The 57,671-nt window shown below is 60.9% G+C and carries 38 protein-coding genes (1 of these 38 running past the window's edge); 25 read left to right on the top strand and 13 right to left on the bottom strand.

The features are described from left to right. Positions 1-79: 79 nt before the first annotated feature. Together IPJ76_03240 and IPJ76_03245 are read left to right on the top strand one after the other, a co-directional pair. Positions 80-499 carry a VOC family protein gene (locus IPJ76_03240; GenBank protein QQR87252.1) on the top strand — a complete coding sequence of 140 codons (420 nt, stop codon included), beginning with the start codon at positions 80-82 and terminating at the stop codon, positions 497-499. Continuing rightward, positions 496-693 (top strand): hypothetical protein, encoded by a 198-nt coding sequence (locus IPJ76_03245; GenBank protein ID QQR87253.1) that lies wholly within the window; start codon positions 496-498, stop codon positions 691-693. Before IPJ76_03240 ends, IPJ76_03245 begins: the two co-directional genes overlap by 4 nt. Position 694: 1 nt before the next feature. Here IPJ76_03245 and IPJ76_03250 read toward each other — a convergent pair whose 3' ends face one another. The 4 genes from IPJ76_03250 to IPJ76_03265 all read right to left on the bottom strand — a co-directional run bounded on the left by IPJ76_03250 (position 695) and on the right by IPJ76_03265 (position 4,286). Continuing rightward, entirely contained in the window at positions 695-1,090 is a 396-nt protein-coding gene (locus IPJ76_03250; protein QQR87254.1) for a hypothetical protein, read from the bottom strand. Between the two features lie 118 nt (positions 1,091-1,208). After that, positions 1,209-2,027 (bottom strand): helix-turn-helix domain-containing protein, encoded by an 819-nt coding sequence (locus IPJ76_03255; protein QQR88386.1) that lies wholly within the window; start codon positions 2,025-2,027, stop codon positions 1,209-1,211. 50 nt (positions 2,028-2,077) lie between these two features. Next, positions 2,078-2,638, bottom strand: a complete 561-nt coding sequence (locus IPJ76_03260; protein QQR87255.1) for an ORF6N domain-containing protein — start codon at positions 2,636-2,638, stop codon at positions 2,078-2,080. Positions 2,639-2,729: 91 nt separating this feature from the next. Next, positions 2,730-4,286, bottom strand: a complete 1,557-nt coding sequence (locus IPJ76_03265; GenBank protein ID QQR87256.1) for a CotH kinase family protein — start codon at positions 4,284-4,286, stop codon at positions 2,730-2,732. A gap of 158 nt (positions 4,287-4,444) precedes the next feature. Here IPJ76_03265 and scpA point away from each other — a divergent pair, with 158 nt between their 5' ends. From scpA to IPJ76_03325, 12 genes are all read left to right on the top strand, one after another. Then, positions 4,445-7,648: a methylmalonyl-CoA mutase gene (scpA, locus tag IPJ76_03270; GenBank protein QQR87257.1), complete on the top strand. Its 3,204-nt coding sequence runs from the start codon at positions 4,445-4,447 to the stop codon at positions 7,646-7,648. Between the two features lie 71 nt (positions 7,649-7,719). Next, on the top strand, positions 7,720-8,322 hold the full coding sequence (locus tag IPJ76_03275) for a hypothetical protein (GenBank protein ID QQR87258.1): 603 nt from the start codon (positions 7,720-7,722) through the stop codon (positions 8,320-8,322). An 11-nt stretch (positions 8,323-8,333) separates the two neighbouring features. Continuing rightward, a complete protein-coding gene (locus IPJ76_03280) occupies positions 8,334-8,765 on the top strand; it encodes a hypothetical protein (GenBank protein QQR87259.1) in 432 nt (143 codons plus the stop codon). A gap of 94 nt (positions 8,766-8,859) precedes the next feature. Further along, entirely contained in the window at positions 8,860-9,300 is a 441-nt protein-coding gene (locus IPJ76_03285) for a hypothetical protein (GenBank protein ID QQR87260.1), read from the top strand. 100 nt (positions 9,301-9,400) lie between these two features. Next, positions 9,401-9,655, top strand: a complete 255-nt coding sequence (locus IPJ76_03290) for a Smr/MutS family protein (GenBank protein QQR87261.1) — start codon at positions 9,401-9,403, stop codon at positions 9,653-9,655. Positions 9,656-9,820: 165 nt separating this feature from the next. Then, positions 9,821-11,584 carry an ABC transporter ATP-binding protein gene (locus IPJ76_03295; GenBank protein QQR88387.1) on the top strand — a complete coding sequence of 588 codons (1,764 nt, stop codon included), beginning with the start codon at positions 9,821-9,823 and terminating at the stop codon, positions 11,582-11,584. A 92-nt stretch (positions 11,585-11,676) separates the two neighbouring features. Next, positions 11,677-12,204: a peptide-methionine (R)-S-oxide reductase MsrB gene (gene msrB / locus IPJ76_03300; GenBank protein ID QQR87262.1), complete on the top strand. Its 528-nt coding sequence runs from the start codon at positions 11,677-11,679 to the stop codon at positions 12,202-12,204. A 147-nt stretch (positions 12,205-12,351) separates the two neighbouring features. After that, positions 12,352-13,668, top strand: a complete 1,317-nt coding sequence (locus IPJ76_03305; protein QQR87263.1) for a hypothetical protein — start codon at positions 12,352-12,354, stop codon at positions 13,666-13,668. Beyond that, positions 13,665-15,317 carry an amidohydrolase gene (locus tag IPJ76_03310; protein QQR87264.1) on the top strand — a complete coding sequence of 551 codons (1,653 nt, stop codon included), beginning with the start codon at positions 13,665-13,667 and terminating at the stop codon, positions 15,315-15,317. Before IPJ76_03305 ends, IPJ76_03310 begins: the two co-directional genes overlap by 4 nt. 102 nt (positions 15,318-15,419) lie before the next feature. Further along, positions 15,420-17,741, top strand: a complete 2,322-nt coding sequence (locus tag IPJ76_03315) for a CotH kinase family protein (GenBank protein QQR87265.1) — start codon at positions 15,420-15,422, stop codon at positions 17,739-17,741. A gap of 17 nt (positions 17,742-17,758) precedes the next feature. Continuing rightward, positions 17,759-20,086, top strand: coding sequence for a CotH kinase family protein (locus tag IPJ76_03320; GenBank protein ID QQR87266.1), 2,328 nt, complete (start codon positions 17,759-17,761; stop codon positions 20,084-20,086). Between the two features lie 108 nt (positions 20,087-20,194). After that, positions 20,195-21,988 carry a SulP family inorganic anion transporter gene (locus IPJ76_03325; GenBank protein ID QQR87267.1) on the top strand — a complete coding sequence of 598 codons (1,794 nt, stop codon included), beginning with the start codon at positions 20,195-20,197 and terminating at the stop codon, positions 21,986-21,988. A 5-nt stretch (positions 21,989-21,993) separates the two neighbouring features. Here IPJ76_03325 and IPJ76_03330 read toward each other — a convergent pair whose 3' ends face one another. The 4 genes from IPJ76_03330 to IPJ76_03345 all read right to left on the bottom strand — a co-directional run bounded on the left by IPJ76_03330 (position 21,994) and on the right by IPJ76_03345 (position 28,351). Next, the gene (locus IPJ76_03330; protein QQR87268.1) at positions 21,994-23,220 is read right to left on the bottom strand and encodes an HD domain-containing protein; all 1,227 of its coding nucleotides are present in this window, start codon (positions 23,218-23,220) and stop codon (positions 21,994-21,996) included. A 57-nt stretch (positions 23,221-23,277) separates the two neighbouring features. Beyond that, on the bottom strand, positions 23,278-25,599 hold the full coding sequence (locus tag IPJ76_03335) for a TonB-dependent receptor (protein ID QQR87269.1): 2,322 nt from the start codon (positions 25,597-25,599) through the stop codon (positions 23,278-23,280). A gap of 172 nt (positions 25,600-25,771) precedes the next feature. After that, complete coding sequence (locus IPJ76_03340; protein ID QQR87270.1) at positions 25,772-27,019, bottom strand: tetratricopeptide repeat protein; 1,248 nt, start codon at positions 27,017-27,019, stop codon at positions 25,772-25,774. Then, entirely contained in the window at positions 27,020-28,351 is a 1,332-nt protein-coding gene (locus IPJ76_03345; GenBank protein QQR87271.1) for an AAA family ATPase, read from the bottom strand. It lies immediately after the preceding gene. Between the two features lie 648 nt (positions 28,352-28,999). Here IPJ76_03345 and IPJ76_03350 point away from each other — a divergent pair. Together IPJ76_03350 and IPJ76_03355 are read left to right on the top strand one after the other, a co-directional pair. Then, on the top strand, positions 29,000-33,142 hold the full coding sequence (locus tag IPJ76_03350) for a T9SS type A sorting domain-containing protein (protein ID QQR87272.1): 4,143 nt from the start codon (positions 29,000-29,002) through the stop codon (positions 33,140-33,142). Between the two features lie 199 nt (positions 33,143-33,341). Continuing rightward, a complete protein-coding gene (locus IPJ76_03355) occupies positions 33,342-39,701 on the top strand; it encodes a proprotein convertase P-domain-containing protein (protein QQR87273.1) in 6,360 nt (2,119 codons plus the stop codon). Positions 39,702-39,796: 95 nt separating this feature from the next. Here IPJ76_03355 and IPJ76_03360 read toward each other — a convergent pair whose 3' ends face one another. Beyond that, positions 39,797-41,065: a DUF1343 domain-containing protein gene (locus IPJ76_03360; GenBank protein QQR88388.1), complete on the bottom strand. Its 1,269-nt coding sequence runs from the start codon at positions 41,063-41,065 to the stop codon at positions 39,797-39,799. An 88-nt stretch (positions 41,066-41,153) separates the two neighbouring features. Here IPJ76_03360 and IPJ76_03365 point away from each other — a divergent pair, with 88 nt between their 5' ends. The 7 genes from IPJ76_03365 to IPJ76_03395 all read left to right on the top strand — a co-directional run bounded on the left by IPJ76_03365 (position 41,154) and on the right by IPJ76_03395 (position 49,780). Beyond that, positions 41,154-42,647, top strand: a complete 1,494-nt coding sequence (locus IPJ76_03365; GenBank protein QQR87274.1) for an ABC transporter permease — start codon at positions 41,154-41,156, stop codon at positions 42,645-42,647. A 121-nt stretch (positions 42,648-42,768) separates the two neighbouring features. After that, positions 42,769-44,148 carry a pyridoxal-phosphate dependent enzyme gene (locus tag IPJ76_03370; GenBank protein ID QQR87275.1) on the top strand — a complete coding sequence of 460 codons (1,380 nt, stop codon included), beginning with the start codon at positions 42,769-42,771 and terminating at the stop codon, positions 44,146-44,148. Next, positions 44,145-44,750 (top strand): hypothetical protein, encoded by a 606-nt coding sequence (locus tag IPJ76_03375; GenBank protein ID QQR87276.1) that lies wholly within the window; start codon positions 44,145-44,147, stop codon positions 44,748-44,750. The genes IPJ76_03370 and IPJ76_03375 overlap by 4 nt, the downstream gene beginning before the upstream one ends. A gap of 5 nt (positions 44,751-44,755) precedes the next feature. After that, positions 44,756-45,547, top strand: a complete 792-nt coding sequence (locus IPJ76_03380; protein QQR87277.1) for a cobalamin-binding protein — start codon at positions 44,756-44,758, stop codon at positions 45,545-45,547. Positions 45,548-45,583: 36 nt separating this feature from the next. Next, positions 45,584-47,869: a patatin-like phospholipase family protein gene (locus tag IPJ76_03385; protein QQR87278.1), complete on the top strand. Its 2,286-nt coding sequence runs from the start codon at positions 45,584-45,586 to the stop codon at positions 47,867-47,869. Between the two features lie 112 nt (positions 47,870-47,981). Beyond that, positions 47,982-49,394, top strand: coding sequence for a VWA domain-containing protein (locus IPJ76_03390; GenBank protein QQR87279.1), 1,413 nt, complete (start codon positions 47,982-47,984; stop codon positions 49,392-49,394). Positions 49,395-49,474: 80 nt separating this feature from the next. Beyond that, positions 49,475-49,780 (top strand): septum formation initiator family protein, encoded by a 306-nt coding sequence (locus IPJ76_03395; protein QQR87280.1) that lies wholly within the window; start codon positions 49,475-49,477, stop codon positions 49,778-49,780. Here the strand turns inward: IPJ76_03395 and IPJ76_03400 are convergent, their stop codons facing one another. Next, the gene (locus IPJ76_03400) at positions 49,781-50,251 is read right to left on the bottom strand and encodes a peptidylprolyl isomerase (GenBank protein ID QQR87281.1); all 471 of its coding nucleotides are present in this window, start codon (positions 50,249-50,251) and stop codon (positions 49,781-49,783) included. A 94-nt stretch (positions 50,252-50,345) separates the two neighbouring features. Between IPJ76_03400 and IPJ76_03405 the strand changes: the two genes are divergently transcribed. After that, the gene (locus IPJ76_03405) at positions 50,346-52,469 is read left to right on the top strand and encodes a hypothetical protein (GenBank protein ID QQR87282.1); all 2,124 of its coding nucleotides are present in this window, start codon (positions 50,346-50,348) and stop codon (positions 52,467-52,469) included. Positions 52,470-52,475: 6 nt separating this feature from the next. Here IPJ76_03405 and IPJ76_03410 read toward each other — a convergent pair whose 3' ends face one another. Further along, positions 52,476-53,594, bottom strand: a complete 1,119-nt coding sequence (locus IPJ76_03410; protein QQR87283.1) for an MBL fold metallo-hydrolase — start codon at positions 53,592-53,594, stop codon at positions 52,476-52,478. A 51-nt stretch (positions 53,595-53,645) separates the two neighbouring features. On the opposite strand from IPJ76_03410, the gene IPJ76_03415 reads away from it, so the two are divergent. Then, entirely contained in the window at positions 53,646-54,629 is a 984-nt protein-coding gene (locus tag IPJ76_03415; protein QQR87284.1) for a hypothetical protein, read from the top strand. A gap of 86 nt (positions 54,630-54,715) precedes the next feature. Here IPJ76_03415 and IPJ76_03420 read toward each other — a convergent pair whose 3' ends face one another. Next, positions 54,716-56,050 (bottom strand): terpene cyclase/mutase family protein, encoded by a 1,335-nt coding sequence (locus IPJ76_03420; protein ID QQR87285.1) that lies wholly within the window; start codon positions 56,048-56,050, stop codon positions 54,716-54,718. A gap of 113 nt (positions 56,051-56,163) precedes the next feature. Continuing rightward, positions 56,164-57,671 carry the 3' portion of a translational GTPase TypA gene (typA, locus tag IPJ76_03425; protein QQR87286.1) on the bottom strand. Its footprint extends 310 nt past the window's final position, so 1,508 of the gene's 1,818 nt are visible here — the last part of the coding sequence; its start codon lies beyond the right edge, outside the window — the gene reads right to left on this strand; it ends in the stop codon at positions 56,164-56,166.

The following is a 57,671-nucleotide window of genomic DNA, read 5'->3' on the forward strand; positions in this document are numbered from 1 at the left end:
CGGCCATTGACCGTGATCCAGCGACCTGACCCGCTTACCTTACCGCCATCGCCAGCGATCAAGTTCCGGCGAGCACCGCATGCTCCAGGGGAAGTTCCACATCGCCTTCGCCACCACCGACCTCAAACGCATCAAAGCATTCTACGGCGGCTTGCTCGGCTGCCCCGAAGGCCGCAGCGCCAAGAACTGGGTGGACTACAACTTTTTCGGCCACCAGCTCACCATCCAGGAAGTGCCGCGCATGGAGCGTGTGTCGCGCGTGTACAACCCCAAAAGCAATGTACCCAGTGATCACTGGGGTATCGTTCTCGATCCGGAAGATTGGAAGAAGCTCCGCGACAAGTGCGAGAAGATCGGCGTCACCTTCTTCATCGACCCCAACATGGTCATGAAAGGTGAAGTGGGTGAGCAGATGAGCTTCTTCATCGAGGATCCCGATGGGCACGCCATCGAGTTCAAGGCGATGACGGAGAAGAACGCCCTCTTCAAAAAGGGATGAAGGCCTGGCATGCGGCCGTATTGCTGGGCATTGGCATCCCCTTTCTCCTTCTCGGCTTCCTGTTCAAGATCCAGCATTGGCCGGGGGCCCTTTTGCTTATGCTCATCGGCGGCAATGTGTCCGTGATCGGTCTGGCCTTGATCGTCCACAAGGCCTTGCGGCACGGCGGGCGTTCCGACTTCTGGAACAGCTAGATCAGTAGGTGCGGGCCGCGATCAGGTCGCCAGCGGCACTCCGCTGTTCCGCCCGCGACAAGTCGCCGTCGGCATAGCTGAGCAGGCCTACCGTTTGGTCCTCCACGTTGCGGATGGTCCAATGGCCATTGCGAAGGCCGGATATGAAGAGGGCTTCGCAAAGCACTACACCGTTCTCGGCGAACTGCTTCCACACGCCATCGCGCAAGCCATCACGGAAACCGCCCAATTCCTTCACCCTTCCGCTTTCGTAGTAGGTGATGAAGCGGACCTGATCACCATCGATGTACTGGGTACTGGCCAGCTTGCCGTTCGGGTAGCGCTCCTGTATGAATTGCTCCTGGGCTTGGGCCCCGGCGAGCAGAAGGAACAAAAGAGCGGTGGCAAGCGTTTTCATGGCGTCGTTGTACCTCCCTTCAACGATGCCAAGATAACGTTAGTTGCGCATGGATCTTACATTGCCTTAACATAGGTCATGAGCATGCGCCTGTTCACCGCCGGGGCACAGGCGCGCATCACAACGGCAGCCGCCCCTGCCCCTCCAGCGAGGTCCGCAGGCGGATCACCTCGGCGCGCAGGTCCATGACGTTGCGGGCCAGATCATCACGGGTAAGGTTGGGCTCGGGCAGGTCGTGGCTGATGAAGTGCACGAACTTCCAGATCTCCAGGATCTCGCCCACAGGCACCTCATAGGGCTCGTAAAGAGGGTTGGTGCTGCACAGCAGGAAGGCGCCTTTCTCCTTGATCTGGTTGTAGAGCACCTTGAAGACGATGCCCTCGGCGCGGGTGACCACGATGTAGGGCTGCCCGTCGCGGATGAGCTCCCAGTTCTGCACGTATTCGCCGGTTACCCAGCTACCGTGCGCCACGGGCGGCATACTGTCGCCGTTGATGGGGAAGGTGCGGTACTTCTTCTGCTTGCTGAGGAAGGGCATGCGGAAAGTGGGCAGTACGCTGATGAAATCGGGATCGGCGTAGCCGGTGGCATAACCTGCCCGGGCCTGCTCGTGCACCAGTTCGATGTTCTCGTCGTTGTCGCCGCCCACGGTGGTGGCCAGCACGCGCAGGCGCATACCGTTCACGTCCACATCGCCGCCGCGCTCCAGGATGCTCAGCTGCTGTTCGCCGTAGAGGGACAGGTCCTCGCGCAGGAGCCGGTCGATGCTCACCTTGAAATAGCCACTGATGCGCATGAGCAGGTCGAAGGGCGGTTCGGCTGAGCCGTTCTCGTAACCGCTCCAACTGGACCGCTTCACGTCGAGGGCCACGGCCACCTCCTCTTGGCTGCGGCCGCGGCGCTTGCGCAGGAGTTTCAGGTTGTTGCCGAAGGGCAGCACGGGGGGCGGGGCCGGTGCCGCTGTTGTGTTGAGGGTGCGTGCGTTGTTCATGGTTGTTGACGCTTGTACCCGATAGCCGGACGCGGCGCAACGGGCGGGTTCAGCAGTTCTTTCAAGTATTGGAACAGGGTGCCGATGCTGTCATCATGCTCCTCCACCCTTCGTTCCATCTGTTCCAGTTTCAGCAGGATATCCTTGTGGGCCATGATCATCCCGCGCATATGCACGAACACTTCGATGATGCGGATGCTCATGGCCACGGCCCGCTCGCTTTTCAGCACGTTGGCCAGCATCAGCACGCCATGCTCCGTGAAGGCATAAGGCAAAGCACCACCAGTATGACTGAAAGACGGTATCGCATTTTGCGATACCATATCCCGTAACTCCTTATCCGTCAGTTGGAACATGAAGGTGCCAGGGAACCTTGACTTGTTCCGTTTCACCTGCTCCCGAAGCCTGATCGACCGCACACCGTACAGCTCGGCCAGGTCCCGGTCCAGCATCACCCGTTGGCCGCGCAGCAGCAGGATCTTCTCCATGATGATCCCATCATGTAGAACGGTTCCGCCATAAGCGGGCTTGGGCTCCAGTGCCACGGAAGCTGTCATCACGCCGACTGATTATCCGGCATGCAAACATAGTGACGGATTTCACATCTTCAACAAGACGCATAATCCGTCATTATCGCAGAGCTGTCGTTCACTCCTTCACCACCAAGACCCGCACCTGCTCCTCTCCTTCCATGGCGGTGAGCACATAGCTGCCCGGGGCCAGCGCCGACAGGTCCAAGCCGTTACCGGTCATGGGCACTTCCCAGCGGCGGCCAAGCGCGTCGGTCACCAGCACATCGCGCAATCGCACCCCCATCGGCAGGGTGAGGTTCACCGGGCCGGTGGTCGGGTTGGGGTATGCGGCGAAGGCCTCCGCGAACACCTCGGGCATGCCCACTGAACTGCAATCGAGGGTGGAGTTCAGGAGGTTGGTGCGCCGCTCGGCAATGAACGACTTCAGTCCGGGCATGGTCCACCAGAACCCGCCGCTGAACGCCGTGGTGGTCTGTTCGATGTTGTTCTCGAAGTCGGCGTTCTGGAATTCCTTGTTGTTGTCGGCATATACATGCGGCTGTATGAGGTCGTGCAACTGATCGATGTACGGGTCCAGTTCGGCATTGGTGAACCGCTCGAAGAGATCGCAGTATTCCACCAAATAGGCCTGGCGCAACGTGGCGTTGCCCATGACACGCTGCAGCAACCGGCGGCCCGGGCTGGTGTACGTGGCGGGCAGCGCAGCCACATCGTTCACCCATTGCGGCACGTAGCGTCCAAAGGCCATGTTCGCGTCCCAATGCACCCAGTTCCACTTGAAGGTGGTGCTGTCGTGGTAGAGGTAGTAGTTGCGTGCGGTGCCGTAGTACGCGTCCATGTTGCCGAAGAGATTGTCGAGCGCCAATGAGCGCAGCACGCCGGTCCATTCAAAGCGATCGGGCAGCCCGGCCACCAGATCGGTGCTGTTGGTGTTGTCGATGAAGTCGAGCAACTCGATCAGGTCCGTCCAATCGTTCAGCACCTCGTTCGTCTTCAGCTCGTAGCGGCCGGTGTAGTTGGTGGCCACATTGCCGTAGTGGTTCAGGTCGGCTTCCAGACCCAGTCCGCCGCCATCGGGGGTGTAGTTGTCGCCGGCCTTGAAGAGGTTGCCATCGTTGGCACCCAGCCACCGGTCCAGGAAGGTCTTGTCCACCTGTTCGATGACGCTGTAGAAGCCCCACGCCTGGCCGTTGAGCGACACATTGGCGAAACCCACGCGCGGGGCCAGTACGCCTTCGCGGCGGCATACGTCCATGAACACCTTCTCGCGCAGCAGGCTGGCGTCGCTCCAGTTGTTGCTCAGGTTGAGCTTCTTCAGGCCATGGTACTTCTGCCCATCGATGTAGGCGTCGAAGTCGATCTTGATGGGTTTCTTCTGCGTGGGGTAGAAATCGAACGAACTGTTCCCCTTCAGGCGCACGCCCACGCTATCGAAGGAGTAGGTGCCGGACAGGTCGGTGATGACCACATCAGCAGGGATCAGCGCCTCCGTGCCCGATTGGTGGTTCATCAGCAAGGTGATCCAGAAGTCGGGGTCATCGAAGGAGAGCTGGATGTTGATGACCTGGTCGGTATCGAACAGCGTGTCGCCCGCCAGTTGCGCGGTAGCGTGCTGGGCGGAAAGCAACGATAGGGCAACAACAAAAGCCGTGGAGCGGAGCCGTAGTGGCATCGGATGGTTTTCACCCTTGACGCCAAGGCCGGTGTGGTCGTCTGCCCAAGGATGCTCAGGATCGGGCAACGGGGCACCCTGCCGGGGGAACGGGAGCCCGGACGGAACGACCGGTCAGGGAACAGCCACCGATCGGTGGGCGGCCGATCTTCGCCACGATGGCAACCACGAAGCTGTTCGACGCCTTCCCGCCCGCCACGCGCGAGCAGTGGGAGGCCGTGATCAAGAAGGAACTGAAGGACAAGGACCTGTCCACATTGAACGTGAACGTGGACGGCAAGGAACTGCCGCCGTTCCATGTGGCCACTGATGGCGGTCCGCAGGGCGTTCGCCGCAGGGGTGTGAAGAGAGATGGCAATGCGTGGCGCGCAACGGTAGGCATCGATGCAAACGGTGCGGATGCGAACAAGCTGGCGCTGGAAGCTCTTACGGGCGGTGCCGATGCGCTGGAGTTCTACGGCAAACCGAACGACCTCCATGCCCTGCTGAAGGATGTGTGGATCGGTGCCATCGACCTATCAGTGGACGGCGATGCGGCGATGCTCGATGCATTGCTCGCTTCGCACGCCCAACAGAACACGCCTGCTGCGGAAGTCAGCCTGTGCCTTGGTCTTCCGCACGATGCCGATGTGCGCGCGTTGAAGGACAAGCTCGCGAAGCATCCGCGTGTGCGCCTCTTCAGCGTGAGCGATGGCGGAGCGCGCAGTACCGCCGATGCGCTTCAACAAGGCCGCGCGCTCCTCTCCCACTTGATCGCCCAAGGCTTCACCATCGATGATGCCTGCGCACGCCTTCAGTTCCGCCTTCACCTCGGCGATGATCTCTTCGTGGAAGCTGCGCGTCTGCGTGCGTTCCGCGAAGCATGGGCCGCTGTCGTTGATGAGTTCAAGCCGCAACACGACTGCTCGCACACCACATGGATCCAAGCGGTGGTCTCATACCCTGCCGAGACCAAATCCGCCCACGAGAACCTGATCCGCGCCACACTGCAAGCGATGAGCGCGATCACCGGTGGATGCGATGGTCTGACCATCCCCACCCCTACCCTGCCCGAAGGCGATGCCCTCGCGCGCCGCGCCGTGCGCAACATCCACAACCTGTTGCGCGATGAGAGTTTTCTCGCTCGCGTGGCGGACCCACTGGGCGGCTCATTCACCACGGAGCAGCTCACCACAACTCTGGCCACAGCGCTGACCGACCAGGGAAGCGCTGCCCAGCCCGAGGCCCGTGGCATGAAGCCTGAGGCCAGCATTCCGACGAGAGAGGAGATCCTCCTCAAGCCCCGCTACACCGCCGCAGACCTCGAAGGACTGGAGCACCTGCACTTCGCCGCCGGCATCCCGCCCTATTTGCGCGGACCCTACGGCAGCATGTACGCCATCCGTCCGTGGACGATCCGGCAGTACGCGGGCTTCAGTACGGCCGAGGCGAGCAACGCCTTCTATCGCCGCAACCTCGCAGCAGGGCAAATGGGATTGAGCGTCGCCTTCGACCTCGCCACGCACCGCGGCTACGACAGCGACCATCCTCGCGTGAAAGGCGACGTGGGCAAGGCCGGGGTGGCCATCAGCAGCGTGGAGGACATGAAGATCCTCTTCGACAGCATACCGCTGGACAAGATGAGCGTGAGCATGACGATGAACGGCGCCGTGCTGCCCATCATGGCCTTCTTCATCGTGGCGGCGGAAGAACAAGGCGTGGCACCGGAGCAATTGCAAGGCACCATCCAGAACGACATCCTGAAAGAGTTCATGGTGCGTAACACCTACATCTATCCGCCGGGGCCGAGCATGCGCATCGTGGGCGACATCTTCTCGTATTGCGCGAAGAAGATGCCCAAGTTCAATTGCATCAGCATCAGCGGCTACCATATGCACGAGGCCGGTGCGCCAGCGGACCTGGAGCTCGCCTACACGCTGGCCGATGGCATCGAGTACGTCCGCACGGGCATCGCGGCCGGCATGAAGGTCGATGAGTTCGCCAACCGCCTCAGCTTCTTCTGGGGCATCGGCATGGACCTCTTCATGGAAGTCGCCAAGATGCGCGCCGGCCGTTTGCTCTGGGCGAAGATGCTGCATGAGATCGGCGCGACGGACAAGAAGAGTCTCGCACTGCGCACGCACTGTCAGACCAGCGGCTGGAGCCTCACCGCGCAGGATCCATTCAACAACGTGGCGCGCACCACGGTGGAAGCGCTGGCCGCTGTGCTGGGTGGAACACAATCGCTGCACACCAATTCGCTCGACGAGGCCATCGCGCTGCCCACGGACTTCAGCGCCAAGATCGCGCGCGACACGCAGCTCTATCTGCAGAAGAACAGCGGCATCACCAAGTTCATCGATCCGCTCGGCGGCAGCTATTACGTGGAAAGCCTCACGCACGAGTTGGTCCACAAGGCGTGGGCGCGCATCACTGAAGTGGAAGAGCTGGGCGGCATGAGCAAGGCCATCGAGACCGGACTGCCGAAGATGCGCATAGAGGAAGCCGCCGCGAAACGACAAGCGCGCATCGACACAGGCAAGGACAAGATCATCGGCGTGAACGCCTTTGTGACGGAGGATGAGACGAAGATGGAATTGCTGGAGGTGGACAACACTTCAGTACGCGAATCCCAAGTCGCCAGGCTGAAACAGATCCGCGCGAGCCGGGATGAAGGTGCGGTTCAAGAAGCTCTGCAAGCGCTGACGAAAGCGGCCACAGGCCACAGGCCACAGGCCTCGGGCTCAGGCGCCGACGAGCCTGAAGCCCGAGGCCTGCAGCCTGAGGCCAACTTGCTGGAGCTAGCAGTTAGATCTGCCCGTGCCCGAGCCACATTGGGCGAGATCAGCGACGCACTGGAGAAAGCCTTCGGTCGTTACAGCGCCACCATCCGCAGCATCAGTGGTGTTTACTCAGCAGAGAGCATGCAGGATCCCGAGATGAAGGAGGCCATGCGCCTCGCCGATGAATTCGCGAAGGTGGAGGGCCGTCGTCCGCGCATCCTTGTGGCTAAAATGGGCCAGGACGGTCACGACCGCGGCGCCAAGGTGATCGCCACAAGCTTCGCCGACATCGGCTTCGACGTTGACATCGGTCCGCTGTTCCAAACGCCGCAGGAAGTAGCCAAACAAGCCATCGAGAACGATGTGCATGTGCTGGGCATCAGCAGCCTCGCCGGTGGTCACAAGACCCTGGTGCCCGAGGTGATCAAGGAGTTGCGCGAGACCTACAAACGCGGCGACATCCTCGTGGTGGCCGGAGGGGTGATACCGCCCGATCATTTCCAATTCCTGAAGGATGCGGGTTGCTTTGATGTGTACGGGCCGGGGACGAAGATCCCGAAGGCGGCGATGGGGATCATCAAACGATTGATGGAACACTGAACGGCAATCCACAGATTTCCCCTAGGCGTACCTGTACCGTCGACCTACTGGGTCGACCCTCGCGACCTTCCATGCCCCCACATTTCCACAAACACATCCGCCTCCGCGATCGCGACTACACACAGGGCGCCTACTTCGTGACTTTGTGTGTGTGGCACCGCGCGAACATCTTCGGGAACATTGTGCGTGGCCCGGCACTATGCACGTCGACCCAGTGGGTCGACGCTACGGGTGGACCGGCCAATGATGCGTTCATGGAATTGAACGACGCGGGCCGCATCGTCGATGAATGCTGGCGGTCCATCCCGCACCATTTCCCGCACGCACGGCTGGATCAACTACAGATCATGCCGGACCATCTGCATGCGATCATTGCGTTGGTACCACCGGTGGGCACCGGGTCGACCCGGTGGGTCGACGCTACGGGGGCATTGAACGATGGTCCTGTGATCGACAATGTTCCGGCCAAACCGCGTGGACCTGTCGCCGGTTCGTTGGGGGCCATCATCGCGGCGTTCAAATCGGAAACGACCAAACGCATCAACCGCCTGAACGGCGTCACTGCGCAACGCATTTGGCAACCGGGCTACTACGAACGCGCCATCCGCCGCGACGTAGGCGAATACGGGCGCATCGCGCAGTACATAGCGGAGAACCCGGTGAATTGGCGATGACGAAACGTCGCATGGCCTATGTGCTGCTCGTCCTTTCCATTGGTACGGGCGCATCTCTTCTGTGGAGCATTGGCTTCTTCGATCCTCACAAGGTTCTGCTGGAGGTCATTGCCACCACGGGCGGGGATTACGGTGTCGTGGTGGGGAACTGGAAACTCAGCACCCCGGCTATTGATGCCGTTCCTGGCTTGTCGTTGTCGCGGCATGATGTGTACGTGACCGGCGAGCCGATTCCATCGGATGCGTATGACCTGAGGAACGACTACATCTTGGCGGAAGGCGAAGTGATCGGATACGACGGTCATGCGTCAGAGCGGTATCCCCTGATGAACGTCACGCACTGGGCTCGCATCAATGGGCTTGATTTCTTCCTGCGCAAATGGCTTGCAATTCTTGGTCTTGTCGTGGCGATCCTCCTTCTTTGGAGAAGAAAAGAACCATGAACTCCCATAGGCAAGCAGGCTGCTTCGATGTGTACGGGCCGGGGACGCGGATACCGGTGGCGGCGATGGGGATTGTCCAAGCACTGTCTCGGCGATGACCCTCACCAACTTTGAGATCGGCGGCGATATGATCAGCTTCCTGGTCGATGGCTATGAATTGGACATGCACAACTGCTATCAACTAGAACGCTTCGACCAGAACTCACGATCCGGTACGGCTACGTTGGTCTTTGTAAGAGGAGTCGGGAATTGGATCAAGCACACTGACCCGCTAAGACTCACGCTTGATTTTGTGAACGTGGAGCACGTGCTTCAATGTGAGCCTGATGCTGACTATCCATCTGAGTATGTGAATGCAGACAAGAACACTTCGGACATCATGGGATTCACATCGGACGACACTGATGAAGACTGGGGTGTCCAGACGACAGAGTCTGACACGAACCGAAACGACCTGATGATCATCACCTTCGTTACTGGACGTGCAATCAAGATCAAGGCCTCAAGTGTCAGTTTACATGTGGAACGCGAATAGCGAAGTGTCTAGGTTCGGGTACTTCGATGTGTACGGTCCGGGCACGAAGATCCCGCTGGCAGCGAAGGGGATCATTGCGCGATTGATGGAACGGTGAACGATGAGCAAGCACAAGATCGACCTCCACGACATCTTCAACAAAGGCGACCAGATCGACCGCGCGCTGCATGAAGCCATGGACTTCTGCATCGACCGCCGCATCGACATGCTGGAGATCATCCCCGGCAAGGGCAGCGGGCAGTTGAAGAAGAAGGTGCTGCGCTTCCTGCAGCTACCCGATGTGAAGAAGACCTACCACCGGATTGATAAGGACCGCGACAACTTCGGACGGTTATTCGTGCGCTTCAAGCATTGAAAATCGCGGTTGCCGATGGGTCCGCACCTGCCGATCCGTCCATATGCCAACGCATGGCCCAACCCTTGACCTTCGCGCGGCCCTATCCGAACCACCCTGCACTTGGATCCACGCAAACTCGCTACTTCCCGCGCTGAGCGCACACCGAACGGCCAACGCGCCAAAATGAGAGCGGCCGGTGGCTCACTGCCAAAAGCCAAACCGAGTGTCACCTGGCGCACGGCATTCCGTCAGTTCATCTGGCCGCGCAGGAAGAACGTGTTCATCGGGTTGGTGCTCATCGTCATCAGTCGTGTGGCGGGCATGGTATTGCCGGGCAGCACCAAGTACCTGTTGGACGATGTGGTGGGCAAGAACGACCTGGACATGCTGTGGATCCTGCTCGCCGCCGTGGTGGGCGCGCTCATCATCCAGAGCGTAACCAGCTACATCCTCACGCAGTTGCTGAGCGTGGAAGCGCAATTGCTCATCAGTCAGCTGCGCACGCAGGTGCAGCGCAAGATCCTATCGCTGCCCATCAGCTTCTTCGACAACACGAAGAGCGGCGCGCTGGTGAGCCGTATCATGAGCGACGTGGAAGGCGTACGCAACTTGGTGGGCACTGGGCTGGTGCAGCTCATCGGCGGAACGCTCACGGCGCTGATCTCGCTCATGTGGCTCATCTATATCAGCCCGTGGATGACGCTCTTCGTACTGGTGCCGGTGGCCTTCTTCGCCTTCGTGGCCATGAAGGCTTTTGGCAAGATCCGGCCCATCTTCCGCACACGCGGCGTGATCAATGCCGAGGTGACGGGCCGCCTCACCGAAACGCTGAACGGTGTGCGCGTGATCAAGGGCTTCGGTGCGGAAGAGCAGGAGAACAAGACCTTCGAGAAAGGGGTGCAGCGTTTGTTCGACAACGTAAAGACCAGCCTCACGGCCACTTCGTTCATCAGCAGCATGAGCACACTCTTGCTCGGTTTGGCCAGCGCAGGCATCATGGGCATCGGTGCGTACCAGATGGTTGGCGGCGACCTCACCAGCGGCGAGTTCGTGCAGTTCACTGTGCTGCTGGGCTTCATGATCGCGCCCATCGTGCAGATGAGCAACATAGGCAGCCAGCTCACTGAAGCTTTCGCCGGCTTGGACCGCACCGAGGAGATCATGAAGATGCAGCCTGAGGATGTGGTGGACGATCGCCCGATCCAGATCACTGACGTGAAGGGCGACATCGCTTTTCACGATGTGCGTTTTGCCTACGAGGAGGACAAGGATGTCCTGCACGGCATCAGCTTCGAAGCTTCAAAAGGTTCGGTGATCGCTTTGGTGGGGACCAGCGGCAGTGGCAAGAGCACCATAGCGGGATTGGTCGCCACCTTCCTCACGCCCACTTCAGGGAAAGTCACGGTGGATGGTAACGACCTGAGCCGGGTGAACCTCGCCAGCTACCGCCGTCACCTGGGCGTGGTGCTCCAGGACGACTTCCTCTTCGAAGGCACGATCCGCGAGAACATCCTTTTCCCGCGACCGGACGCCACTGAAGAACAATTGTTGAAGGCGGTGAAAGGCGCCTACGTGAACGAGTTTACCGACCGCATGGAACTGGGGCTCAATACCGTGATCGGCGAGCGCGGCGTGAAGCTGAGCGGCGGTCAACGCCAGCGTGTGGCCATTGCGCGCGCCATGCTGGCCGACCCGAAGATCCTGATCCTGGACGAGGCCACCAGCAACCTGGACACCGAGAGCGAGGCGCTGATCCAGAAGAGCTTGAACGAGCTCGTGAAGGACCGTACCACATTCGTCATCGCCCACCGATTGAGCACCATCCGCCAGGCCACCGAGATCCTGGTGATCGAACATGGACGCATCGCCGAGCGCGGCACGCACGCCGAACTCATTGCCAAGGAGGGTCGCTATTTCGAGCTCTACACCTACCAAGCAAGGATCTGACGACCACACCGGTCGGCCATCCCATCCGATCCACCCGGACATTGGCACCGTATGTGGAGGCGGAACGACCAAAACCATCAACAACTTTGCACATGCGTCAATCCCTCTTGGTCTGCTTCGCCGCCCTGGCCACCACCTTGGGTTGCGCCCAAGCCGACACCCCGAACGCACCACCTTCCACGGCACAACCGAACATGAACCCGCACTACAGCCGCACCGACACCACCAAGCTGACCGTGAGCGACGCCGAGTGGAAACGCATCCTGCCCGAAGAGCTCTACTACATCGCCCGGGAAGCCGGCACCGAACGGGCCTTCACCGGCAAGTACTGGGACTTTGAAGGCACTGGCACATACTACTGCGCAGTGTGCGGCAATCCGCTCTTCAAAAGCGACAGCAAGTTCGGGAGCGGCTGCGGCTGGCCGAGCTTCTACGAGACCATACGACCGAACAGCGTCGCTTACATCGTGGACCGCAGCCATGGCATGGTGCGCGAGGAAGTGCGTTGCGGCCGTTGCAACAGCCACCTGGGCCACGTGTTCGACGACGGCCCGCCACCGACCGGCAAGCGCTTCTGCATGAATTCGCCGGTGCTCGACTTCGAGCCTGGGACGAAATGAGGATGAGCTCCTAGCCTATTCGTCGGAGGGTCGGGGGCACTATCCGTTCATCCCGTCGCGCTGCACACTCCCGACCGAGGTTGCCGCCAACAACCGAACGGTCTCCTATAAGCGACTTCCTTAGCGGCCACCTCCGTCAGGCCCCACATGCTCGGTTTCCTGCTCGCCACCGCCTACCTCGCCCTCTTCCTGCTGGCGGTCCACAAGCTGCGCTTCTTCGGTGGGCCCGCACTTGGCAAGCGGTTCCTGATGGTCGTGCTGGTGCTGAAGGTGCTGGCAGGCACGGGCGTGTGGTGGCTCTACACCTACCACTACACCAACCGCAGCGATGCCGACATCTACAAGTTCTTCGACAGCAGCGCGGTGATGTACGATGCCCTGTGGACGAACCCCGGCGACTTCTTCCGCATGCTGCTGGGCATCGCCAACGACAACGGCTACTTCGACATCACCTACTACAAGCGCATCGACCATTGGTACCGCGAGTACGAGAGCAACCTGTACAACGACGCCCACACAATGATCCGCTTCAATGCCTTCGTGCGGATCTTTTCGTTCGGGCACTATCACGTGCACACGGTGTTCATGTGTTTCCTCTCACTGGTCGGATCCGTGTGCCTGCACCGCGCTTTCCTGCCGTGGATGCAAGGCAAGGAACGGGCGCTGGCCGTGGCCGTCTTCCTGCTGCCCGGTGTGCTGTTCTGGGGCAGCGCGGTCATCAAGGAGTCGTTGCTGATGTTCGGCCTGGGCGTGTTCCTGCTGCATGTGTTCCGGTCAGTGAGCGGGCAGGGACATTGGTCATCGCTCTTCGCGATCGCGTTCAGCACGGCGCTGCTTTTCGTCCTGAAATTCTACGTGCTTGCATGCCTGCTGCCGGGCCTGCTGGCATGGGCGATTTGCGCACGGTGGAAGAAGGCGCCCGCGCTCGTCGTCTTCACCAGTGTGATGCTGGTATGCGTGCTCTTGGCCTTGAACATGCAACGCATCCTGCCGGGCTACGACCTGCTCCATCTCTTCAGCGTGAAGCAGAAGGACATGTACGGACTTGCGGCCGCCACCAACGCCGGCAGCGTGGTGTACGTACCGAAGCTCACCACGGAATGGCGGAGCTTCCTCGCGGCGGCCCCCATCGCGTTCTTCAACGCGTTCCTGGGCCCGAGCGTTTTGCTCAAAGGCGGAGCGCTTTCGTTGCCGCCCGCCGTGGAGAACCTGGTTCTCTTGGCCGCACTGGTACTTGCGATCGCGTTCCGGCAACGCACCGGCATGGACCGCGCCATGCTGCTCCTGCTCATCAGTTACTGCGCACTGCTGATGCTCGTCATTGGCTGGACCACACCAGTAATGGGCGCGCTGGTGCGCTATCGTGTGCCGCTCCTGCCGTTCATGGCCATCATCGCCCTGCTTGTTGTTGACCATCGTAGGCTTGTGGCCCGCTGGCCGAAACTGAACCTGCTCTTCCCATGACATCCCGCGCCCTCTTCGCACTGCTTGCACTGACCTTGCTCCCAGCTTGCAAGTACAACCACATCGACGGCGATCTCGTGGTGCACAACGCCCACATCGTGTCCCTCGATGCGGAAGAGAAAGTGTACCAAGCAATGGCCATCAAGGACGGGCGCATCCTGGAGTTGGGTGCCGAGCAGCAGATCCGCAACAAGTACAACGCCACGGAGACGTACAACGCTGCTGGGCAATGGATCTACCCCGGCTTCATCGACGGCCATTGCCACTTCCTGGGCTATGGCCTCAACAAGCAGAAGGTGGACTTGCTGGGCTGCACCAGCGCCGATGACCTGCTGGCCCGGGTGGAAACCTTTGCCAAAGCACACCCGGACAAGGAGTGGATCATTGGCCGCGGCTGGGACCAGAATGATTGGGCCGTGAAGCTGTATCCCGACAATGCACGTCTGAACGAGTTGTTCCCGGATCGGCCAGTGCTCCTGCAACGCATCGATGGGCACGCGGCACTGGTGAACGACGCTGCCTTGCTGAAGACCGGTCTCGATTTGAACAAACAGATCGACGGCGGCCAGATGCTTATGCGCGATGGCCGCTTCACCGGCATCCTGGTGGACAATGCTGTGGAGGTCTTCCAAAAGATCTTCGATGATGCACCTGAACCGGAGAAGCGCAAGGCCTTGCTCGAAGCCCAGCGCGATTGTTTCGCTGCAGGCCTTACCGGTGTGCATGATGCCGGGCTCGACATCGGCACCATCGAACTCATCGAGAAAATGCAGGCCGAGGGCGTGCTGAAGATGCGCATCAACGCCATGGTGGCCGACCAACCGGGCAACCTGGAGCACTTCGCCAAGCGCGGCGTCATAAAGACCGACCGCCTGCGCGTGGGCACCGTGAAGGTTTACGGCGATGGTGCGCTCGGCTCACGAGGTGCTTTGTTGTTGGAGCCGTATGCGGACGACAGCACGCATCACGGCCTCATGCTGCACCCACGCGAGCACTTCGCGGAAGTGGCGCAATGGTGCATGGCGAACAACTACCAGATGGCCACGCATTGCATCGGTGACAGCGCCAACCGCTTGGTGCTGGACGTGTACGGCGAAGTGCTGAAGCAACAGAACGACAAGCGCTGGCGCATCGAGCATGCTCAGGTGGTGGACCCGGCCGATCAGCAACTCTTCACCAAGTACAATGTGATCCCCAGCGTGCAGCCCACGCACGCCACCAGCGATGCACCTTGGGCGGGTGTACGACTGGGCGATGCGCGCCTGCCGAACGCATACGCCTGCAAGCAGCTGCAAGGTGCCATCGGCATGCTCGCGCTCGGCACCGATTTCCCGGTGGAAGCCATCGATCCGTTGGCCACCTACTTCGCTGCGGTTGAACGCACGCCGAAACTGCTGCCTTCGGACGCTCCGGGCATCTATCCCTACATGCCCGACCAAGCCCTCTCCCGTATCGATGCGCTGCGCGGCATGACCATCTGGAACGCCATCGCCGCCTTCGAAGAAGCGGAGAAGGGGACCTTGGAAGTTGGCAAGTTGGCCGACTTCGTGGTGGTTGACAGGGACCTGCTGAAAGTGAGCGCCGAGCAGCTGCGTAAGGCGCGCGTCCTTGCGACCTACGTCGGTGGTGAAGCCGTCTCCGAACGGTAGAAACCACCGGACGTCGGACAAGTCGCAGCCTTCATCGAACCCGTTTGATGCGCACTAAACCGCTCCGTTAACTCGCGGTCAATCCGCTGTTAACGGAACCTTATGCGCATCCTCTTCTCCCTTTTCCTCGCGGGCTGGGCCGCGGGCCAATTGTGCCATGCCCAGAACCTGCCCCAGATGATCAACATCAGCGACGATGGCCGCATGCTCACCACGGGCGACCAGAACAGCAAGGGCTTCTACGACGAGGACACGGTTAAGGCCATCTACCTCAGCTTCCAACAGCCCAACCACTGGACGCTCTTACAGAACAACTACAGCAGTCAGACGCCCATACCGGCCCTGCTGTCTTACGATGGCACCACCTACAGCGATGTGGGCGTGCGCTTCAAGGGCGAGACGAGCTACTTCATGCTGCCGCCCGGTTCGGAGAAGATGAGCTTCGACATCGACATGAACACCTACAGCGCGCAGGACATCGACGGCTACGAGTCGTTGAACCTGAACAACGGTTTCCAGGACAACAGCATGATGCGCGAGGTGATGTTCAGCCACCTCATCCGCCGCCATGTGCCCGCCGCGAAGGCCAACTACGTGAAGCTGTACATCAACGGCGAGAACTGGGGACTCTACGCGAACGTCCAAGGCCTCAGTGGCGAGTTCCTCGACGAATGGTATTACAGCAACAACGGCGACCGCTGGCGCGCCGCACGGCCCGACGGCCAGAACATGGGCGGCTGGGGCGACGGCACCGGCGGCCTCAACTTCCTCGGCAATGACAGCACCGACTACCAGGACTACTACACGCTGCAGAACGGCAAGACGGAATTCCCATGGGACAATCTGGTGAAGGTCTGCGATGAGCTGAACAACACGCCGCTCGCCCAATTGGAGGACTCGCTGGGCAAGTACATGAACATCGACCGTGTGCTGTGGAACCTGGCCGTGGAGAACGCCTTCGCCGATGACGACAGTTACATCCACAAGGGCAAGAACGACTACAGCATCTACTTCGAACCGGAGAGCGGCTGGATCACCACGCATGAGATCGACGGCAACAGCGTGCTTAGCGGCATGAACCTCAGCTGGAGCCCGTTCTACAACGAGAACGACGTGAACTACCCGCTGATGAACCGGTTGTTCGCCGTGCCCGCTTTGCGCCAGCGCTACCTCGCGCACTTGCGCACCGTCATCGCCGATTGCATGGACGCTACCGCCGTGGGCGCGCTGATCGATGACTACCAGGCCATGGTGGACACCATCGTGCAGAACGACCCGAAAAAGCTCATGACCTACACGCAGTTCAACAGCGGAGTGACGCAATTGGAGAACAACCTGAACACACGCCGCAATAACCTGCTCAACAACACGGAAGTTGCGCAGGTCGGGCCCTCCATAACGAGCGTGGACCACGATGTGGATGATGGACTGAACGCCTCACCGGCCGAAGGTGAAGCCGTGGACGTGCGGACCGCCGTGTCGAGCACCAGCGGCATCAGCAGCGTGACGCTCTATTGGAGCAACCGTCAGACGGGGATCTTCACGAAGACAACCATGTTCGATGATGGCGCGCACAACGACGGCGCCAGCGCAGACGGGGTTTACGGCGCGCAGATCCCCGCACAGAACGGTGGCACGTTGGTGCGTTACTACATCGAGGCCAAAGCGAACAACACTGCGTTGAGCTCGAGCTATGCACCACCGGGCGCAGAGCACGATGTGTACTTCTACCAGCACAAGTTCGCAGCCGCTCCGGCCACCGGCATCGTCATCAACGAAGTGATGGCCGACAATGTGAGCACCGCGCAGGACGAGAACAGCCAGTATGAGGACTGGATCGAACTGCACAACACCAACAACTTCACCGCGCAGGTAGGCCTGTGGTTCCTGAGCGATTCGCCGTTCGAGCCGTTCAAGTGGCGCCTGCCGGTGGGCACCGTCATACCCGCCAACGGCTACCTGATCGTGTGGTGCGATGAGGATGAGAACCAAGGGAACCTGCACACCAACTACAAGTTGAGCAACGGCGGGGAACAAGTCCTGCTCTTCAACCCCGATAGCCTGCTGGTGGACCAGACAACGTTCGGCGACATGTACCCCGATGTGTCTTGGGAACGGTTGCCCAACGGCACTGGCCCCTTCGTTTACCTGTGGCCCACGTTCGCAGCGTACAACGGGCAAGTGAGCGTGGACGAGAACGCAACGTCCAACGGACCGGTGCTCTACCCGAACCCCGCCACTGATGCGGTGACCCTCGCCAACGCGCCGACGGGCTCGGTTGTCGATGTCCTGGATGTCCTTGGCCGCACGGTGTTCACCACCACGGCCAACGGTCCGGTCCGGTTCGATGCGTCCACTTGGAGCGCAGGCACCTACACTGTGCGCTGCGAAGGCCTGGCCCTTCCCCTTTCCATTAGCCACTGATTCCTTACCCCTTCCCGATGAACTTGCGACTTGTCCCGGCGGCCTTGTGCCTTGCGCTGGGGGCCACCGCCCAGAACCTGCCCGACCACTGGTATACCAGCACCGACGGCCGCATCCTCTACACCAACGGCCGCGACAACCCCACTGGTTTCTACCGGCCGGACAGCGTGCGGGCCCTCTACCTCACGTTCCCCCAAACGAACTACTGGACGCTGCTCACCAACAACTACAACAGCCAGACACCCATTCCGGCCACCATGGTGTTCGATGGCGTCACCTACGATAGCGTGGGCGTGCGCTTCAAGGGGCAGACGAGCTACAGCCAATTGCCGCCGGGCAGCCAGAAGAAGTCGTTCGACATCAAGATGGACCAGTGGGTCGATGGCCAGGATGTAAAGGGCTACGAATCGTTGAACCTGAACAACAGTTTCCAGGACAACAGCTTCATGCGCGAAGTGCTGTACGAACGGATGATCCGTCGGCACATCCCGTCGGCCAAGGCCAACTATGTGAAGCTCTACATCAACGGCGCCAACTGGGGCCTGTACCCCAACATCCAAGGACTGGACGGCACGTACATCAAGGAGTGGTACTTCAACAACGATGGCATCCGCTGGCGCGCCGACCGACCGCCCGGAAGCAGCGGCGGCGGGCCCGGCTGGGGCGATGGCACGGCCGCACTGAACTGGCACGGTACTGACACCGCCGATTACCAGGCATACTACACCCTCCAGAACAGCGAGATCGCCAACCCTTGGGACAAGTTGGTGCGCACCTGCGATGAACTCAACAACACCCCTCTGGCCAACCTCGAAGACTCGCTCAACAAGGTCTTCAATGTGGACCGCGCACTGTGGTTCCTGGCTTGTGAGATCGCTTTCGGCGACGACGACAGCTACATCTACAAAGGCAAGATGGACTACAGCCTCTACTGGGATGCCGTGGAAGGCCGCATGAACATGCAGGAGTACGACGGCAACAGCGTGCTGGAGAACATGTCGCTCACGTGGTCGGCGTTCCACAACCAGACCAACGCCAACTACCCGTTGATGAACCGCCTCTTCGCCGTGCCAGCCCTGCGCCAACGCTACCTGGCTCATCTACGCACCGTGATCGGCGACGGTTTGGACGCCGTGCAGGTGAACCAAATGGTGAACGACTACGAAGCAATGATCGATACCATCGTGATGAACGACCCGAAGAAGCTGATGACCTATGCACAGTGGACCAGTGGCGTCACTTCATTGTTGAACAGTATCACCACACGCCGGAACAGTTTGAACGCGAACACCGAAGTGGCGCAGATCGCGCCAACCATCGGCGTGGTGGACCACATTGCGGACGGCGTGCTGAACGGCTCGCCGCAAGCAGGCAGCGTCGTTGACGTGACCGCGCTGATCACAAGCACCAATGGCATCTTCGGCGCAACGCTCTACTGGAGCCCCGGCCTTACCGGCCTGTTCAGCAAGGTGCCCATGCTCGATGACGGTGCGCACAACGATGGAGCAGCCGGTGATGGTGTATTCGGCGCGCAGGTTCCCGGGAACAACGCGGGCACGTGGGTGCGCTACTACATTGAAGCTGCCGCCAACAACGCGGCGCGCAGCGTGAAGTACAGCCCGGTGGGTGCGGAGCACGACGTGTACGTATACCAAGTGCAGGTGGCTCCAGCACCGGCCAGCGGCATCGTGATCAATGAAGTGATGGCGAGCAACGCAACGACCGCCACGGACTTCCTTGGCGAGTATGACGATTGGATCGAACTGTACAACAACGACGTGAACGCTGTGGACCTGAGCGGCTGGTTCCTGAGCGACACGCCCTTCGACCTTACGAAATGGGAAGTGCCGACCGGCACTACGATCGGCGGCAATGACTACCTCATCATCTGGGCTGATGAAGACGGCGTTCAAGGGAACGCGCACGCCAACTTCAAGCTCAGCGCGAGCGGTGAAAGCGTGGTGCTGACCAACGCCGATACGTTGTTGGTGGACCAGACCGACTTCGGTGGGCAAACCACGGACATGGGCTGGGCCCGCGTGCCCAACGGGACCGGACCCTTCACCATCCAAGGCCCCACCTTCAACGCGAACAACAACACGGTGGGCATTGCTGGGCCGGAAGTCGTGAGCCTGTCCGTATACCCGAACCCGACGACCGACCTCGTGAACTTGGTGGTCCGCAGTGGTGCGAACGAAGTGCTGGAAGTACTGGACGCCGTGGGCCGCAGCGTGTGGCGCGGTCGGGTGAACGGCGGTGTACGGATCGCCACCGCGCAGTGGAGCAACGGCACCTACCACGTGTGCATCGGCGAGAGCCGCACCAAGCTGGTGGTGATGCACTGAGCACTCCGTCTTCAACGGAAGCCCCGGCATCCATCCGTTGCGATGGAGCCGGGGTTTCTGCTTTGGTGGGAAATCGGCAAGGCCGGGGCTCTTCGTTATCCTTGCCCCATGTCCAGAAGCGCCCGGCCAACGCTCGCCAACCTGCCCACGGGTTGGTGGCGGTTCGTTCCTGCGCTGGACAGCTTGCGGAAGTACACCGCCCGTGCCCTTCGCGGCGATCTGGTTGCCGGGTTGTCCGTGGCCACCATGGCCGTGCCGCAAGCCATGGCCTATGCGCTGGCCGCTGGTGTGCCGCCGGAGTATGGTCTCTACACGGCCATCGTGATGACAGCCGTGGGGGCCTTCTTCGACAGCAGCCGGCAGTTGATCAACGGGCCCACGAACGTGATCAGCATCGCCGTGCTTTCAGCATTGGCGCCCATTGCGCTGATCGACGACAAGATCCAAGCGGTGATCCTGTTGGCGCTCATGATCGGATGCATCCAACTGTGCATTGCCTTGCTCCGCTTGGGCGACCTGTCGCGCTACATCTCGCATTCGGTGATCGTCGGATTCACCGCGGGTGCATCACTCTTGCTGGTCATGGACCAGATGAAGAACCTGCTGGGCAAAAGCCCCGTGGGCGTTGTGCACGACCATTTCCTGCAACGGTTCTGGCGAACAATGACCGATGGGGGCCCGGTGGACGTGCCTACGCTGTGGGTAGGACTGGTCTCCATAGGCCTCGTGGTCCTGCTGCGTTGGGCCAAAAAGAGCATCGGCTGGCAGCTCTTCCCCGACCTGCTGTTCACCGTGGTGATCGTTTCGGTCGGCACGCTCTTCCTGGACGTTGAAGGCATTGCCGTCGTGGGCGACATCCCGGCCAAGCTACCGTCATTCCAAGTGCCGGGCATCGACATGGTGCAGGTGCGCGAGCTCGCCCCGTCTGCATTGGCCATCGCCACACTGGGCCTGTTGGAAGCGATCGCAATGGCGAAGAACATCGCCGCGCAGAAGAAACAACGCCTCGATGAGAACCAACAATGCCTGAGCGAGGGACTGGCCAACATCGGCGGCGGTTTTTTCCAGTGCATTCCAGGCTCAGGCTCGCTCACGCGCAGTGCCATCAATGTTCAAGCAGGTGCTGTCACGCAATGGAGCGGCATGATCAGCGCTGCGGCGGTGGCGGTCATCGTGCTGCTCTTCGCCCCCTACGCACAGTACATCCCGAAAGCGTGCCTGGCCGGCATCCTCATCGTCACGGCAGTGCGCATGATCGACCTCAAGTCAGTGCGCTACCACATGAAGGCGAGCCGCTTTGATGCGGGCATCGTGGTGGCCACTGCGGTGGCGGCGCTGGCGATCAGCGTGGAGTTCTGCGTGCTCATCGGCGTGTTCATGTCGTTCATGTTGGCAGTGCCGCGCGCGGGGCGCATGCTGCTCACGGAGTTCACTGTGCGCGACCGCGTCATCGCCGAGCGCATGCCCGACGAGCACCGCTGCCCGCGCCTGCTGATGTTCGGGCTCGAAGGGGAGTTCTTCTTCGGAAGCCTGCCAAAACTGGAGCACCACCTGGCCACCATCGAGGGCCGCATGTTCGGTCGCACGCGCGTGCTGGTGATCCGCATGAAGCGCGTGCGCAACCCCGATGCGGTGTGCATGCACGCCTTCAACGAATGGGTGGAGCGCATGGAGGGCGGCGGCGTCCACGTCATAGTGTGCGGCGTGCGCGACGACCTTTACAACGCCATGCTACGCACAGGCTTCAACATGCAGCAGAGCGAAGTTTACCGGGAGCAGAAGGTGAAGTTCACCAGCACGCAGATGGCCGTGCAACGTGCCTACGAACTCCTCGGCGAGGACCTCTGCGAGACCTGTCCACGCCGTGATGCTGGACAGACCGAGCTGTATTTCCAGGTGTGATCAGCTCAGGACGCTGTAGCCCATCGCGGCCAGGCCATGTACCACTTTTCCACCGGCTTGCTGAGCGCGGCGATGCCCAGGTTGTCGCTCGCCTCGGCGATATCACGCACCCGGCCGTCTTTGTACACGAGTTCAATGCGGTCTGTCGTGGTGTCGTAAGCATTGTTCACGACACGACCGGTCAGGACGAAATGCGCAGCTTGTTCCTCTGGTATGCCGAGCGTTCGGGCTACTGCCGAACGTTTCTCCGCCACCACTTGCGGGTCGGCGGGGGCGGCTTGCAGCACGATCTTGAAGGTACGGCGCTCAACGATGTCGCTGCACAACCTGCCGAGCGCTTTGTCCGGATGGCCCGCCCAGACTTTCACCGCACCCATGATGTCGTGATCGTCCAACCGCAGGAAGTCACGGAGAACAGCCATGTCGCGGAAATCGGCCCCGGTGTGGGCTTTTAGCAGGAAGCGCTGCAAAGCCGGTGAACCGAACAGCGCCTCACCACCGGCGACAAGGGTCTTGGCACGCTTCAGTGCTTCCACCAGCATCACTTCCGCGCTCACCACGGTCTTGTGCAGGTACACCTGCCAGTACATGAGCCGCCGCGCGACGATGAACTTCTCGATGCTGTAGATGGCCTTCTCCTCCACCACCAATTTGTCATCCACTACCTCCAGCATCTTGATGATGCGGTCGCCGCCGATGACGCCCTCGCTTACCCCGGTGTAGAAGCTGTCGCGGTTCAGGTAGTCCATCCGATCCACGTCCAGCTGGCTGCTGACCAACTGGTGCAGGAAACGCTTCGGGTGCTTGTCGCGGAAAATGGCCAGACCGGTATCCAGCGCCCCGTCAAGTTCTTGGTCCAGAGCGTCCATCACCACGGCGCTCACTTCCTCGTGCCCTATGCCATCCACCAAGCTGCTCTCCAAGGCGTGGCTGAACGGGCCGTGTCCGACATCGTGCAGCAGGATCGCGATGGCCGCTCCTTGTGCTTCATCATCACTGATCGCATGGCCCTTGCTCCGCAGCGTTTCGATGGCCTGGCCCATGAGGTGCATGGCGCCAAGGGCATGGTGGAAGCGCGTGTGCAACGCCCCGGGGTACACCAGATGCGACAAACCCAACTGCTTGATGTACCGCAGCCGCTGGAACCATGGATGATCGATCAACCGCAGCACCGTGGCATCGGGCACGGCGATGAAGCCGTAAATGGGGTCGTTGAGGATCTTACGGCGCATGGTGCGGCGAAGATGCGGCCTTCAACCCAAGGCCCGGGCGGCCATCGGCCCGCGAGCTCAGAACGTGTAGCTGATCCCCGCGCTGGGCAGCAGCGGCAACTGGTCTTTGCGTTCGTTGCGCGTGCGATCGTAGTAAAAGATGTTCTGCCGGTCGTAAGCGTTGGTGACGCTGATGTCCAGCTCAACTTTCTGGTGCTCGTCGATGCGCCACGTCTTGGTGAGGCCGATGTCCAAGCGGTGGTAGTCGGGCAGGCGACGGCTGTTCAGGTCGCCCAGGAACGTGTGCAGGTCGCCGTTGGCCGTGGTGATGTCCGTGCCGATGCCACCGTTGAAGGTGAGCTCTTCGCCATAGCCCTGCGTGGGCGTGAAGGGGAAGCCACTGCCGTAGTTCCAGCGGATGTTGATCTTCCACGCATCGAACTTGCCGAAGGCCTGGCTGAGCACCAGGTTCACGTTGTGGCGGCGGTCCCAGATGGGGTTGTAGGCACGCATACCATCGAAACGATCCACGAACGTGAGCGAGTACACGGCCCACACGAAGGTGTTCTTCTTCTCATACTTCAGGAGCATGTCACCACCGTACGCCTTTCCGGTCTCCACGATGAAGTCCTTCTTCAGCTCATCGGGCTTGTCGGCGAACTGATCGTTGTCGTTGTATAGCTTGTTGCGGTTGATGTTGGTCACCTGCTTGAAGTCCTTCAGGTAGCCCTCGATGTTCAGCTCGAGCTCCGGCGTGAGGTCCACCTCGAACCCGGCGACGTAGTGGTTGGCGCGCTGCAGCGGGTCCTTCACGTCGCGTACGGTGCCGTCTTCGAGGGTCACGGTCTCAGGCAGGTTGTCGGGGCTGCTGAGGAAGCCGTAGAAGAGGTTCACCACGTCACGGTCGCTGTTGGCGGCCACCAAGTTCTGGCTGTACATGCCGGCGGCGCCTTTCAAACGGAAATCGTCGGTGACGTTCCACTTGGCAGCCAAGCGCGGCTCGGGGCTGAACACGCTGAGGCTGGCGTAGTAGTGCAGGTGCACACCGGGGTCGATGACGAGCGCGCCCTTCTTGATCTTGTAGTTGACGAAGGCGGCCAGCTCACTCGTGCTTTCCTGCTGCTGGAACTCGTTGCCAACGCTGTTGAAGAAGCTGTAGTCCGTCCTGAAGCCGAGCACCTCGATCCCGTATTTGATCTCGTTCTCGCCGCTGAAGTACTTGAAGGTGAGACCGCCGTTGAAGTTGCTGATGGAACTTGAGCGCGGGTCCAGGTCGGCTTCATCGAGCTGGATCTTGTAGTTGCTATAGGCGAACACACCATCTATGAGCACCGCGCTGCCACTGGGCACCAGCACGAAGTTGAAGCCCGCACCGTAGTTGTTCCACTTCAGGTCGCTCACCTGGCGGTACTCTACACCATCGCTGAAGTTGAAGCCGAAGAGGTTGAACTTGCTGCCGTTGCCCCCATTGAAGCTGAGCTTCCCGTAGATGTCGGTGAACTTGAAGGGCAGGCCCGCCGTGTCAACATAGCTGTAAAGGCTCTTGCTCGTCTGGTCCAGGTAGCTGTGGCGGAAGTTGAGCAGGTAACTGCTGCTGCCGCCCTTGCCATCGGTCTGCCGCTTCATTGGACCTTCCACCATGGCTTTGGCGGCGAAGGTTCCCGCGCTCACGCGGCCGCCGAAGCGGGTCTTGTTGCCGTCGCGGGTGGTGATGTCCATAACGCTGCTGACGCGGCCACCGTGCTCGGCACCGAAACCGGCCGTCATGATATCGGCATTGCGGATGATGTCGTTGTCGAACACGCTGAAGAGGCCGATGCTGTGGAACGGGTTGTACAGCACCATGCCGTCCATGAGCACCTTGTTCTGGATGGGACTTCCACCGCGCACGTAGAGCTGGCCGCCTTGGTCACCCGTGAAAATGACACCGGGTACCACTTGGATGTACTGGGCCAGGTCCGCCTCGCCACCGATGGCAGGCAGCCGTTCGATCTGCTTGGGGGTAAGCTGCGTGAGGCCCATGCGCACGTTGTTCTGCACCTCGGTCTTGCGCCCCTTCACCGTGGCTCCCTTCAACTCCTTGGCCACCTTGCTCAGGTAGAGCTTCTCGGTGAGGATCTGTCCCGCCTTCACGGTGATGCTCTTCTCCAAGCTGTCGTACCCCACCACACGCACACTGATGGTGTAGCTGCCCGGCTCCACCTTGTTCATGGAGAAGTAGCCGTTCTCGTCGGTGCTGGCGAAGTGCTTTTCACCCTTCAGGAGCACATTGGTGAACAGGAGCGGTTCGCCATTGGACTTGTCGTACACGAAGCCGCGCACCGTGGCGTACTGGGCTGGAACGGCCGTGCTGAGCAACACGAGGAACACGGGCAGGGCTCGGAGGAAGGCTCTCAACATCACAGGTTTCCTTGAAGGTCGCCAAATGTAGCCGGGCACCCCGGCCAGCAATGGGCGCCGCGTGACCGAATGAGGAGCGGTGGGATGGAAAGGGGGAGCGGCAAGAGCCATTGGCCAACAGCCAAGGGCCATTGGCTCTTTACCGCGACCAGCCAAGGTTGGAAGTGCACGCTCAATCCCTGCTCCGCAGGAAGTTGCTGCCGAACTGGTAGATCAGTAGGCCGACAAGGAAGACGGTGCTTGCCGGGCTGATCACCATATCTGTGCGGAACGCCAGCGCCACGGCCATTGCCCCGAGCACCCCCAAGAACACGGCGGCCACTTTCAGGATGCCGCGCTTTCGTTTGTGCGCGTTCAGCATGCTGCCCAGCGGGATCATCATCAGGAAGCCGAAGCCTGCGAGCGCCAGGAAGCCGGACATGCCCGTGACCAGCCAGGCGATAAGGCCCAACACGCTGGTAAGCAACGCAACGCCCGTCCATGTGCTGCTGATCGTTTCGTCGCGGTCCAAGGCATAACGACCGTACTTGTTCAGCCGCAGGAAGAGGTTACTGATGGGCACCAGCACCCATGTGCTGATGGCGAAAACCGCATAGGCAATAAGCAGCGGGTAGATGAGCGGGGCCAATGCCGGGAACCGGTCGGACAGGCCGCGCAACAATTGGTTGGCGACATAGAGCCCGATGATCAGGAACATCTGCACGTTGCCCTTCAGGTTGCTCACCCAGAACACGTAGCGCAACCACATGCGGTAGATCCAGTAGCGCGCCTTCAACGCTTCCACCATGCCCGCCTTGGCGTGATCGTTCATGGGATCGCGGCGCAGTGCCTCGCGGAAGTGCTCCATCGCCTTGCGGTGATCGCCACGGCGCAGAACGGCCCACCCGGTGTTGCTGTGCGTGTAGGGGTTCTCCGGGTCGAGCTCAAGCGTCTTGCCGATGGTGTGGTCGGCTTCTTCTTTCCGCCCGAGGCGTGCGAGGGCCTCGGTGCGCATGTTGAGGCAGCGAAGGTCCTCCGGGTCGATGGCCAGCCCGCGGTCGGCGGCTTCCAACGCACGCTGGTGTTCATTGCGGCGGAGTAGGATGAACGCGAGCGTGCCGTGGTTGCCACTGTCGCCGGGGTCCAACTGCACGGCTTCCATCGCGTGCTGCTCCGCCTTCGCGGGGTTGTCGTCCACGATCTCGATGCGGGCCAGCAGGCCGTGCGCATCGGCGCTGTGCGGGTACATGCCCAGCACCTGTTGTGCGGCGCTGCGCGCGTCGCTTACGCGGTCCTGCTGCAGGAAGACCTCACCAAGCAGTTGCAACGCCGCGGATTGCTGTGGATCACTGGCCAGCAGGTCGCGCAGCTCGCGCTCGGCATCGGCGTAGCGGTGCTGGTTGTAGAGCAGGACCGCGCGCATCAGTCGGTTGTCCTCCATCTACTTCGTGTACTTCAGGATCTCGTCGTAGAGCCCGCTTTCGTTGGCGTAGAGCGCGTAGTTCTTCGCCGTGGTGAACCACTCGCGCGTGGTGGCCTTGTGCGATCCAGCGGCCTTCAGCAGATCCTTCGTGGTGAGCGGCTCGGGCACGCCGGTCTTCATGGCGCTCTTCAACTTCTCTTCAATGGCCAGATCGATGACGGCTTTCAGATCGGCACCGCTGAAGTGCTCGGTCTTCTTGGCGATATCACGCACGGCCACATCCTTCACAGGTTTGCCCTTCAACAGGATCTCCAGGATGCTGGCGCGGCCTTCGGTATCGGGCGGTGGAACGAAGATGGTGCGGTCGAAACGGCCCGGGCGGCGGAAGGCCGGGTCGATGTGCCACGGCATGTTGGTGGCGCCGATGATGAGCAGGCCCTCGTTGTCAGCATCAATGCCGTCCATTTCGGTGAGGAACTGGTTGATGACATGGCTGCCACCGCTGTGCTTCATGTGGCCGCGGTTGGCGCCCAGCGCATCGATCTCGTCGATGAAGAGTACGCATGGCCGGTTCTTGCGGGCCACATCGAAGATGCGCTTCATGTTGCGCTCGCTCTTGCCCAGCCACATGTCCAGCACATCGCTGATGCCCATGCTGATGAACGTGGCTTTGATCTCGCCGGCCGTGGCACGTGCCATGTGCGTTTTGCCGCAGCCCGGCGGGCCGTAGAGCAGTATGCCACCACCGATCTTCTTGCCGTAGGCCTTGTACAGATCGGGGTGCAGCAGCGGTTGGATGATCTTCAGTCCGATCTCGTCCTTCACCGCTTGCATGCCGCCCACATCGGCGAACGTGACGTTGCTCTTCACGATGAGGTCACGGGCGTTGAGTTCGCCGGGAGGTCCGTCGTCGTCTCCTTCTTCTTCCGTCGCATCGCCCTGGTTTCCCGTCACCCGGAACTCTTCGTCGAGGTCGGCATCGGGGCGGTCGGGCCAACGACGGAGCAGCTGTTCATAGATGTCCATGGCCTTGTCGAAACTGCCTTCCTGCAACAGCACGCGGCTGTACAGCAGGTGCACCTCATGCTCCGGCGGACCTTGGTTATGGAGGTCTTCGAGGATCACAATGGCGGCGCTCCATTGCTGCAACGCCGCGAAGGCCTTCGCCAACCCAAGCTTGCTCTTGTTGTCCCGTGGTGAAGTCTGCAGCACGCGCTTGTATTCCATGGCGGCCTCGTCGGCTTTACCTGCCGTGAGGAGCGTCTGTGCCAGGTGCGCGCGCAGCTTGTCGTTGTCGGGGGTGATCTCCAGCGCCTCGCGCAGGTTCTGGAGCAGGTCGTTGATGTCCATGTCGGGCACGAAGGTCGGGGTTGAACCGACGGAGGATCCCGACCCTGCAGCACAAGAATGTTGAAAGAGTCCGGCTTGCCGGTCAAACCGACGACCGGGCATCAAGTCAGCCGCATGGTGATCGGGAGTTCTGGTCAGAGCTGTACACCGTCATACTGGAAGCACGAAGGGAATTTTGACCGTGATGGACCCTGACCTGCATAGCACGGCGAGAGGACAGGCCGTCGTTCGTGAGCAAAGGCCGGTCTCTTTCAGATAGGAGCCATTGACCATTGCATCACCGGCCGACAACACCACTGCATCTGAACATGTGGTCCGCGATGGCCGGTCCGAGGCCTGGATCCAGCAACCAGCGCCTCGTTGGGCATCGATAGGCATTCGTCGTCCGATAGTCAATTTGGTCGATGATATCCAAGCACTCGTCGATGAACCACTATTGACAGCCGGATGGCCATTGTTCGAGTTTCGGGGCCCTCAAGCGGAAATCCCATGAAGAACACTACTCAGCGCACAAAGCTATTCTGGAGGAATTTGGAGAAGATCGGCCGACTGGTTCCATTCATGTTGCTCTTACTGTTTTGGTCGAGCACATATGGTCAGATCGCAGTACCGTACACCGCTTCAGGCACTTTCGTCGTACCAACCGGAGTGACGCAGGTTACACTGGAATGCTGGGGCGGCGGTGGCCGCGGTGGCACCCGGAGCTCCAATGGAAGGGGCGGTGGCGGCGGCGGTGGCGCTTATGCGCGGAGCGTGCTTTCGGTGACCCCTGGCAATTCGTATACAGTTACGGTTGGCGCCGGAAGCACTTCCGCTTCACCGGGCGGTGATTCCTGGTTCGGTAGCACGACCACCGTTATGGCAAAAGGTGGGAACAGCGTTGCGAACAACTCTTCCACGGGTGCAACAGGCGGGTCCGCGGCAGCATCGTTCGGTGATGTGGTTTTCGATGGAGGAGACGGTGCCAACGCACCCGGCGGCACTGGCGGAGGTGGTGGTTCATCCGCTGGTACGGCGGCCAATGGAAACAATGCATCAGGAGGAACAGGTGCAAGCGCGCCTTCCGGTGGTGGCGATGGCGGTAACGGGGGTAATGGCACCTTCGGCACCGGTGCAAACGGTTCCGCTCCTGGGGGTGGCGGAGGAGGGGCTGAACGCGGCTGCTGCATCACTGTGAACGCGGGCAACGGAGGCGCAGGTCGCGTGGTGGTCACGTACACCTACAATCCGGGTTCATGCATGTCCGCCACCGGTGCCAATGCCATTGCCGACAACGGTTGTGCGTCGGGCAATTCCCTGAATGTCGGGTTCCCGATCAGTGGCCTGCCAACCGTACTGGGTGCGGCACCTGGCCAGGCAAGGCTGATCAGTGTGGAACTCATCGTTTCGCACACGTGGAACAACGACCTCGACATTACCCTCACCTCTCCGACAGGTCAGACCCGGAACCTCCTGCTTGACCGCTTCAGCAGCGGTGACAACCTCGGGGACCCGTCCAATTGCCCCGATGCCACGCTGGTTTTGATGGACGGCGCCACTGCACTCCCAGCGGCCGCTACGATCGTGAACAACGCAACCGGTCCTTATGCTCCCGAGCAAACCCTCGCTGGCTTCGCAGGCGACCCGAATGGAACTTGGACATTGACCATATGCGATGACGCTGCCGACGACCTCGGGAACTTCCTGCTCGGCAAACTGAACTTCTGCTCGGTACCGCAGATCACCGGAACCACCAGCAACAGTCCCGTGTGCTCCACGGACGACCTGGTACTGAGCGTTACCGCAACAGGCAACCCAGCGGTCGCATACAGCTGGAGCGGCACCGGCACCTTCAGCCCGAACAACACCAGCGCGAACGTCACTGTGGATGGACCCGCCACGGGCAACTACACCATTACCGTGAGCAACACGTGCGGTTCTGACAACGCAACGGTTCCCGTGACGGTGACCAGCGCAACGACGTGGTACGCCGATGCCGATTCGGACGGTTCAGGTGACCCCGGTGTCACGCAACAAGCATGCAGCGCGCCACCGGGCTATGTATCGAACAATAACGATGGTTGTCCTTCCGATCCCAACAAGATCGCACCAGGCATCTGTGGCTGTGGTACGGCCGACGTGGACAGTGATGGCGACTCGGTGTTCGATTGCTTTGACGGATGCCCGAGCGATCCGAACAAATTCGCGCCAGGTATCTGTGGCTGCGGCGTTGCGGACACGGACACGGATTCTGACGGGACGGCCGATTGCAATGACGGCTGCCCGAACGACCCTCTGAAGACCGCTCCTGGTCAATGCGGATGCGGGAACCCGGAAACCGGCGACACGGACGGTGATGGCACCGCAGACTGCGTGGACGGCTGCCCGACCGACCCGAACAAGATCGCACCGGGCCAATGCGGTTGCGGCGTTTCCGATGCCGACCTGGACAATGACGGCACACCGGACTGCAACGATGGATGCCCCAACGATGCCAACAAAACAGCCCCCGGTCAGTGCGGTTGCGGGGTACCTGAATCGGCCGACACGGACGGTGACGGGACTTTGGATTGCGTTGATGCATGCCCCACGGACCCGAACAAGATCGCACCGGGCCAATGCGGCTGCGGGGCACCTGACACGGATACGGACAGTGATGGCACCGCCGATTGCAATGACAACTGCCCCAACGACCCGAACAAGATCAACCCAGGGATCTGTGGTTGCGGTTCACCGGATGTTGATACGGATGGCGATACCGTCTTCGATTGCTTCGACGGTTGCCCGAACGACCCCGACAAATTCGCTCCGGGCCAGTGCGGCTGTGGAACGCCTGACACCGACACTGATAGTGACGGCACCGCGAACTGCAACGACGGTTGCCCCAACGACCCCAATAAGATCGCTCCTGGCGACTGTGGCTGCGGCAACGTGGAAACCGGCGATACCGATGAAGACGGCGTAGCAGACTGCTTGGACGGTTGCCCCTTCGACGACACGAAGACCGCCCCTGGCAACTGCGGCTGCGGTAACCCCGAGCCCGGTGCAGCATGCGACGACGGCGACAACACCACAGGTGAGGACACCGTGCAGCCCGACTGCTCGTGCGCTGGTGTGCCCGTGGACTGCAACTACGTGCCCAGCGGCCCCGATATGCCCGGCACAGCATGCGATGACGGCAATGCAGCCACCGGCAACGACACTTGGGGTGCGGACTGCCTGTGCGTTGGGGAACTGCTCGACTGCGAAGGCACACCCGGTGGCACAGCACTTCCGGGCAGCGTGTGCGACGATGGTCTGGCCACCACCGGCAACGACATGTACGGCGCCGATTGCGTGTGCGCCGGTGAACCCATCGACTGTGAAGGCACACCGAACGGCACGGCTCTCCCCGGCACGCCTTGCGACGACGGCGACCCGAACACCATCAACGACCTGTGGGACGGCTCCTGCGCTTGCGTGGGCACGCCCAGTTGCATAGGCAACATGGTGACGCTGACGCTGAACACCGATGCCAACGGCAACCAGACCAGTTGGGAGATCGTGCCCGTCGGCGGAGGCGCGGCCCTCTGCCAGGGCAGTGGTTTCGCCAGCAACAGCAGCATCGATTCGGATTGCTGCCTGGCCGATGGCTGCTATCGCCTGCTGGTGTACGACAGCTTCGGCGACGGCATGACCACCGGCGGCTACGTGCTGCGCGATGCGAACGGCGAGATGATCATCGACAATGCGGGCAACGGCGGTTTCACCAGCATGAGCGCCATTGCGAACAACGGTGGCTTCTGCCTGCCGATGGGCGTGGACCACCTGATCGCCGCCGACTGCGGTCGCATGGACCTGCTGCCCAGCAGCACGATCAAATCGACCGTGAGCGGTGCAGTGAGCGCGCAGTACGGCGTGGGCGACCAGACCGACGACGGCTACCAGTTCTGGCTCTTCGATCCGAACGGCTCATATAGCCGCGTCATCTTCAAGAGCCACGCGAACCACACCCCCGGCACGCCACAGGGTCCCGGTGCGTGCAGCAACCTGGTGCTGAGCAGCCTGCAGACCATGCCGCCCCCGGCCAACAAAATGCTGAACGTGCGTGTGCGCACCCGTGTGAACGGCGTGAACAGCGAGTACGGTCCTGCCTGCCGCATCATGATCGACCTGGTGGGTACCTGCCCCACCACCACGCTGGTGAACGCACCGAACGACCCCAAGCACAGCTGCGGCGCCAGCAAGACGGTGAGTGCATCCTCCAAGCTATACGCCAATGCAGTGGCCGGCGCCAACAAGTTCCAGTGGCGTTTCGAGAACACGGCGAACAGCTACGTGCGCACCATTGCCACCACCGGCGAGGTCGTCACCATCGGCAACTGGGCCACCAACCCGCTGCTCTGCGGCACGCACGTGTACCAAGTGAGCCTGCGCGCCAGCTTCGATGGAGGCGCCACCTACTGCCCGTACGGTGCAGTGTGCAACGTCACCATCACCAACAACAACAGCAACTGCACGCAGAACTTCCAGGGCGGCGGTGCCAACCTGCACGTGGTGCAACAGGAAGAAAGCGGTATGGCCGTGTGGCCCAACCCGATGCGCGATGGTCGCCTGACGGTGAAGCTGCACGGGTTGAACGAAGCCGAAGCGGTGACCACCATCGAGCTGTACGACATGTTCGGCAAGCGCGTGCACGCCCAGAGCTTGGCCACCGACGGTGCCACCGAACTGACCACCGTGCTGGAGCTGCCCCAACTGGCCACCGGCCTCTACATCCTGAACGCGACCAGCGGCGAGCGCCTGTTCACTTCCCGTGTGGCGGTGCAGTAAGGCTGGCCTGACTTTCCGGAAGCCCTCGCCTTGCGGCGGGGGCTTCTTTTTTAGCCTTGGTCGAAAAGCCCCCAAGGCTTCCCAGAGCACTTTTCAACAACCCATTGTGGGCTGAACGGGTCCGATACATTGGCGGCCCCCTGACCACCTCTGCCCCGAGGTCTTCGGCTTTCCTGACCCTGAACCGAAATCAATTCCAATGAGAAGGACTTTACTCCAGTTGTCCAAAGCGATCGTTGCGGTCGCGTGTTTCATGAGTTGTGCGCACAGCACCGATGCGCAAGTAACCGTAACCGCGACCGGTGTTGGACCGGGACCCACTGCGTACACCACGTTGAACGCCGCCTTTGCCGCGATCAATGCAGGAACGCACCAAGGGGCGATTACCTGTGCGATAACGGGGAACACAACCGAACCAGCCCCTCCAACGCCGCTCCTGTCAAGCGGAACCGGAAGTTCGAACTATATAAGCATCCTCATCGCTCCGACGGGCGGCAATTGGACGATCAACTCTGCCGTTGCACCAACAGCCTCGCGGGGTGTCATCGAGATACAGGGAGCCGACAACGTCACGATCGATGGTGATGACCCCGGCACAAGCGGCACTCGCAATCTCACATTCCAGGCAGCGGCTGTCACCACTACAGGTGTCGCTGTGGTCCGTTTCGCTTCCACAAGCACCACGAACGGCGCTACGTTCTGTACCATCAAGAACTGCGTTGTGATCGGTTCAAGAGCGTCGGCCACTTCCACTGTTACGAACTACGGGATCTATTCGGGTACTGCTGTTGCCGGCAACACGTCCACCTCTGGCCAGAGCGACAACAATGACAACCTGACGATCGAGAACAACGAAGTGCGCCGTTGCTACTGGGGCGTCTATGTGGCCGGAACCTCGGCCAACAAGTGCGACAATGCCATAATCCGCAACAACGTGATCGGCAACGCCACAGCTGCTGATGCCGTGGCAAACCGGGGCATTTACGTTCAGAACACGCAAACAACAGCTGGTGCCGGTTCAGCCATTATCGAGCTGAATGACGTCCGGCTGACCAGCGCACCAGGCACGACCGATATTGCAGCGATCGAGGTTGCCAACGGCAACGCAGGTGCGTTAGTGCGTCGAAACAGATTGCATGACGTCCAGAATCTGAACACTGGCGGCCAGGGCTCTTACGGCCTATGGATTTCCGGGTCCACGGAGAATGCGGGCATCGAAGTCTCCAACAACTTCATATGGGATTGCTACAACGACAACTGGACAACCACGTACTCGGCTACATCCCCAGACCTTCCGGTGGGCATCCGTGTGAGCGCCGGTGCTACTGGCCTCAAAGTCTACCACAACTCCATAAGCCTCAACCAACCGAACACCGATCCCACGGTGATCAATTTTTCCGTGTGCCTTCAGTTCACTGTGAACACGATCACCGGAAGCGACGTGCGTAACAACATCTTCTCGAACACCCAGACCGGGATATCCACCAGCGGCAATTATTGCATGACCGTACCCAGTGGATTCACCTTCGGGACCATCAATGGCAACAATTATTACGAGAACCAGGCTTACAGCTATGTCGGATGGAACGGGACGAACAGGGCCACACTGACGGAATGGCAAGGCCAAACGCTCCAGGACGCTGGGTCCAAAGCCGTGAACCCGGCGTTCACGAGCACTACGGATCTGCACATCCCGACAGCCACCCCCTCCGAACTTGAATCGGCTGGTGCCGCAGGCACTGGGATCACGGTCGATGTCGACAATGACGCCCGGCCAGGACCCACAGGCTCTGTGAACGGAGGAGCCACTGCCAACGACATCGGTGCGGACGAGTTCGATGGCGCACCCGTGGACCTTACGGCACCGACCATCACCTATCCCGCTCTGGGCAACACGTGCACGTTTGGTGCGCGCACGCTCACGGCTTCGATAACGGACGCTTCCGGCGTTCCCACTACGGGCGCCGGTCTACCGGTGCTGTACTGGCGCATCAACGCGGGTGCGTATACCGCAGCGACCGCAACACATGCCGGGGCCAACAACTACGACTTCAGTTTCGGTGCTGGCGTGGTGGCCGGTGATGTGGTGAGCTACTACATCGTTGCGCAGGACAATGCGAGCACGCCGAACGTGAGCGTTTCGCCCAGCAGTGGTTCCAGCGGCTACAGCGCCAACCCACCAGCAGCGAGCACACCACCCACCGCGCCCAACAGCTACCTTATCGGGGTAACGCTCAGTGGCACTTACACGGTCGGCGTCGGGGGCAACTACACCACGCTTACCGCTGCTGTGGCCGCGTACAATGCGAACTGCCTTGGCGGCCCGGTGGTGTTCGAGCTCACCGATGCCACCTACAACTCGGAAACGCACCCGATCAACATCAATGCGAACCCCGATGCCAGTTCGACCAACACCCTGACCATTCGCCCTGCTTCGGGCGCCAGCCCCTCGTTCAGCAATGGGGTCGCTGGCGCGCTGATCGTCCTGAACGGAGCCGATCACGTGACCATCGACGGCAGCAACAACCCGCAAACGAACAGCTGTTGCCCCTTGGTGCAGAGCAGCCGGAACTTGTTCTTTGGCAACACCAGCACGGCTACCACCTCGGCGGTGATCTGGCTCTCCTCCGGCGCCACCAATAACACGATCCGCAACTGCACCATCCGCGGCGGCGGCACGGGCATGTTCTGCGGCGTTGGCAGTGGCGGTGCGTCCATCAGCACCACCTCGCTGGGCCTGGACAACGACAACAACACGATCGAGAACAACGACATCGGCCAGTGCAGCGTGGGCATCTACAGCCAGGGAGCGAGCTCGGCGAACAAGAACTCCGGAACGGTGATCCGCCTGAACAAGATGGACAATGTTGCCCCGAGCAACCTGGGCACCATCGGCATCCTCACCGGTTTCGAGGACAACATCATGATCAGCTGCAACAGCATCAGCGAGGTGAACGGCAGCAGTGACCGCGCCGCCATCAGCGCTGGGTTCGGCACGAGTTATAGCACAAGCACCACCGTTGGCAACGAGGTGACGAACGCGACGATCAGCAACAACAAGGTCGGGAACGTGATCGGCTCGAATTTCAACACATATCTGGGCATCGCATTGGGATCGGCCACGAGCGGCACCTCCACCATCAGCAACAACATGGTCGTCGGCGTGGTAGGCCCTGCCACTTCACCGGATTATTGTGCCGGTATCGTTGCGGGTTGCGGAACGGGAAGCACGACCAACATCCTGCACAATACCGTGCACATGCAAGGGACCATGAGCACCGGTGGCGGCGCCTTCAGCATGGTTTCGGCGGGCCTGGCCCTGCCGAACACCAGCCTGGGTACGCTGACGGTCCGGAATAATATATTCAGCAATACCCAGCTGGGCAATGCGGGCGCCACCGGACGCTTCGTGGCTGTGACCATGGCGGCCAGCTCGTTCACCGGTTTCACCAGCAGCAACAATGACCTGTACGCCGTCAACACCCCGGTGGGCACTTCCAGTTATCATGTGGGCATCACCGGCGGTATGACCGGAACCTCGCGCACCACCCTGCTCGACTGGCAAACGGCAACCGGCCAGGACGCTGGCAGCGTGAACGTGGCGCCGGTGTTCACCAGCAGCACCGACCTGCACTTGGTCACCACCGACGCCAGCAACATCAGCAACCTGATGAGCGGCGGCACCACGACGAGCGTGACCACGGATATCGACTGCGCCACGCGCAATACCCTCACGCCCACCATCGGAGCCGATGAATTCAGCGTAGCGGCATGCACAGGCCTGCCGAATGCAGGAACGAGCAGTCCTGCCAACACCAGCGTTTGCAGCGGAGCCACTGTGAACATGACCAACAATGCCATCAACCTTACCACCGGCATCAGCTACCAATGGCAGGTGGCTTCCGTGAGCGGCGGACCGTACGCCGATGTGAGCGGGGGGACCGGGGCCACCACGCAGAGCTACACCACGGGTGCCCTGGCGCAGGGCTCTTACTTCTACGTGTTGCGCGTGCGCTGTGCGAACGAGACCGTTCCAAACGGGGACAGTTACAGCAACGAAGTCGCCGTGACGGTTGGCGCAGCGGCCCCCACCGCCACAGCCAGCGCGGTTCTCGATTGCTCGGTGGGTGGTTTCTACATCAGGGTGGACCTGACCAGCCTTGGCGGTGCCACCGATGTGGACCTTGTGCCTAGCATGGGCCCTGGTCTGCAGTTCATCGATGCCCCCGGCGTTTACGACCTCGGTCCGTTCACCAGTGGCAGCAACGTGAACGTTGACGTGGTGAACAACACGGATCCGTTCTGCAGCCTGAACCTCGGCAGCTTCACGGCAACCACCAATTGCATCAATAATGGGGATTGCCTCGCCAGTGGTACGCAGAACATTCCCGACAATGGATGCGGAACCAATACAAGCTTGGATGTGCACCTGCCCATCAGTGGCTTGAATGACGACCTGGGATCCAACGTGGTCCTGGGCAGCGTTGCCTTGGAGGTGGAACACACTTGGCGCGGCGACCTTCGGATCGTGCTGGTATCGCCCACAGGCCAAGCCCGCAACCTTTTCCTGCAAAAGCCGACCACCTCTGCCGGAGGCAACAACCTTGGCGACCTTAGCCTGCCCTGCCCTTCGGCGCCGTTGGTGCTGCAGGACGGTGGAGCTGCGTTGGCCACTCTCAACTCCGGTACTGACAACGCTGCCTTCGGCACGTTCGCGCCGGAAGAAACACTTGCCGGCTACACCGGAAACCCGAACGGCACATGGACTCTTCGCGTTTGCGACGCCGCCAATCTCGACAATGGCAGCCTACGACATGTCCAACTGAACTTCCTGAACATGGACTGCCTGGGCGTTTTCGGCGGGACCACGTTGCCGGGCTCGCCCTGCGATGACGGCAACATCGAGACCCAGAACGATGCATATGACACTGGCTGCCTGTGCGTGGGCGATTACGAGGATTGCTTGGGCAACCCGGGCGGACCGGCCCTGCCCGGCACAACGTGCGATGATGGACTTGTCACCACGGGCAACGACCTCTACGATGCCAGCTGCAATTGCACCGGACAATTGATCGACTGCGAGGGCACGCCCGGTGGAACGGCATTGCCCGGCAGCCCTTGCGATGACGGAAGCGCCGGCACCATCAACGATCTCTGGGACGGCTCGTGCAACTGCGTGGGCATTCCGTTCGGCTGCCAGGACAATGAGGTGAACCTCGAGCTGGGTACTGATGCGAACGGCGCACAGACCAGCTGGGAGATCGTGCCCTCGGGCGGTGGAGCCGCCGTTTGCAGTGGAGGTGGATATGCCGACAACAGTACCATCACCGAGACCTGTTGCCTGCCTACAGGCTGCTACCGCTTGATCGTGTACGACAGCTTCGGCGATGGCATGACCACGGGCGGTTATCGATTGACGGATGAGAACGGCAGCCGCATCATCGACAACTGGGGAGACGGCATGTTCGCCAGCACGAGCACCATTGCCAACAACGGTTCGTTCTGCGTGCCCATCGGCACCGATGCCATGCAAGCCAGCAGCTGCGACCGTTTGGACCTGCTGCCGAGCAGCGTGGTGGCGGCAGTACCCAATCCGGCGGTGAGCAGCCAATACGGAATAGGCAGCAACACCGACGATGGTTACCAGTTCTGGATCTACAACCCGGACGGTGGATATAGCCGATTGATCTACAAGAGCCTTGCGAACCCCGGCCAACCGGGTGCTCCATTCGGTCCCACTGCCCCAGCATACTTGCAGCTTAGCAGCATCGTTACCAGTCCGGTACCGACGAACGTGAAACTGAACATCAGGGTCCGGAGCCGTGTGAACGGTGTGAACACCGAGTTCGGGCCGGCGTGCGTGATGATGATCGATGTGCTGACCCAATGCCCCACGACCCAATTGGTGGACAATGTGAACAGCACGCAGCACAGTTGCGGTGTCACGGGTAAAACGGTCGGTGCCAGCGGCAATGCGGGCAAGATCTACTGCAACGTGGTCAGCGGCGCGAACAAGTACCAATGGCGCTTCGAGAACGCGGCGAACGGCTATGTGCGGCAGATCGCGACGACCACCAGCGTACTGCCGTTGAACAAATGGAGCACCTCGCCCCTGCTCTGCGGCACCCATACATACGACGTGACAGTGAGGGCAAGCTTCGACAACGGCACCAGCTATTGCCCGGTCGGCACGATGTGCACGGTTGGTATTACCAACAACAACACAACACCATTCTGCACTACTCCGAGCGGTCCGTTCGCCGGGGGCGGCCTTCATGCCATGGAGGAAACCACCAATGGCATGCAGCTCTGGCCGAACCCCGTACTGGATGGTAGCGTGGACATTGAACTGGACGGTATCGCCAGCGAGGTGCACGACGTGCGCATCGTGGTTTTGGACCTCTACGGCAAGGTGGTGCTTGACCGAGTGGTGCTCACAGAAGGCGCCAATGAGCTGCGCACCTCGCTCCAGCTCGGCAGCGACGTGGCCAGCGGCGTTTACGTGGTGAACGTGACGGCGGGCGAACAGACCTTCAACCAGCGGTTGGTGGTGGAGTAAGGGAGAGACAAGTCAAGGGAAGGGCGCTCAGCAATGGGCGCCCTTCTCCGTTGATGGCCCAGTAATCCGTGCTTGGTACGATGTGGGCGCGCTCGCTACTTGAAGTCCGGATAGAGCAGGTACTTCCCGCGCAGCACCATATAGGCATCGAGCTCGGGCTTCCATGCAGCGCGGATGCGTGCTTCATCGGCGCCGTTCATCAGCAGGCCGCGGAGGTCGTGTGAACCCACCAGCGTATCGAAGAAGTTGTTGAAGAACTTCTTCTTGTCCGGCGCCTGCTGGTGGAAGCCCATAAGCCACTGGATGTTCATCTGCTTGTTCATGCGCGAGTAGAAGGTTCCGTATTCGCTCAGGTCCATCCCGCGGCACTCCACCGCCCTGTGCGGGGGTTCCATTGCGCCGGGCATCGGTACCGGTGTGAAGCGGTGGTTGCCCAGTTTTCCGCCTGGCACACCGATGCATTGGAACGGCTTGTTGGTGCCGCGGCCCACGCTCACCTCGGTACCCTCGAAGAGCACCAACGAGGGGTACAGGTACACGGCGGCCATGTTCGGGAGGTTGGGCGATGGCTTCACCGGCAACGCGTAGTAGAGCCCATGGTCATATCCAGCGCACTTCACAACGGTGAGGTCGCACTTCGCCGCGTTCTTCAACCAGCCCTCTCCGTTGATCATGCCGGCCAATTCGCCCAGGGTCAAACCGTGCACCAACGGAACCGGATGCAGCCCAACGAACGATGCATGCTCCTTCTTCAGCACCGGGCCATCGATGTAGAAACCGTTGGGGTTCGGGCGGTCGAGCACGATCAACGGCTTGCCCTGCTCGGCGCAGGCCTCCATCACATAGTGCAAGGTGCTCACGTACGTGAAGCAACGCACGCCCACGTCCTGCAGATCGAAGAGCACCACGTCCACATCGGCAAGGGCAGCAGCTTCGGGTTTTTTCTTGTCCCCGTACAGCGAAACGATCGGCAGGCCGGTGCGCGCATCCTTGGTGTCTCCAACGTGCGCACCCGCATCGGCATCGCCGCGGAAACCATGCTCAGGGCTGAACACGCGCACCACGTTCACCTTCAGGGCCAACAGCGTGTCCACCAACAGCGTGTTGCCGATACGCCCGGTGTGGTTGGTGGCCAAGGCCACCCGCTTGCCCAGGAGCCTGGGTACGTATTCCTCCGTGCGCTGGGCACCGGTCCGTAGACTGTCCAAGGCCGGTTGAGCAAGCGCTTGTGGCGCAGCCGGTGCAAGCACAGGAGCCGTGGGTTGCTGAGCACAGGCAGGAAGCACAAGAAGTGCCGCACATGCGGCGGCTATCTTCGACGGCCTCAGGGAACGCAGGGTAAACGTGGGGTTCGCACACTTCATCGCAAGGCGCATCGTTGCGGCCAAAGATCGGCACGACCGGTTGTCGCGGCCCATTGTGTGGATAGCGGTATCAGGCATCGTCATCGGTATGGCGGTCATGATCATCACGGTGGCCATCAGCACGGGTTTCCAGCAGGAGGTGCGCAACAAGCTCATTGGCGCTGGCGGGCACCTGCAGATCGCCAGCATGGAACAGACCGACGCCAAGGAAACGCCGCGCCTGAGCATCCGGCAGCCCTTCTACCCGCACTTGGACACGGTTACTGGCGTGAGGCACATCAGTGTGTTCGCCACCAAACCGGGCATCATTGAGACGAGCGGGGAGATACAAGGCGTGGTAGTGAAGGGCGTGGGCGCCGACCACGACTGGACGTTCCTGCGCCATCAATTGGTGTCCGGCCATATACCCACCGTCGGCAACGACAGTGCCGGGCCACGCAACGAAGTGCTGCTGAGCCAGTGGATGGCCGAACGTTTGTCCATCGCAAACGAAGACACCATAACGATCTACTTGGTGAAGGACCGGGATGACATCCGGCCACGGAAGTTCAGGGTGTGCGGTATCTATCGCACCGGCTTGGAGCAATTGGACCAACAAGTGGTCTTCATCGACATCGGGCATCTACAGCGCTTCAGCAACTGGGGGCTCCAGGCGGAGATACTGGTGGGCGATGTGGAGGAAGGCCGCTATGTCACACTGGAAGCATCGGCCTTCGGCGGCGACCGCAACTACACCTTTGAATGGCCGGGTACCGATCTGAAAGGTCCGGGCCCCCACCGGGTTCAGCTATGGGACTGGCACAACGCCAGCTGGCGCCCTGAGCAATTCCCGACCCGTCCCAAGGACACCACCTTCACATTGGTGGTGCATGACAACAGTGGCACCGTTCCGGACACCTCCACAGTGCGCATCATACCGGATGTCGTTATCCCGATCACGCACAGTTTGGGCACCGACCTGGTCGTGCAGCAAGCGCGGGTCGAACGATCGCACGAGGGCAGCACGCACAACCAGTACGTCGGCGGTTTTGAAGTAGCGCTGGACAGCTACGATGACCTGCTGGCGCTGGACGATGCCATCTACCGCGACCACTTGGGCTATGGCCTGCGGACCATCACCGTGCGGCAGCAGTTCCCTGAAATGTTCGCGTGGCTGGAACTACTGGACACCAACGTGTGGGTAGTGATCGTGCTCATGACGATCGTGGCCATCATCAACATGACCAGCGCGCTCATCATCATCATCCTGGAGCGCACCACGATGATCGGTGTCCTGAAATCGTTAGGTACCACCAGCGGCACCATACGGCGCATCTTCCTCATCGACGCCGCCTATATCCTCGGCATAGGCATCGTGCTCGGCGACCTCTTGGGCATCGGCCTGTGCCTGCTCCAACATGCGACAGGTCAGGTATCCCTGGACATGGACGTGTATTACGTGAACGCGGTGCCCGTGCTGCTGGAATGGTGGCCCATCCTTCTTCTGAACGTGGGTGTGCTGCTGGTGTGCATGGCCGCGTTGGTGCTCCCGAGCATGCTGGTAACCCGGATACCTCCGGTGCGGGCCATCCGGTTTTCCTAACGGTTGCCGCTTCTCGGCTCCTCGGTCGCTACGCGGCCTGCGGCCCACGCTTGCGGCGTTGCTCGATGTGACAACCTCTGACCGCAACGAAGCCGGTACATTCGCCCGCGACCGCACGTCCATGTCCATCAAGATCCACGAAAACATCCTCAGCACCATCGGCAACACGCCCATGGTGCGCCTCAACCGCATCACCAAAGACGTGGCCGCCACTGTGCTCGCAAAGGTGGAGACCTTCAATCCCGGCAACTCCATCAAGGACCGCATGGCCATCAAGATGATCGAGGATGCCGAGCGCGATGGCCGCTTGAAGCCCGGTGGCACCATCATCGAAGGCACCAGCGGCAACACGGGCACGGGCCTGGCCATCGGCGCCATCATCAAAGGCTACAAGTGCATCTTCACCACCACCGACAAGCAGAGCCGTGAGAAGGTGGACATTCTGCGGGCCTTCGGCGCCGAGGTGATCGTGTGCCCCACCAATGTGGACCCTGAAGACCCTCGCTCGTACTACTCCGTGAGCAGCCGCCTGGTGAACGAAACGCCCAACAGCTGGAAAGCGAACCAGTACGACAACCCCAGCAACGCGAAAGCACACTACGAGACCACCGGCCCCGAGATCTGGGAACAGACCGGCGGCAAGGTGGACCACTTGGTGGTAGGCGTCGGCACCGGCGGCACCATCTGCGGCACGGCGCGTTTCCTGAAGGAGAAGAACCCCAAGCTGAAGGTGTGGGGCATCGATACGTACGGCTCGGTGTTCAAGAAGCTCAAGGAGACGGGCATCTTCGACAAGAACGAGATCTATCCGTACATCACTGAAGGCATCGGCGAGGACTTCGTGCCCGAGAACGTGGACCTCAACATCATTGATCACTTCGAGAAGGTGACCGACCGCGATGCGGCGATCTTCACGCGCCGCATCGTGAAAGAGGAGGCCATCTTCGTGGGCAACAGCGCGGGCGCCGCAATGGCCGGTCTGCTGCAATTGAAGGACAACTTCAAGAAGGGCGAGACGGTGGTGGTGATCTTCCACGACCACGGCACACGCTACGTGGGCAAGATGTTCAACGACGACTGGATGCGCGAGCGCGGCTTCCTCGTCGAGGAAAAACCCACGGCCGGCGATCTGCTGAAGGGCAAAGAGCTGGGACTGGTCTCGGTGGAAGCCGAAGAACCCGTGCTGCTGGCCATCGACCGCATGCGCAAGCACAACATCGACCAATTGCCTGTCATGGAGAACGGCAAGCCCGTGGGCACCATCACCGACGCGCGGCTCTTCGACGCCATCCTCGAAGACGCCGACGTGCGCACGCAGAAGGTGCGCGTGGTCATGGGCCCTGCGTTGCCCTTGATCAGCCCTGAAGCGCATCTGGAGGATATTGCCAAGAGCTTGGGCAACGGAACACCGGCCGTGCTGGTGCAAATGCCCACCGCACCGAACGGCACGAACGCGTTCGGGATCATCACCAAACAAGACATCATCGGAAAACTCAAATGAACGTGCAACGCTTATCCATCATCGCCATGGCCTGCCTGCTGGGCGCTTGCTCCGGCAACGGCCAAGTGGACGGCTCCACCGCCAAGACCGACTCCCTGACCGTGCAGGCCACGGGCTCCAAACGCTGGGTGGACGAGAACACCTTGAACGCACTTCCGGAGGATGCGCGCAAGAACATCTTGAGCGGCAACCCTGAACCGATCCCCGCTGCCGGCCCGGAATTCGTGGCGTTGGTCGGCAACCTGAACTCCGATGATGCACGAACGCGCACCGATGCTGCACGTGCGATTTCGCTCACGATGACAGGCGCCAAAGGTGATTACTACAACGCCATCCAGAGCAACGTGCCGCGTTACCTCAACGAACACCCGTTGGAGTTCCTTGATCTGTTCAACGGCACGCGGAACATGGGCAAGACCGAGTTGATGGCGTGGGCCCAAGTACTGAAGGGCGAGGGCAAGGAGCTGTCACCAGCTTCAAGCGAGCTGATCCGCAACATGAAGGCCGCATGCAGCAATGGTGACGCCGGCCAGGTCGAAGTGCTCAACCTGTTCGTGAGCTATGTGACAGGCGAGGGCGGGAAGAAGGGAGGGCTGAAGTAGCCAACGTGGAGGCGGTCATCGACCAAATTGGCCGCACGGTTTCCCATGGGGCACCACCGTACCGCATCATTTCCATTGTTCCCTCGCAAACGGAACTTCTCTACGATCTCGGCTTGGGCGAACGCGTCGTGGGCATCACCAAGTTCTGCGTGCACCCCGATGAGTGGTTCAGGAACAAGACCCGTGTTGGAGGCACCAAGAAGGTGGACTTCGCCAAGGTGCGTGCCCTGAAGCCGGACCTGATCATCGGCAACAAGGAAGAGAACGAACGACTGGACGTTCTGCAACTGGAGAAGGAATTCCCCGTGTGGATGAGCGACGTGCGCGACCTGGCCGGGGCGCTGGACATGGTGGAGCGTCTTGGGGCACTCGTTGGCGAGCCCAAGCGCGCAGTGGACATGTCGCGGCGCATTGCAGAGGCCTTCAACAACGTCCGCCCTTTGCAGGAGCCGCTGACCGTTGCCTATCTGATCTGGCGCGAACCGTTCATGGCGGCCGGTCATGGCACCTTCATCAATGACATGTTACGGCGCTGCGGACTGGTGAATGTGTTCGACGAGGACGATGCGCGCTACCCGGAGATCACCCCGCGCGACCTGGCCGTAGCCGACCCGGACATCATCCTGCTCTCCAGCGAACCCTACCCCTTCAACGAGCAGCACATGGACGAATTGAACTTCATATGCCCTGGAACCCCTGTGCGGATGGTCGATGGCGAGATGTTCAGTTGGTACGGTAGCCGCCTGCTCCGTTCACCCGGCTATTTCAACGGTCTTATCGGCACACTGTCGGCCTGAGACCGCCATTTGGTGGCGTGTACTTTCGTGCGCCCCATGTGCCGCGCTTCTTCGCTCCTGTTCGCACTCCTGATCGCGGCCAGCCTGTGGGCCCAGCGCGTTGGCATCGTGCTCAGCGGTGGTGGTGCCACGGGCATGGCGCACATCGGTGTCCTGAAGGCACTGGAAGAGAACGGCATACCTGTGGACTGTATCGCGGGAAGCAGCATGGGAGCGCTCATCGGCGGCATGTACGCGGCGGGATGGTCGCCTGCGGAGATCGACAGCATCTTCAACACCGAGCTCAACAAATTGATGGCGGCCGGCGGCATCGAAGACCGCTACATGCACTACTTCAAACAGGATGCACCGGACGCCTCCTTGGTGAACGTGAAGCTGGACCTTGACACTACCCTGCAACTCAGCCTGCCCACCAACCTGCGAAGCCCTGTGCTCATCGACTTCGAGCAGATGCGCGCGTTCGCTCCGGCGAGCAAGGCGGCGGGGTACAACATGGACAGCCTCTTCGTACCGTTCCGCTGCGTGGCCAGCGATATCACCGCCAACCGGCCTGTAACGTTCAGCAGAGGCGATCTGGCGCAAGCCGTGCGCGCCAGCATGAGCTATCCGTTCTACTTCAAGCCGATCCGTGTGGACGGCCACCTGATGATGGACGGCGGACTGTTCAACAACTTTCCCAGTGATGTGCTCTACGACGCGTTCCTGCCGGATGTGATCATCGGCAGCAATGTGGGATACAACGGTGGGCCGCCCAACGAGGACGACCTGATGAGCCAGTTGCGCGCCATGATGCAACAGCAGACGGACTATAGCATCCCCTGCGAGCACAGCGTGATCGTGGCGCCCAGGTCGAACACGGGCCTCTTCGACTTCAACGACCCGGAGAGCACTATCCAGGACGGATACAATGCTGCCATGGAGCGCATGCCCGAGATCAAGGCCATCATCGATCAGTACCGCACCGCTGCCGAAACCACTGCCCGCCGAGCACAGTGGAAGTCGCGCCTGACCGAACCGGTCTTCGGCGATGTGCACATCAACGGCCTAACGAAACAGCAGACCAAGTACGCCGAGCGCACCCTCATCGGCCGCCGCCCTGCGCCTATGACCACTGCCGAACTGAAGCCGCGCTACTTCCGCCTCTTCGCCGACTACAACGTGGGCGGCCTGCACCCCAAGGCCACGTGGAACAAACAGAACGGCAACTACGACCTGGATGTGCTGGTGAAGCGCGAAAAGGACCTCGACGTGCGCTTCGGTGGGATCTTCAGCAGCCGACCCGTGAACACTGGCATGGTCGGTCTGCGTTACCACATCTTCGGGCGCAGCAGCGCGCGGCTGGAAGCCCTCTCCTACTTCGGCAAGTTCTACTCGGCGGGCCAAGCCAAGCTGCGTGTCGACCTGAGCACGCAAGCCCCGCTCTACATCGAACCCGTCTTCACCCTGCACCGGTGGGACCACTTCACCAGCTTCACCACCTTCTTCGACGAAGTGCGGCCCAGCTACATCGTGCTGCGCGAAGGCTGGGGCGGCCTCAACGTGGGCCTGAGCGCTGGGAACAAGGGCCTGCTGCGCTACGATTTCAAATACGTGCAAACACAGGACAGCTACTATCAACAACTGGAGTGGAACGCCACGGACACCGCTGACGTGACGGAGTTCTATCACGTGACCACCGGCCTGCTCATCGAACGCAACAGCCTCAACCGCAAGCAGCACCCCAATGCTGGCGAATGCTTGAAGGCCGAGCTGCGCTACTTCGGCGGCGATGAGGTGACCACACCAGGCACCTTGGGCGGTGGCAGCCGCCAGCCGGAGAACCACCACCACGAATGGCTCACCGCCAAAGTGACCTTCGACAAGTACTTCGTGCTCACGCGCAATTTCCGCTTGGGGGTGCTTGCGGAAGGTCTGTACAGTTCCTATCCCGCGTTCAGCAACTACACCGCCACCATCGCGCGTGCTCCCGTTTTCCAGCCCACCCCGGAGAGCCGCACCTACTTCCTCGAAGACTTCCGTGCCAGCCAATACGTGGCCGTCGGCGCACGTGCCATCATCGCCGTCGCGAAGAACAAGTTCGACCTGCGCTTGGAGGGATACGCGTTCCAACCCTACAAGAAGATCGAGCGCGAGGCGATCGATCAACCCGCCGAAGGCACCCCGATCAGTGATCGCTATTTCCTGGCCAGCGGCTCGCTCATTTACCAAAGCCCCATCGGGCCGGTGTGGTTCAACACCAGCTATATCGATGGGCTGGAGAACCCCTGGGCCGTGAGCCTGAACTTCGGGTACGTGATCTTCGCACAGCGTTCATCTGAGTAGCGTACGACCGGTTTCTTTACCACGGGATCGAACCTGCCTCCTGAGGAGGTGTACGGCCACCCGCCGCGTTACCCGTACGCGTGGCTTGCATTCACGCCTAACACCACCTCACATGAAGACCCCGCTCCTTCTGCTGGCCACGTTGGCCGTATGGTGCGTTGCATGCGCACCGCCCGCTGCGCGCATGGCCGACGCTGACCCCATGAACGCCGCCCCTGCTGTGGCGGTGCCCAACACACCCGCACAGTCCACCACCTTGGTGCTGCACGCCATGGCCGAGCATCCGCTCGTGAAGACCGGCAGCGGCGACGACCTGCACGTGCTGCTGAAAACGACTGCCATCCGCGACACGTCGCACACCGACCGGCTGCCGTTGAACCTGGCGGTGGTCATTGACAAGAGCGGCAGCATGGAGGCCGCTGGCAAGCTGGAGTACGTGAAGGATGCCTTCGACAAACTGGTGGACAACCTCGACGCTGAAGACCGCCTGACCATCGTGGCTTACGACAGCGATGTGCGCGTGCTCCGCGGCGCGGATGCCGCCGTGCTGGACAAAGCCGAAGCGAAGAAGCTCGTCCGCCAGTTGCACCCGGGCAGCGGCACCAACCTCAGCGGCGGCATGCTGCAGGGATATGCCGAAGCCTTGAAGATGAAACGCGATGGCTACGTGAACCGCGTGCTGCTCCTGAGCGACGGGTTGGCCAACGAAGGCATCACCTCACCCGTGGAGCTGAAGCGCATCATCAGCAACAAGTTCGAGAAGGACGGCATCGCGCTGAGCACGTTCGGCGTGGGGGCCGAGTTCAACGAAGACCTGATGACCGCGCTGGCAGAGATCGGGCAAGGCAACTATTGGTACATCGGCTCGCCGGACCGCACGGCCGCCATCTTCCAGGAAGAGATGAACGGGTTGCTGGCCGTGGTGGCCCAGAACGTGTTGCTCACCCTCGACTATCCACGCGAACTCGTGGAGGTGAAAAAGGTGTGGGGCGCTGAACCCACGATCCAGGAGGGTCGCATCACCCTGCGCCTGAACGATGCGTACAGCGGCGAGGAGCGCAACGTGGTGGTGACCTTTGCCCCGCGCGAAGGCGTGCACGGCCCAGTGAAGCTGGCCGCCCGCGTTGAGTACGATGATGTGCTGAACACCAGCACCCGTGCCGCGCAGGATGCGTTCGTGGCCATTGAAGCAAGCGGCGATGAGCAGGCCATTGCCGACGCCATGAACGCGGAAGTAACGCGCCGCCAAGTACAATACCAGGCCAACTGGAACCTGGAGCAGGCCATGATGGAGGCCGACAAAGGGAACTACAGCGCGGCGGAGGAGATGGTCAGCGCCAACGCTACCTTCCTTCAAGGGAGCTTCGACCGGGTGCAAGCGAACACACTGCAAACGATGCTTTGGTCCATCAACAACAGCTACGCCGGTGAATTGAAGGACATGGAGGCCAAGCCGGAGGCCGAGAAAAAGCTCATCCAAAAGGACAGCAAGAACAAGGCTTACCGGAACAAGAAAGGCAAGTGACCCGGCGTTGAACGATCGATCGTTGATCTCCCAAGGCGCGGGGCTTCGGACGGGTGCCGGGGCCCAGCGACCTTCACCGCATGAAAGGCAAGCTCGTGAAGCTGATCCCGCGCTGGCTGCGGAACCGATACGGGGCTACCGCGCTGTTCCTGCTGGTGTGGATCGCCTTCCTGGACAAGAGCGACGCGCTCACGACGTTCAAGAACCGCCGGGCCCTTCACCGCTTGGAGCAGCAGCACGAGCACTACACGGACCAGATCGCCCTAACGCGCCAACGCATCGCTGAACTGAACGGCGACCCGGCCCTGAAGGAGAAGTTCGCCCGTGAGCGCTACTACATGAAGCGCAAGAACGAGGACGTGTTCGTGCTGGTGGCGAAGAAGTGATCAGTGATGGTGCCCGCCCGGTCCATGCACATGGCCGTGGCTCAGTTCATCGGCCGTGGCCTGGCGCACTTCGGTGATCTCCACGTCGAAGTGCAGCGTTACACCGGCCAGTGCGTGATTGCCATCGAGCAGCACTTTGCCGTCGGCCACTTCCTTCACCGTGAACACCGCTTGGCCTCCCGCGCTGAACTGCATGCCCTCCTCCACCGTCTGCCCGCCGAACTTGTCCAAAGGCACGCTCTGCAACAGCTCCTTGTTGAACTCACCGTAACCCAGGCCGGGCGGCACCACGGCCTTGAACTTGTCGCCCACCTTCTTCCCTTCCATTTGCTGTTCCAGGCCGGGCACGATCATGCCCATGCCCTGTATGTAGGCGAAGGCATCGTGGCCATCGGATGTGTCGAGGGTGGTGCCTTGATCGTCGCGCAGGGTGTAATGGAAGGAGACGACCGAGTTGGTGCTAATGGACATGTCGAGGTTGGTTGGGCGGTCAAAATAGAAGGCCCGTGCTTCCGGGCATCCTCCTTGCCGCCGCCCGCGTCCAAAGCACGCCTACCTTTTCAGCATGAAGCCGCACCTTGCCCTGCTCTTGATCTGCGCCAACGAGGCGACTGCACAAGTGCCCATCCTTGATTGGGGACACGCGTTCACCGGCCCGGGCAACGCATCCAACTACATCAACACGCTGCGCGGGGTCACGACAGGTCCCGATGGTGCGGTGTACGCGGTGGGGCACTTCGCGAACAACTTGGACATGGATCCCGGGCCGGGCACCACCATGCTCACCACGGCTGCCCAAACGGACTTCGACATGCTACTGGCCAAATACGATAGTTCGGGCGCGCTCGTTTGGGCCAAACAGCTCATCACAGCATCGAACGCCTTTCCTGATTTCATCGAGCGGCAGCCCGGCGGTGATCTGATCATTGGTGGCTACATGATCGACTCGGTGGATTTCGATCCGGGCCCCGGGCAACTGAACGTGGGTGGCGTTAGCGACTTCTTCTTCGCCCGCTATGACCCGGACGGCAACGTGGTATGGGCGAAGACCTTCGGCTCGTTCAGCGGCATTGATGAGATGCACGCGCTGGAAGTGGATGCGGCCGGTAACATCTGGATCGCGGGTGCCATAAACGACAGCATCGACATGGACCCCGGACCAGGTGTCGCCATGTTCCACCCGACCCCGGCGAGCCGCGATGGCCTGATAGCGAAGTTCGACCCGGACGGCAACTATCAATGGGGGCACGTGTTCGGCAACACGTGGAACGATGAGGCCAAGGCCATTGCCTTCGACGCTTCGGGCAATGCCGTAGTGACGGGCCTCTTCCGAACGAGCGTCGACATGGACCCTTCTGCGGGCGTTTACACATTGGACCAGCTCGGCACCGGTGATGACGTGGTCGTGGCGCGCTTCACCACCAACGGCACGCTCATCGATGCGTTCGCCTTCGGCGCCAGCGCCAACACCGTGGAGCCTAGCGCCATTGCAGTGGACGCCAACGGCGATCTCGTGCTGTGCGGCGAATTCTACGGTGGTATGGCCAGCTTGGAACCCGGCCAGACCAACGGCACCATCAACATCGGCGGTTACATGTGGGGATGGATCGCGAAGTACTCCACTGCGCCCGCACTTCTCTGGAGCAATGTGTTCAGTACAGGCCAGAGCGGCGGACCTAACTTCCAGAACCTTGTTCTCGATGCCGATGGCGACGTGGTGGTCGGCGGTTCGCACCTCGACAACTTCGATGCCGACCCTGGCCCGGGAACCGTTTACATGTGGACCAACGGCGCCTACCTCTTGCAGTACAACGGTGCCGACGGCGCCTTCGAGTGGGAATCGCAGTTGGGCAGTTCGGTGAGCAACTACTTCGAAGGTCTGCACATCGACCCCGATGACACCAAATACGTGGCCGGTGGCAACGGCAACTGGAGCATGAACGGCACCAGTATTGGCCAGGGCAATGCAGCCATCCTGTTGAAGACGGGAGCATGCGATCCTCCGCAGATCATCAGCGAACCTGGCGCACCATCAGACTTCTGTGAGCAGAGCACCATGACCCTTGATGTTGGTGCCATCGGTAGCGGTCTCACCTACCAGTGGTTCATTGATTCACTTCCATCGGGAACGAACGCCGATACCCTTACGTTCGGACCCATCGCTCCAGGCACTTATTCCATACACTGTGTGGTCAACGGTTTGTGTGGAACGGATACCACTGGTCAGATCGTGATCGGTGTCGGCGACTCCCCGGAACCCACCATTGTTGAGAGCGCTGGGCTCTTGTTTGCGACCGGGGTGGGAATGATCTATCACTGGTACCTCGACGGAAACCTTGTTTGGATAGGCAGCACACCCGATTTTTCTCCAACGTCGAATGGAACTTACACGGTTTACGTGCTCGGCTTTGAAGGCTGTTTCGGAATGTCCCCACCGTTCTACTACGGCGGCATCGGCATCAACGAACATGGAAAGCACAACTTGCGGATCATCCACACCCCAGGCGCCGAGACCTTCGTCGTTCAGCACGCCTCTTTGGGCTCTCAAGTCCGTCTGTTGGATGCGACAGGTCGGGAGATCCGGCGCTGGCGCACAACATCAGCCAACGATCTGTTCAACATTGAATGCATCGCTGCAGGTCTTCACTTGATCGTAGTTGGCGATGCGGTGCAACGCATCTTCAACTAGGGCGCCTCAATTCACTTCCTCCCACCACCGCTCGCTGACCTGTTGGTCGGGCCAGCGCACAATGCGGCCCGGTCGTGGTGTGAAGACCGGCATGCCCAACTCCTTTGCTTTCGCCGACACACGCTCCACCGGCTCTTTCCACGCGTGCATGGCCAGGCTGTACTTGGCCCAGTGGATGGGCATCAAGGCTTTTGTCTTCACATCCACGGCAGCCTGCGCGGTCTGCTCCGGCACCATGTGGATATCGGCCCAACGCTCATTGTAAGCACCACACTCCAGGAAGGCGAGATCGAACGGCCCGAGCCGATCGCCCACCTCCTTGAAGGTTTGCGAGTAACCGCTGTCCGCACCGAAGTAGATGCGTTGGCCGTTGCACTCGAAAGCCCATGAACCCCACAAGGTGCTGAAGCGATTGGTGAGGCCCCGTCCGCTGAAATGCCGCGCGGGTGCCAACGTCAACTTCACCGGACCGACCTGCACGTCCTCCCACCACGCCTTCTCCACGATGGCCTCCGGCGCAACGTCCCAGCGTTCCAGGTGGGCGCCCACGCCCAACGGCGCGATGTACTTCAGCACGTTACCGGAGGCCACCAACGCAACGATCGTTTCATGGCACAGATGGTCGTAGTGATCGTGCGAGAGCAGCACCACATCCACCTTCGGCAGCAGGTCCACCCGCATGTGCTCCCGGTAGCTGAACCGCTTCGGGCCGGCGAAGGAGAACGTGGATGCGCGTTCGCCGAAGACAGGATCAATGAGGAAAGTCATGGGGCCTGCCTTCAACAACAGGGAGGAATGCCCGAACCAAGCGAATGCGAAACCATCGTTGGGCAGTGCATCCCATGCAGCACGATCGAAAGGTGCGTTGGGCAGAACACCGGCAGGTTGCCGTTCCGCACCTCCCTTGGTGAATTCCCAGAGCACCCCGAGCATGGTGCCGAAAGGCATGTGCATGTTCGCGGGCACGGCGTTGTTGAGCACTCCATTGCCATAGTTCGGCAGGGCTGCAATACGGGCCTTGCGGTCGCCTATGGGATCCGCTCCGATCCGCGCAGCGAACTTGAAATAGGCGAAGAACACCGTGATGCCAACCACAACCACCAACAGAACAGACCAGAGCACCATGCGTAACCTGCTTTTCGTTCGGCGCGAAGGTTGGCCTCCTAACATTGCCCCGTGAGCCGCTCATCACTTTCAGTGTTCATGGCCCTGCTCTGCCTGAGCGCGATCGCACAATCGACGGGCAGTGCAAGCCACAATGGCCTGATGCGCGTGGAGAACGAGTACAAGCTGCATGTGCCCGACACCCTTGCCGATCCGCTCTGGATTTGGCTCGTCGCCGAGTTCGGGCCGGAGCACTGCGTGCTGCGGGAACGTGACAGCAGCTTTGCCTCGAAAGTGGCCACCGACCGTATTGTGGACCAGTACTTCGACGACGAAAAGCTCCGCTTGCTCGAGGTCGGCAATAGTGTGCGGCTTCGTTCAAGACAAGTGCTCACCGACACACTGGACCGCAAGCATGGCCGCCGGTTGATGCAAGTGAAGATCAATCGCGTGGATGACAATGTCCTGAACCGTGGCGAGTACAAGTTCAAGCCCGACACGCTGACCGCGGATAGCGCGGGCGGGCCCTTGGAACGTCATCCGTTCTTCGGGTTGGTCCTGCCATCCCACCGCGATAGCCTGCGGAGCATCCTTTCACGCTACGGTATGATGGCCGACAGTCTGCGACCCACAGCCCTCATCGACCAGATGCGCCGGCGCATCTACATCAACCGCGATATCATGCCCTTCGCAACCCTCAGCCTCGATGTAGTGACCGGGACCATGAGCGGCCGCTGGTGCACCTTCACCGAACTGGAACTGGAACTGAACGAGAACGGCTACACCGGCAGCGACAGCACGGAACGCGCGGCCATGGAGCGCGTGAACGAGTTCATCAAGGACCATGTGGTCGGACGGTGGCCGCAAGTGAAGCAAGACCAACGGCCGAAATACACGAAGGTCCACGCAGGCGTCATGAAGGAGGAAATTGCGCTCGTGAACTCCAGGCTTCCACGAGCTGAAGTCCGCCTCCCGTGGTTGAAGATCATCGGCTATGGCCTCCTTCTGGCAGCGCTCGTGTGGCTTTGGGTGAGGCGCTCTTCGGGAAACGACTGACCGTTTCGTAAGCCCGGAGTTGACATCCGAGAATGACCCGGCGCAGGGCGAGGTCTTGCTCGCTCCTGCGCCAGATCGCCACTACCTTACTTCTTCACCGTGGCACCTTGCGCCACCAGCATATCGATGTCGTTGTTCACGCTGAGGATGAGCAGCGCGGTGGCCGTGCAGAACACAGGACTGGTGATGCAATGGTGCCCGCTCCAGCTGCCGTTCTCGTTCTGGATGTTCACCAAGCGCGCGGTGGTATTGCTGTACCAATCCTTCCAGCTCTGGTCGTTGTTGATGATGAGCGACTCACCGGTCTGCAGGAAGCTGAGGAACTCTTCACCACCATTGTTGCCGAACCCTTGCAGCACCGTCTCTGACTGTGCTTGCACCTTGGCGGCGTTGTACACGTTCCACGCGGTGTTCATCTTCTCGGCCTCGTCGCGCGAGTAACCGGCCTGTTGCAGGTTCTCAACGCTCACAGGCGCCGCCGCCGCCAATTTGCCTTCGTCCTTCAGCTTCTTGACATCCTCTTCCGCTTTCCGGGCTTCCTTGGCACTGCTGCGCGTGCTACCGCTCACCGCGTACAGCGTGATGCCAGCGGCGTCGCCGGTGGCCACCGTACCCGAACTTGCATCGAAGTTGGCTTTCTGGTAAGAGCGCGCACGGTCGAGGGCTTCATCGTCAACATCGGCACCGTTGTGCTGTGCGCTCTCCAAGGCGTTGGTGGCGAAACTGCTCTGCAGCACACCGGCCCAGCTACCGCCTTGCACGGCGCCATTGGCCGCCTGCGCCAGTTGGATCTTGCGCACGCACTTGTCCTGCGCGCGCAACCATCGATCGCGCTGCGGGTGCGTGCACGGCATGCGCCCGATGAGGTTGCTGATGTACTGGCTGGTCAGGGCCACGTCGATGTTCGCACCCAGCTTCACCTGTATCTGCGTGCCCTGCAACGCGGTGATGTTGCTCGCGTTCTCATCGCTCTTCTCCACGGCGCCGAGGAGGAACTCGGTGCTGCGCGCAAGGATGTTGGCGTACGGCCCGCTTTCGGGCGTGCTGCCGGCGCGCAGCAGCGCCATGGCCACCATGGCCGTGGTAGCGGGATCGCTCGGCGAAGCGTGCGGGTCCATGACGTTCTGCGAGGCGTGGTTGCCCGCGGCGAACCCGCCGTCGTTGTGCTGGGCGCTCTTCATCCAGTCATAGGCGCGCTGTTGCGAGTTCATGACTTCCGCCGGGGTTTTCAGTTCCATGTTGCTGCTCAACCCTTCGCCTTCATAGACGGTTTTGAAGACGCAGCCCTTGGGCCGGGCCGCATCCGGTTTCATGCAGCACTCACGGTCCGTATGGAGATCCGTGCTGGTGAACGACAGGAGCGCTGCTGTGCCTGCGATGGCTGCGATGGCCGACAGGCCGAATACGATGGAAGTCCTCATGTGTTTCATCCCGATGCGTCGGGGGCGTGTGTTGTTGGTGCGGTGCTGTACACACCAACGCGCCACAGGTTCGATCAACCGATGGATCGATCGCCAAGAAGATCGAAAGTCGCCTACGCCACCACGGCCTTACTCGCCTTCTTGCGCTCGTTCTCGTCCAGGAGCACCTTGCGGATGCGCAGGCTCTTCGGCGTCACCTCCAAGTACTCGTCATTGGCGATGTACTCCATGCACTCTTCCAGCGAGAACTTGACGGCCGGTGCGATGTTCACCTTGTCATCGCTGCCGCTGGCGCGCATGTTCGTGAGCTTCTTCACGCGGATCACGTTCACCGCGAGTTCCTCGTCGGGCTTGGGGCTTTCGCCGATCACCTGGCCGGCGTACACCTCTTCTCCGGGATCGATGAAGAACTTACCGCGGTCCTGCAGCTTGTCGATTGCGTAGGCGATGGCTGTGCCGGTCTCGGCGCTCACGATGCAGCCGCTGCGTGCGCTCTGGAATTCGCCCTTCCAAGGCTCGTAGCCCTTGAAGCGGTGCGCAATGATGGCCTCACCTTCAGTGGCCGTGAGCAGCGGGTTGCGCAGGCCGATGATGCCGCGCGCAGGGATGTTGAACTCGATGTTCACGCGGTCGCCCTTCAACTCCACGCTCATGAGTTCGCCTTTGCGGCGGCTCACCTGGTCGATGACCTTGCTGCTGAACGGCTCGGGCACTTGCACAGTGAGCGCCTCGATGGGCTCGCACTTCACCCCATCGATCTCCTTGAGCAGCACCTGCGGCTGGCCCAGTTGGAACTCGTAGCCTTCGCGGCGCATGGTCTCCACCAGGATGCCCAGGTGAAGGATACCGCGACCATAAACCAGCAACTTGTCCGGGCTACCGGTCTCTTCGATCTTCATCGCCAGGTTTTTCTCGATCTCCTTGAAGAGGCGATCGCGCAGGTGGCGGCTGGTGACGAACTCGCCCTCCTTGCCGAAGAACGGCGAGGTGTTGATGGTGAAGAGCATGCTCATCGTGGGCTCGTCCACCTTGAAACCGGGCAGGCCCTCGGGGTTCTCGAAGTCGGCGATGGTGTCGCCGATGTCGAAACCTTCAAGACCCATCACGGCGCAGATCTCGCCGCTCGAGAGGTCGGTCGTTTTCACCTTCTCCTTGCCAAGCCCCTCGAAGGTCATCAGCTCGGCCACCTTGCCCTTCACCACCTTGCCATCGTTCTTCACCAGGCTCACGTTCTGTCCGGCCTTGATGGTACCACGGCTCACGCGGCCCACGGCGATACGCCCTTGGAAGCTGCTGTAGTCGAGGCTGGTGATGCGCATCTGCAGTGTGCCGTCCACCTTCTTCGGGGCAGGGATCTTCTCCAGGATCACATCGAGCAGGTAGCTCACGTCCTCGGTCGGTGTCTTCCAATCGGGGCCCATCCAGCCCTGCTTGCTGCTGCCGTAAACCACGGGAAAGTCGAGCTGGTCCTCATTGGCGTCGAGCGCGAACATGAGGTCGAACACCTGCTCGTGCACTTCCTCGGGCGTGCAGTTCGGCTTGTCCACCTTGTTGATCACCACGATGGGCTTCAAGCCGAGCGCGATGGCCTTGCCCAGCACGAAGCGCGTCTGCGGCATGG

It is taken from the genome of Flavobacteriales bacterium (genome assembly GCA_016699575.1).
GTDB lineage: Bacteria > Bacteroidota > Bacteroidia > Flavobacteriales_F > PHOS-HE28 > PHOS-HE28.

Excerpts from the sequence above, each read along its gene's own strand:
- msrB (QQR87262.1), top strand. The coding sequence starts at position 11,677 with ATGCGTCAATCCCTCTTGGTCTGCTTCGCCGCCCTGGCCACCACCTTG.
- IPJ76_03365 (QQR87274.1), top strand. The coding sequence starts at position 41,154 with ATGGCGGTCATGATCATCACGGTGGCCATCAGCACGGGTTTCCAGCAG.
- scpA (QQR87257.1), top strand. The coding sequence starts at position 4,445 with ATGGCAACCACGAAGCTGTTCGACGCCTTCCCGCCCGCCACGCGCGAG.
- IPJ76_03260 (QQR87255.1), bottom strand. The coding sequence starts at position 2,638 with ATGACAGCTTCCGTGGCACTGGAGCCCAAGCCCGCTTATGGCGGAACC.
- IPJ76_03400 (QQR87281.1), bottom strand. The coding sequence starts at position 50,251 with ATGTCCATTAGCACCAACTCGGTCGTCTCCTTCCATTACACCCTGCGC.
- IPJ76_03305 (QQR87263.1), top strand. The coding sequence starts at position 12,352 with ATGCTCGGTTTCCTGCTCGCCACCGCCTACCTCGCCCTCTTCCTGCTG.
- IPJ76_03325 (QQR87267.1), top strand. The coding sequence starts at position 20,195 with ATGTCCAGAAGCGCCCGGCCAACGCTCGCCAACCTGCCCACGGGTTGG.
- IPJ76_03340 (QQR87270.1), bottom strand. The coding sequence starts at position 27,019 with ATGGAGGACAACCGACTGATGCGCGCGGTCCTGCTCTACAACCAGCAC.
- IPJ76_03250 (QQR87254.1), bottom strand. The coding sequence starts at position 1,090 with ATGAAAACGCTTGCCACCGCTCTTTTGTTCCTTCTGCTCGCCGGGGCC.
- IPJ76_03405 (QQR87282.1), top strand. The coding sequence starts at position 50,346 with ATGAAGCCGCACCTTGCCCTGCTCTTGATCTGCGCCAACGAGGCGACT.
- IPJ76_03375 (QQR87276.1), top strand. The coding sequence starts at position 44,145 with ATGAACGTGCAACGCTTATCCATCATCGCCATGGCCTGCCTGCTGGGC.
- IPJ76_03360 (QQR88388.1), bottom strand. The coding sequence starts at position 41,065 with ATGAAGTGTGCGAACCCCACGTTTACCCTGCGTTCCCTGAGGCCGTCG.
- IPJ76_03315 (QQR87265.1), top strand. The coding sequence starts at position 15,420 with ATGCGCATCCTCTTCTCCCTTTTCCTCGCGGGCTGGGCCGCGGGCCAA.
- IPJ76_03240 (QQR87252.1), top strand. The coding sequence starts at position 80 with ATGCTCCAGGGGAAGTTCCACATCGCCTTCGCCACCACCGACCTCAAA.
- IPJ76_03335 (QQR87269.1), bottom strand. The coding sequence starts at position 25,599 with ATGTTGAGAGCCTTCCTCCGAGCCCTGCCCGTGTTCCTCGTGTTGCTC.
- IPJ76_03285 (QQR87260.1), top strand. The coding sequence starts at position 8,860 with ATGACCCTCACCAACTTTGAGATCGGCGGCGATATGATCAGCTTCCTG.
- IPJ76_03410 (QQR87283.1), bottom strand. The coding sequence starts at position 53,594 with ATGGTGCTCTGGTCTGTTCTGTTGGTGGTTGTGGTTGGCATCACGGTG.
- IPJ76_03420 (QQR87285.1), bottom strand. The coding sequence starts at position 56,050 with ATGAGGACTTCCATCGTATTCGGCCTGTCGGCCATCGCAGCCATCGCA.
- IPJ76_03245 (QQR87253.1), top strand. The coding sequence starts at position 496 with ATGAAGGCCTGGCATGCGGCCGTATTGCTGGGCATTGGCATCCCCTTT.
- IPJ76_03290 (QQR87261.1), top strand. The coding sequence starts at position 9,401 with ATGAGCAAGCACAAGATCGACCTCCACGACATCTTCAACAAAGGCGAC.
- IPJ76_03385 (QQR87278.1), top strand. The coding sequence starts at position 45,584 with ATGTGCCGCGCTTCTTCGCTCCTGTTCGCACTCCTGATCGCGGCCAGC.
- IPJ76_03320 (QQR87266.1), top strand. The coding sequence starts at position 17,759 with ATGAACTTGCGACTTGTCCCGGCGGCCTTGTGCCTTGCGCTGGGGGCC.
- IPJ76_03370 (QQR87275.1), top strand. The coding sequence starts at position 42,769 with ATGTCCATCAAGATCCACGAAAACATCCTCAGCACCATCGGCAACACG.
- IPJ76_03330 (QQR87268.1), bottom strand. The coding sequence starts at position 23,220 with ATGCGCCGTAAGATCCTCAACGACCCCATTTACGGCTTCATCGCCGTG.
- IPJ76_03390 (QQR87279.1), top strand. The coding sequence starts at position 47,982 with ATGAAGACCCCGCTCCTTCTGCTGGCCACGTTGGCCGTATGGTGCGTT.
- IPJ76_03275 (QQR87258.1), top strand. The coding sequence starts at position 7,720 with ATGCCCCCACATTTCCACAAACACATCCGCCTCCGCGATCGCGACTAC.
- IPJ76_03280 (QQR87259.1), top strand. The coding sequence starts at position 8,334 with ATGGCCTATGTGCTGCTCGTCCTTTCCATTGGTACGGGCGCATCTCTT.
- IPJ76_03355 (QQR87273.1), top strand. The coding sequence starts at position 33,342 with ATGAGAAGGACTTTACTCCAGTTGTCCAAAGCGATCGTTGCGGTCGCG.
- IPJ76_03395 (QQR87280.1), top strand. The coding sequence starts at position 49,475 with ATGAAAGGCAAGCTCGTGAAGCTGATCCCGCGCTGGCTGCGGAACCGA.
- IPJ76_03345 (QQR87271.1), bottom strand. The coding sequence starts at position 28,351 with ATGGACATCAACGACCTGCTCCAGAACCTGCGCGAGGCGCTGGAGATC.
- IPJ76_03295 (QQR88387.1), top strand. The coding sequence starts at position 9,821 with ATGAGAGCGGCCGGTGGCTCACTGCCAAAAGCCAAACCGAGTGTCACC.
- IPJ76_03265 (QQR87256.1), bottom strand. The coding sequence starts at position 4,286 with ATGCCACTACGGCTCCGCTCCACGGCTTTTGTTGTTGCCCTATCGTTG.
- IPJ76_03310 (QQR87264.1), top strand. The coding sequence starts at position 13,665 with ATGACATCCCGCGCCCTCTTCGCACTGCTTGCACTGACCTTGCTCCCA.